This window comes from Metabacillus indicus (assembly GCF_046603695.1).
In the GTDB taxonomy this organism is placed as follows: domain Bacteria; phylum Bacillota; class Bacilli; order Bacillales; family Bacillaceae; genus Bacillus_P; species Bacillus_P indicus.
The window spans coordinates 457,420-515,090 of sequence record NZ_CP176757.1; the positions used below are offsets into that span (position 1 = coordinate 457,420).

At 45.7% G+C, this 57,671-nt stretch carries 52 protein-coding genes (2 of these 52 only partly in view); 34 read left to right on the forward strand and 18 right to left on the reverse strand.

Annotation, left to right across the window (positions count from 1 at the left end; translation table 11 throughout):
* The 6 genes from ACK1LH_RS02490 to ACK1LH_RS02515 form a co-directional block, all read left to right on the forward strand.
* Positions 1–1,945, forward strand: the 3' portion of a protein-coding gene (locus ACK1LH_RS02490; RefSeq protein ID WP_411334388.1) for a helicase C-terminal domain-containing protein. Its footprint begins 335 nt before the window's first position; the window shows 1,945 of its 2,280 coding nt (coding positions 336–2,280); its start codon lies beyond the left edge, outside the window; the stop codon is at positions 1,943–1,945.
* A gap of 218 nt (positions 1,946–2,163) precedes the next feature.
* Entirely contained in the window at positions 2,164–3,321 is a 1,158-nt protein-coding gene (locus ACK1LH_RS02495; protein WP_411335059.1) for an endonuclease, read from the forward strand.
* A 132-nt stretch (positions 3,322–3,453) separates the two neighbouring features.
* Positions 3,454–4,068 (forward strand): flavodoxin family protein, encoded by a 615-nt coding sequence (locus tag ACK1LH_RS02500; RefSeq protein WP_029567151.1) that lies wholly within the window; start codon positions 3,454–3,456, stop codon positions 4,066–4,068.
* Between the two features lie 13 nt (positions 4,069–4,081).
* Positions 4,082–4,480, forward strand: coding sequence for a VOC family protein (locus ACK1LH_RS02505; RefSeq protein ID WP_029285778.1), 399 nt, complete (start codon positions 4,082–4,084; stop codon positions 4,478–4,480).
* Between the two features lie 109 nt (positions 4,481–4,589).
* Positions 4,590–6,014, forward strand: a complete 1,425-nt coding sequence (locus tag ACK1LH_RS02510) for an SLC13 family permease (protein WP_282034352.1) — start codon at positions 4,590–4,592, stop codon at positions 6,012–6,014.
* 117 nt (positions 6,015–6,131) lie between these two features.
* Positions 6,132–8,030 carry an ABC-F family ATP-binding cassette domain-containing protein gene (locus ACK1LH_RS02515; RefSeq protein WP_411334389.1) on the forward strand — a complete coding sequence of 633 codons (1,899 nt, stop codon included), beginning with the start codon at positions 6,132–6,134 and terminating at the stop codon, positions 8,028–8,030.
* Between the two features lie 441 nt (positions 8,031–8,471).
* Here the strand turns inward: ACK1LH_RS02515 and ACK1LH_RS02520 are convergent, their stop codons facing one another.
* From ACK1LH_RS02520 to ACK1LH_RS02535, 4 genes are all read right to left on the reverse strand, one after another.
* Positions 8,472–8,597: a hypothetical protein gene (locus ACK1LH_RS02520; protein WP_267881666.1), complete on the reverse strand. Its 126-nt coding sequence runs from the start codon at positions 8,595–8,597 to the stop codon at positions 8,472–8,474.
* Between the two features lie 63 nt (positions 8,598–8,660).
* Complete coding sequence (locus ACK1LH_RS02525) at positions 8,661–9,440, reverse strand: SDR family oxidoreductase (protein WP_411334390.1); 780 nt, start codon at positions 9,438–9,440, stop codon at positions 8,661–8,663.
* 97 nt (positions 9,441–9,537) lie between these two features.
* Positions 9,538–11,025 (reverse strand): sodium:solute symporter, encoded by a 1,488-nt coding sequence (locus tag ACK1LH_RS02530; RefSeq protein WP_029285786.1) that lies wholly within the window; start codon positions 11,023–11,025, stop codon positions 9,538–9,540.
* Positions 11,025–11,225, reverse strand: coding sequence for a DUF3311 domain-containing protein (locus ACK1LH_RS02535; RefSeq protein ID WP_029285788.1), 201 nt, complete (start codon positions 11,223–11,225; stop codon positions 11,025–11,027). The genes ACK1LH_RS02530 and ACK1LH_RS02535 overlap by 1 nt, the downstream gene beginning before the upstream one ends.
* 554 nt (positions 11,226–11,779) lie before the next feature.
* Here ACK1LH_RS02535 and ACK1LH_RS02540 point away from each other — a divergent pair.
* The 6 genes from ACK1LH_RS02540 (at position 11,780) to ACK1LH_RS02565 (ending at position 17,390) form a co-directional block, all read left to right on the forward strand.
* Positions 11,780–12,130, forward strand: a complete 351-nt coding sequence (locus ACK1LH_RS02540) for a hypothetical protein (RefSeq protein WP_029567146.1) — start codon at positions 11,780–11,782, stop codon at positions 12,128–12,130.
* 21 nt (positions 12,131–12,151) lie between these two features.
* Positions 12,152–12,793 carry a PspA/IM30 family protein gene (locus ACK1LH_RS02545; protein WP_029567145.1) on the forward strand — a complete coding sequence of 214 codons (642 nt, stop codon included), beginning with the start codon at positions 12,152–12,154 and terminating at the stop codon, positions 12,791–12,793.
* A gap of 731 nt (positions 12,794–13,524) precedes the next feature.
* Positions 13,525–14,256 (forward strand): cell wall-active antibiotics response protein LiaF, encoded by a 732-nt coding sequence (gene liaF / locus ACK1LH_RS02550; protein WP_411334391.1) that lies wholly within the window; start codon positions 13,525–13,527, stop codon positions 14,254–14,256.
* Positions 14,253–15,293: a sensor histidine kinase gene (locus ACK1LH_RS02555; RefSeq protein ID WP_029285798.1), complete on the forward strand. Its 1,041-nt coding sequence runs from the start codon at positions 14,253–14,255 to the stop codon at positions 15,291–15,293. Before liaF ends, ACK1LH_RS02555 begins: the two co-directional genes overlap by 4 nt.
* Complete coding sequence (locus ACK1LH_RS02560) at positions 15,286–15,918, forward strand: response regulator transcription factor (protein ID WP_029567144.1); 633 nt, start codon at positions 15,286–15,288, stop codon at positions 15,916–15,918. Before ACK1LH_RS02555 ends, ACK1LH_RS02560 begins: the two co-directional genes overlap by 8 nt.
* A 164-nt stretch (positions 15,919–16,082) precedes the next feature.
* Positions 16,083–17,390, forward strand: a complete 1,308-nt coding sequence (locus ACK1LH_RS02565; protein WP_029285801.1) for a globin-coupled sensor protein — start codon at positions 16,083–16,085, stop codon at positions 17,388–17,390.
* Positions 17,391–17,906: 516 nt separating this feature from the next.
* Here ACK1LH_RS02565 and ACK1LH_RS02570 read toward each other — a convergent pair.
* Complete coding sequence (locus ACK1LH_RS02570) at positions 17,907–18,923, reverse strand: NADP-dependent oxidoreductase (protein WP_411334392.1); 1,017 nt, start codon at positions 18,921–18,923, stop codon at positions 17,907–17,909.
* A 135-nt stretch (positions 18,924–19,058) separates the two neighbouring features.
* On the opposite strand from ACK1LH_RS02570, the gene ACK1LH_RS02575 reads away from it, so the two are divergent.
* From ACK1LH_RS02575 to ACK1LH_RS02585, 3 genes are all read left to right on the forward strand, one after another.
* The gene (locus tag ACK1LH_RS02575; protein ID WP_411334393.1) at positions 19,059–19,523 is read left to right on the forward strand and encodes a GNAT family N-acetyltransferase; all 465 of its coding nucleotides are present in this window, start codon (positions 19,059–19,061) and stop codon (positions 19,521–19,523) included.
* A complete protein-coding gene (locus tag ACK1LH_RS02580; RefSeq protein WP_411334394.1) occupies positions 19,507–20,223 on the forward strand; it encodes a 5-formyltetrahydrofolate cyclo-ligase in 717 nt (238 codons plus the stop codon). Before ACK1LH_RS02575 ends, ACK1LH_RS02580 begins: the two co-directional genes overlap by 17 nt.
* Before the next feature lie 89 nt (positions 20,224–20,312).
* Positions 20,313–21,665 carry an amino acid permease gene (locus tag ACK1LH_RS02585; RefSeq protein ID WP_411334395.1) on the forward strand — a complete coding sequence of 451 codons (1,353 nt, stop codon included), beginning with the start codon at positions 20,313–20,315 and terminating at the stop codon, positions 21,663–21,665.
* Positions 21,666–21,695: 30 nt separating this feature from the next.
* Here ACK1LH_RS02585 and ACK1LH_RS02590 read toward each other — a convergent pair whose 3' ends face one another.
* The 4 genes from ACK1LH_RS02590 to ACK1LH_RS02605 all read right to left on the reverse strand — a co-directional run bounded on the left by ACK1LH_RS02590 (position 21,696) and on the right by ACK1LH_RS02605 (position 25,753).
* Positions 21,696–22,316, reverse strand: a complete 621-nt coding sequence (locus ACK1LH_RS02590; RefSeq protein ID WP_411334396.1) for a DedA family protein — start codon at positions 22,314–22,316, stop codon at positions 21,696–21,698.
* Positions 22,317–22,382: 66 nt separating this feature from the next.
* Positions 22,383–23,195: a YihY/virulence factor BrkB family protein gene (locus ACK1LH_RS02595; protein WP_203289506.1), complete on the reverse strand. Its 813-nt coding sequence runs from the start codon at positions 23,193–23,195 to the stop codon at positions 22,383–22,385.
* A gap of 122 nt (positions 23,196–23,317) precedes the next feature.
* Positions 23,318–24,109, reverse strand: coding sequence for an endonuclease/exonuclease/phosphatase family protein (locus tag ACK1LH_RS02600; protein WP_029567138.1), 792 nt, complete (start codon positions 24,107–24,109; stop codon positions 23,318–23,320).
* 3 nt (positions 24,110–24,112) lie between these two features.
* Positions 24,113–25,753, reverse strand: a complete 1,641-nt coding sequence (locus tag ACK1LH_RS02605; protein WP_029567137.1) for a PTS transporter subunit IIBC — start codon at positions 25,751–25,753, stop codon at positions 24,113–24,115.
* Between the two features lie 412 nt (positions 25,754–26,165).
* On the opposite strand from ACK1LH_RS02605, the gene ACK1LH_RS02610 reads away from it, so the two are divergent.
* The 5 genes from ACK1LH_RS02610 to ACK1LH_RS02630 all read left to right on the forward strand — a co-directional run bounded on the left by ACK1LH_RS02610 (position 26,166) and on the right by ACK1LH_RS02630 (position 30,158).
* The gene (locus tag ACK1LH_RS02610; protein ID WP_029567136.1) at positions 26,166–27,254 is read left to right on the forward strand and encodes a nitric oxide synthase oxygenase; all 1,089 of its coding nucleotides are present in this window, start codon (positions 26,166–26,168) and stop codon (positions 27,252–27,254) included.
* A 603-nt stretch (positions 27,255–27,857) separates the two neighbouring features.
* A complete protein-coding gene (locus ACK1LH_RS02615; protein ID WP_411334397.1) occupies positions 27,858–28,568 on the forward strand; it encodes an alpha/beta fold hydrolase in 711 nt (236 codons plus the stop codon).
* Positions 28,569–28,584: 16 nt separating this feature from the next.
* Positions 28,585–29,040, forward strand: a complete 456-nt coding sequence (locus tag ACK1LH_RS02620) for a hypothetical protein (RefSeq protein ID WP_411334398.1) — start codon at positions 28,585–28,587, stop codon at positions 29,038–29,040.
* A 102-nt stretch (positions 29,041–29,142) separates the two neighbouring features.
* On the forward strand, positions 29,143–30,024 hold the full coding sequence (locus tag ACK1LH_RS02625; RefSeq protein ID WP_411334399.1) for a helix-turn-helix transcriptional regulator: 882 nt from the start codon (positions 29,143–29,145) through the stop codon (positions 30,022–30,024).
* Positions 30,021–30,158, forward strand: coding sequence for a hypothetical protein (locus tag ACK1LH_RS02630; RefSeq protein WP_411334400.1), 138 nt, complete (start codon positions 30,021–30,023; stop codon positions 30,156–30,158). The genes ACK1LH_RS02625 and ACK1LH_RS02630 overlap by 4 nt, the downstream gene beginning before the upstream one ends.
* Here the strand turns inward: ACK1LH_RS02630 and ACK1LH_RS02635 are convergent.
* Positions 30,148–30,420, reverse strand: a complete 273-nt coding sequence (locus ACK1LH_RS02635; RefSeq protein WP_203290237.1) for an acylphosphatase — start codon at positions 30,418–30,420, stop codon at positions 30,148–30,150. The genes ACK1LH_RS02630 and ACK1LH_RS02635 overlap by 11 nt on opposite strands.
* An 86-nt stretch (positions 30,421–30,506) precedes the next feature.
* Here ACK1LH_RS02635 and ACK1LH_RS02640 point away from each other — a divergent pair, with 86 nt between their 5' ends.
* Entirely contained in the window at positions 30,507–30,929 is a 423-nt protein-coding gene (locus ACK1LH_RS02640; protein ID WP_203289512.1) for a GNAT family N-acetyltransferase, read from the forward strand.
* Between the two features lie 62 nt (positions 30,930–30,991).
* Here ACK1LH_RS02640 and ACK1LH_RS02645 read toward each other — a convergent pair whose 3' ends face one another.
* Both ACK1LH_RS02645 and ACK1LH_RS02650 read right to left on the reverse strand, forming a co-directional pair.
* On the reverse strand, positions 30,992–31,279 hold the full coding sequence (locus ACK1LH_RS02645; protein WP_203289513.1) for a 2-acyl-glycerophospho-ethanolamine acyltransferase: 288 nt from the start codon (positions 31,277–31,279) through the stop codon (positions 30,992–30,994).
* 166 nt (positions 31,280–31,445) lie between these two features.
* Positions 31,446–32,117 (reverse strand): response regulator transcription factor, encoded by a 672-nt coding sequence (locus ACK1LH_RS02650; protein WP_203289514.1) that lies wholly within the window; start codon positions 32,115–32,117, stop codon positions 31,446–31,448.
* Positions 32,118–32,240: 123 nt separating this feature from the next.
* Here ACK1LH_RS02650 and ACK1LH_RS02655 point away from each other — a divergent pair, with 123 nt between their 5' ends.
* The 3 genes from ACK1LH_RS02655 to ACK1LH_RS02665 are packed head-to-tail and all read left to right on the forward strand — an operon-like array spanning position 32,241 to position 35,916.
* Positions 32,241–33,131: a R2-like ligand-binding oxidase gene (locus ACK1LH_RS02655; RefSeq protein ID WP_029285830.1), complete on the forward strand. Its 891-nt coding sequence runs from the start codon at positions 32,241–32,243 to the stop codon at positions 33,129–33,131.
* A gap of 20 nt (positions 33,132–33,151) precedes the next feature.
* Complete coding sequence (locus ACK1LH_RS02660; protein ID WP_411334401.1) at positions 33,152–34,696, forward strand: aldehyde dehydrogenase family protein; 1,545 nt, start codon at positions 33,152–33,154, stop codon at positions 34,694–34,696.
* Positions 34,696–35,916, forward strand: a complete 1,221-nt coding sequence (locus tag ACK1LH_RS02665; RefSeq protein ID WP_411334402.1) for an iron-containing alcohol dehydrogenase — start codon at positions 34,696–34,698, stop codon at positions 35,914–35,916. The genes ACK1LH_RS02660 and ACK1LH_RS02665 overlap by 1 nt, the downstream gene beginning before the upstream one ends.
* Positions 35,917–36,457: 541 nt before the next feature.
* Here ACK1LH_RS02665 and ACK1LH_RS02670 read toward each other — a convergent pair.
* Positions 36,458–37,912, reverse strand: a complete 1,455-nt coding sequence (locus tag ACK1LH_RS02670) for an aldehyde dehydrogenase family protein (RefSeq protein ID WP_203289516.1) — start codon at positions 37,910–37,912, stop codon at positions 36,458–36,460.
* Between the two features lie 151 nt (positions 37,913–38,063).
* Between ACK1LH_RS02670 and ACK1LH_RS02675 the strand changes: the two genes are divergently transcribed.
* Positions 38,064–38,666 carry an MOSC domain-containing protein gene (locus tag ACK1LH_RS02675; RefSeq protein WP_035207695.1) on the forward strand — a complete coding sequence of 201 codons (603 nt, stop codon included), beginning with the start codon at positions 38,064–38,066 and terminating at the stop codon, positions 38,664–38,666.
* 15 nt (positions 38,667–38,681) lie between these two features.
* Here ACK1LH_RS02675 and ACK1LH_RS02680 read toward each other — a convergent pair whose 3' ends face one another.
* Positions 38,682–39,947, reverse strand: a complete 1,266-nt coding sequence (locus ACK1LH_RS02680) for an MDR family MFS transporter (RefSeq protein ID WP_203289517.1) — start codon at positions 39,945–39,947, stop codon at positions 38,682–38,684.
* Positions 39,948–40,090: 143 nt separating this feature from the next.
* Between ACK1LH_RS02680 and ACK1LH_RS02685 the strand changes: the two genes are divergently transcribed.
* Positions 40,091–40,885 carry a VOC family protein gene (locus ACK1LH_RS02685; protein WP_029567124.1) on the forward strand — a complete coding sequence of 265 codons (795 nt, stop codon included), beginning with the start codon at positions 40,091–40,093 and terminating at the stop codon, positions 40,883–40,885.
* 34 nt (positions 40,886–40,919) lie between these two features.
* On the opposite strand, the gene ACK1LH_RS02690 is transcribed toward ACK1LH_RS02685, so the two are convergent.
* Both ACK1LH_RS02690 and ACK1LH_RS02695 read right to left on the reverse strand, forming a co-directional pair.
* The gene (locus tag ACK1LH_RS02690) at positions 40,920–42,734 is read right to left on the reverse strand and encodes a solute:sodium symporter family transporter (protein ID WP_035207676.1); all 1,815 of its coding nucleotides are present in this window, start codon (positions 42,732–42,734) and stop codon (positions 40,920–40,922) included.
* Positions 42,735–42,895: 161 nt separating this feature from the next.
* Positions 42,896–43,297, reverse strand: a complete 402-nt coding sequence (locus tag ACK1LH_RS02695) for a hypothetical protein (protein ID WP_029567122.1) — start codon at positions 43,295–43,297, stop codon at positions 42,896–42,898.
* A 167-nt stretch (positions 43,298–43,464) separates the two neighbouring features.
* Between ACK1LH_RS02695 and ACK1LH_RS02700 the strand changes: the two genes are divergently transcribed.
* The 6 genes from ACK1LH_RS02700 to treR all read left to right on the forward strand — a co-directional run bounded on the left by ACK1LH_RS02700 (position 43,465) and on the right by treR (position 50,041).
* Positions 43,465–43,836, forward strand: coding sequence for a DnaJ family domain-containing protein (locus tag ACK1LH_RS02700; RefSeq protein WP_029567121.1), 372 nt, complete (start codon positions 43,465–43,467; stop codon positions 43,834–43,836).
* A 15-nt stretch (positions 43,837–43,851) separates the two neighbouring features.
* On the forward strand, positions 43,852–45,195 hold the full coding sequence (locus ACK1LH_RS02705) for an FAD-binding domain-containing protein (protein ID WP_411334403.1): 1,344 nt from the start codon (positions 43,852–43,854) through the stop codon (positions 45,193–45,195).
* Between the two features lie 13 nt (positions 45,196–45,208).
* Positions 45,209–45,859 (forward strand): DUF429 domain-containing protein, encoded by a 651-nt coding sequence (locus tag ACK1LH_RS02710; protein WP_411334404.1) that lies wholly within the window; start codon positions 45,209–45,211, stop codon positions 45,857–45,859.
* A 267-nt stretch (positions 45,860–46,126) separates the two neighbouring features.
* The gene (gene treP / locus ACK1LH_RS02715; protein ID WP_411334405.1) at positions 46,127–47,542 is read left to right on the forward strand and encodes a PTS system trehalose-specific EIIBC component; all 1,416 of its coding nucleotides are present in this window, start codon (positions 46,127–46,129) and stop codon (positions 47,540–47,542) included.
* Between the two features lie 63 nt (positions 47,543–47,605).
* Positions 47,606–49,288, forward strand: a complete 1,683-nt coding sequence (gene treC / locus ACK1LH_RS02720) for an alpha,alpha-phosphotrehalase (protein ID WP_411334406.1) — start codon at positions 47,606–47,608, stop codon at positions 49,286–49,288.
* Between the two features lie 33 nt (positions 49,289–49,321).
* Positions 49,322–50,041, forward strand: coding sequence for a trehalose operon repressor (treR, locus tag ACK1LH_RS02725; RefSeq protein WP_411334407.1), 720 nt, complete (start codon positions 49,322–49,324; stop codon positions 50,039–50,041).
* Positions 50,042–50,078: 37 nt separating this feature from the next.
* Here the strand turns inward: treR and ACK1LH_RS02730 are convergent, their stop codons facing one another.
* Positions 50,079–51,566, reverse strand: coding sequence for a phytoene desaturase family protein (locus tag ACK1LH_RS02730; protein WP_411334408.1), 1,488 nt, complete (start codon positions 51,564–51,566; stop codon positions 50,079–50,081).
* 167 nt (positions 51,567–51,733) lie between these two features.
* Here ACK1LH_RS02730 and ACK1LH_RS02735 point away from each other — a divergent pair, with 167 nt between their 5' ends.
* Both ACK1LH_RS02735 and ACK1LH_RS02740 read left to right on the forward strand, forming a co-directional pair.
* Entirely contained in the window at positions 51,734–52,669 is a 936-nt protein-coding gene (locus ACK1LH_RS02735) for an alpha/beta hydrolase (RefSeq protein WP_411334409.1), read from the forward strand.
* A 683-nt stretch (positions 52,670–53,352) separates the two neighbouring features.
* Complete coding sequence (locus ACK1LH_RS02740) at positions 53,353–54,627, forward strand: lysine N(6)-hydroxylase/L-ornithine N(5)-oxygenase family protein (protein ID WP_411334410.1); 1,275 nt, start codon at positions 53,353–53,355, stop codon at positions 54,625–54,627.
* 48 nt (positions 54,628–54,675) lie between these two features.
* Here the strand turns inward: ACK1LH_RS02740 and ACK1LH_RS02745 are convergent, their stop codons facing one another.
* A protein-coding gene (locus ACK1LH_RS02745; protein ID WP_411334411.1) for a bifunctional 2',3'-cyclic-nucleotide 2'-phosphodiesterase/3'-nucleotidase crosses the window boundary here: on the reverse strand, positions 54,676–57,671 show its 3' portion. Its footprint extends 1,213 nt past the window's final position; only the last 2,996 of its 4,209 coding nucleotides appear in the window; its start codon lies off the right edge, out of view; it ends in the stop codon at positions 54,676–54,678.

Genomic DNA, 57,671 nt, shown 5'->3' on the forward strand with positions numbered 1-57,671 from the left:
TGCATACATGCTTGCCGAAGACCGCGGACTCCAAGCTGTATGTGTTCAGCTGACATATGTCAGTGTGAAGTCAGGGGAACAGGTCCGCTTCAGAAAAACGTTTTCTGCCGTAGAATTGAGCTCGTTTATTGACGGTTTAATCAGCAGCTATCATCCGTATGCCGAGGCAAGAGCGGAGCATCTGGAAAAAAGGAACGTGTCCATACAGGCATTGAAATTTCCTTTTGAAACATACAGAGAGGGCCAAAGAAAGCTTGCCGGCACGGTGTACAAAGCCATTGATGATAAAACGGATCTGTTTGCACAGGCTTCAACGGGAATCGGAAAAACCATCTCCACTGTCTTTCCTGCTGTAAAAGCAATAGGCGAAGGCAAGCTCAATACGTTTTATTATTTAACAGCCAAAACAATTACCCGAAAGGCAGCAGAGGACACTCTGGCTTTTATGGAGGGGAATATCCTTCACTTGAACAGCGTAACGATTACTGCTAAAGACAAGGTCTGTTTAAAAGAAGAAACCCGGTGCCAAAAAGAGTACTGCGAGTTTGCGAATGGCTATTATGACAGAATTAATAGAGCTGTTCTCGACATTCTTAAAAGTGAAACAAGGATGACTGCCGATGTCATTCAACACTACGCACAAAAGCATACAGTGTGTCCGTTTGAATTTTCTCTGGACCTTTCAAATACGGCAGATGCCATCATCTGTGACTATAATTATGTGTTTGATCCGCGCGTTTCGCTCAAACGGTTTTTTGATGAGCAGAAAAGAGGGACGGCACTCCTGATCGATGAAGCGCACAATCTCGTTGACAGGGGGAGGGCCATGTTCTCGGCTACTCTGAACAAATCCGATTTTCTGCAGCTGAAACGGGAGTTTAAAGCGGGAAATACAGGAATCTTTCAATCTGCCAAAAAAATAAATGATTACTTTATCGCACAAAAGAAGCAGCCAGAGCAGCTGATGAAGGATAGACCGGAAGAACTGCTTGAAATGCTGCAGCCCTTTTCAGAAGAAGCAGAAAGAGAGCTGCTGTCTGGGAATGCCTCAGAACTTCTGCTCGATGTTTATTTTCAGGTACAGGCTTTTCTTAAGATTTCGAATCTGTATGATGAACGCTTTGTAACGACGGCAGAAGCAGATAATAAAGATTTGATCATAAAGCTTGTATGCCTTGATCCGTCTTTTCTGCTGCAGCAGGTGAAAAAACCGTACCGTTCAAGCATCCATTTCTCTGCGACGCTCTCTCCGCTTTCTTTTTATATGGATATGCTGGGGGGCACATCAGAAGATTATCAGGTGAAAATTCCGTCGCCGTTTGCAAAGGAGAATCTTGAAGTCTATATCATGCCGGTCTCCACAAGATATCACGACAGGGGACGAAGCCGTATGCCCATTTCGGTGATGATGAAACAGCTGCTTGAGGAGCGGCACGGGAACTATCTGGTATTTTTCCCTTCCTATGCCTACATGAAAGAAGTTTACGAGACGTTTGAGGAGCTGGATCTTCCTATTAAAACGATGCTGCAGCACGCACACATGACAGAAGCGGAACGTGAAGCATTTTTGCACGCTTTTCAGGAAGACAGCAGCGAAACGCTAATTGGGTTCGCCGTTATGGGAGGCATTTTTTCAGAGGGAGTGGATTTAATCGGCAACCGGCTGAACGGAGTGATTGTGGTCGGTGTCGGCCTGCCGCAGATCGGGTTTGAGCGGAATGTCATGAAGGAGTATTTTCAGCAGTCAGGCAGAAATGGCTTTGATTATGCCTACGCTTATCCGGGGATGAACAAAGTTCTTCAGGCAGGCGGAAGACTGATCAGGTCTGAGGAGGATACCGGCACCATCGTGCTTGTAGATGACCGGTTTTTAACTGAGAAATACCAGGCTCTCTTGCCTGATGAATGGAGCAGCTTTTATCTTTTGGACAAGCCTTTTATATAGGAAAGAAAGATGCACATGCAGACGGGTGCATCTTTTTTCTGTGCTGAAAGGTTCAGTGTCTCCTAGTCTCATTCTCTCATCTTTCCAAAAACGGCAGGAATCTGACGTAAATTTACAAAAACATCATAAATAGTTAATAATTTCATAGTATTCTCTTTTGGTAATCCATTATGAAGGAGGAAAAAACGTTGCTTAAAAATAAGCCTGCCATTTTACTGATGAAGCTTGTCATGCTGCTTGCCCTGTTCATTCCTGTTCTCCAGACGACTCCATCCCAGGTTCATGCTGCAGACGGTTCACTGACAAATCCATACTCGGTAGCAGAAGCAAATGCCAATCAAAACGGTACGGTCAAATCGGTCAAAGGTTATGTTGTTGGACAGCCGACTGGGACAAATACAGTCATCACAAGCAATTATCCGAACGATTATGCACTTGCACTTGCTGATTCCCCAACAGAAACAAGCACGTCCAAAATGATTTACGTGCAGATTCCGTCTTCTTTCCGCTCTCAATTTGGTCTGATGACGAATCCTTATTTAAAAGGAACGCAAATCAAAGTAACAGGAAAACTGGCCGCTTATTTTTCACACAGCGGTGTAATCAGCACAACTGCGATGGAGAAAATTTCAGGAGGCGGCACACAGCCTGATCCAGACCCAGATCCGGGTACGGAGCCATCCCCTTATGATGGTACGTACTATCAAACAGCAATCGGCAAAACGGGCTCTTCTTTAAAATCAGCTCTTCATAATATTATCGATGATCATAGAGAGCTCTCTTATGACAATGTTTGGGATGCCCTGAGAAATACAGATGAAGACCCGAATAACCCGAATAATGTCATTCTTCTGTATACAGGCCGCTCACAGAGTGAATTGACAAACGGCGGAAATGTAAACGACTGGAACAGAGAGCATGTCTGGGCGAAATCCCATGGCGATTTCGGAACGGTTATGGGCCCCGGAACAGATCTTCACCATCTGCGCCCTACTGATGTGAGTGTCAACAGTTCTAGAGGAAACAAAGACTTTGACATGGGCGGCACACAGCATTCGGAAGCACTTGGAAATTACACGGATTCTGATTCATGGGAACCGAGAGATGCTGTAAAAGGCGATGTAGCGAGGATGCTGTTTTACATGGCAGTCCGCTATGAGGGAGACAGCGGGGAATTGGACCTTGAGCTGAACAACAGCGTGAACAATGGAACAGCACCGTACCACGGGAAAATGTCAGTCCTGATTCAATGGCACAAGCAGGACCCGGTTGATGCCCGGGAAATGAGACGAAACGACATCATCTATAAAGACTATCAATATAACCGCAATCCATTTATTGATCATCCTGAATGGGTGGACGCTATTTGGAATTAATGATGAAAGCCTTCCCGGTTTACGGGAAGGTTATTTTCGTTTAAAGGAAACAGGTAGCCTGCTGCATATGTTTGACCTCCTGGTAAAAAAGGAAATAAACACCTATAAACCATGAATAAAGGAGACGGAGATATGCTTAAAGCTCTCTACTTGAATTGTTCCTTAAAGAAAGGAAGCGAGCCTTCAAACACCGAATCCCTCATGAGACAGTCTCAAAAGCATCTTGAAAACGAAGGAGTACAAACCGAAGAAATTAGGATTTCCGACTACAATCTTGCTTTTGGAATGGCGGAGGATCTGGGGCGCGGAGATGAGTGGCCGCTGATCCTGAAGAAAATTGCCGAGGCAGATATTGTGGTCATAGGAACGCCTCTCTGGCTTGGCGAAAAAAGCAGCATTGCAGCACTCGTCATGGAACGACTTTATGCATCGAGCAGTGAAACGAATGAAAAAGGCCAGTCTATTTATTATAATAAAGTAGGCGGTGTGGCTGTAACAGGAAATGAGGACGGCGCAAAAGAAGCGTCGCGCTCCATTCTCTACGGCCTTCAGCACATAGGCTTTTTAATCCCGCCGAATGCAGATGTATACTGGGTCGGCGAGGCAGGACCCGGACCCTCCTATATGGAAGCTGGAAAGGAAAATGCCTTTACAATCAAAAACACGAGAACGATGAGCATGAATCTTGTGCATCTTGCAAGGCTTTTGAATGAGCATCCGATTCCAGCGGCGGGAAATACCCTTTGACGGAGTGTGGGAAATGATTTGGAATGAGGCTATACAGCATGTGAGCCTGTCTGTAACAAATCTGCAGGCTGCAAAGCATTTTTATGAGAATGTCCTTTGTCTGACGGAAATCGACAGGCCTCCGTTTGACTCAGAGGGAGTCTGGTATAAAATCGGAAATCAGCAGCTTCACTTGCTGGTGGATGAAAACTCTCAGACCCTTAGAAAACAGCATAACCTAGTCTCGACAGAAGGTCACATGGCTCTTAGAATAGCAGATTTCCAGGCTGCTGTTGAATGGCTGACGAAGCATCATATCGAGTTCCGTGAAGATGTCAATGGAGTTAGCGGCTTTGACCAGATTTTCCTGAATGACCCGGACGGCAATCTGATTGAACTGAATGTAGAGCAAACAAGACAGGAAGAGGGCTGAATCAGCCTTCTTTTTTTGATGAAAGAACACCGCCATTCGACATTTCCGTGGAAATAATTAAAGGGTTTTGCTGATTTCTGTAGAAATCCTGAAAATGGAGGTGGAGAAGATGAAAGTTTATACAGCGCCCAAACTGACAGGATTATTTCTTGGGCCGGCCAGTTTTTTACTCTTATTTTTCCTAATACCCGACACAGAGCTTTCAGATGCTCCGCGTGCAGTTCTCGCAGTTACTTCATGGATTGCGATCTGGTGGATTACAGAGGCGATTCCGATACCGGCGGCTTCACTCATGCCGCTCATTTTGCTGCCGATTACAGGAGGGCTTGATATTGATTCCGCCGCAAAAGCATATGGGAATCCCACTGTCTTTATGTACATGGGCGGATTTATCATTGCCATAGCCATTGAAAAATGGAATCTTCACAAGAGAATTGCCCTTTATATCCTGAAACTCATTGGCACTCAAAGCCACCGGATTGTCCTTGGGATGATCCTTGCTACAGCATTTTTATCCATGTGGATCTCAAATGCTGCGACTGCCCTGATGATGCTTCCTGTTGCTCTTGCTCTTATTAAAGAAGTAAAGGCGAAGGAGATATTAAAAGGAGAGTCCCTTCACAAATTCAGTAAATCGATCCTCCTTTCAGTAGCGTACGCTGCATCGATTGGAGGTCTTGCGACACTTGTAGGTTCGGTGCCCAACGCAGTATTCGCAGCGATGTCACGGGAAATGCTCGATCGTGAAATTATGTTTTTTGAATGGTTCTTATTCGGGTTTCCGATTACGGTGATCCTGCTGGTCATCCTCTATTTCTATTTGACAAAGCTTCAATTCAAGGTGGATTTTGAAACCGGCAAGGAAACGGATTTTATTAAAAAAGACTTAAAAGCACTGGGCTCAATGAGTACAGAAGAAAGATGGGTCGGGGTCATCTTTTTGGCAACGGCTTTTCTGTGGATGTTTAAATTCATTCTGCCGTTTACTGTATCGGATACCGCTATAGCGATATTCGGCGCGCTTTTGCTTTTCTTGATTCCAAGCAAAAAAGGAGAAAGACTGCTTGAATGGAATGATATGAAGCAGCTGCCGTGGGGACTTCTTCTTCTGTTCGGAGGAGGGCTTTCTCTTGCAGAAGGTTTTTCTGCCTCGAAGCTGACGGAATGGATCGGCAGCAAGCTGAATTTATTGGAAGCGTTTCCGTACTTGCTGATTATTATTATTTTGACAGCCGCCATTTTGTTCATGACGGAAATCATGTCCAATACGGCTGTATCCAATATGATCATTCCGATCACTGTCGGACTTGGACTTGCGATTGGGGTTGAGCCGTACGGTCTGATGGCTGTTGCCGCGCTTGCTTCATCCTGTGCGTTCATGCTTCCGATCTCCACTCCTCCGAATGCCGCCGTGTTCGGTGCTGATGTGCTGAAGATATCGGATATGGTCCGGGCAGGCTTCTGGATGAATATTGTATGTATTGTCATCATCGTTTTAGGCGTCTATTTTTGGCTGCCGGTTGTTATTAAGTGAAGGAAAGGAGGGCGCAGCGGGCGTTCTCCTTTTTGCATGAAGCAAATCTGCTTTTTTTCTCCCTCGGGCTGCTGTACAATGAAAGGAATGAAATCTTGAATAAGGACGGAGTTTGGCATGAGCATTCTTTCTGTAGAGAATTTATATAAAACATACGGCGAAAAAACATTGTTTGATCACATTTCTTTTTCAATTGCTGAAAAACAGCGGATTGGTTTGATTGGAACGAATGGTACGGGAAAATCGACCCTGCTGAAATTCCTTGCGGGCGCTGAAACGGCTGAAGAAGGGAAACTGATTCATTCAAACTCGTTTCATATCGAGTATCTTCCGCAGCAGCCTGAACTTGAAGAAGAACTGTCTGTCCTGGAGCAAATCTATTACGGCGACTCTCAAATCATGAAAGTGATGCGCGAATATGAGCTTGCCCTGTCAGAACTTGAACAAAACCCTGAGGATGAGAAAAAGCAGTCCAGGCTGCTTGCTCTTCAGCAAAAGATGGATGAACATGATGCGTGGGAAGCAAATACGGTTGCCAAAACAGTTCTTACACGGCTTGGCATTTCTGATTTCGCAAAGCCGGTGCATCAGCTGTCCGGCGGCCAGAAGAAACGGGTGGCGATTGCAAAGGCACTCATCCAGCCTGCAGACCTGCTCATTCTTGATGAGCCTACCAACCATCTGGACAACGAAACGATTGAATGGCTGGAAGCTTTTTTGGCCCAGTATAAAGGATCAATTTTGCTTGTTACGCATGACCGCTACTTCTTAAATCGGGTGACAAATCAGATTTTTGAACTGGAATATGGAAAGCTGTACGTATACGAAGGAAATTATGAAGTATTTCTTGAGAAAAAGGCAGAGCGGGAGTTTAACGCAGAACAGTCTGAATCCAAGCGCCAGAACTTGCTTCGCAGGGAGCTCGCCTGGCTGAGAAGGGGAGCCAAAGCAAGAACAACAAAGCAAAAAGCCCGCATCGGACGTGCAGAAGAGCTTCAAAACCAAGAAGGGCCGGCCGCTAAGCAAAGTGTTGACTTTGCCATCGGGTCCACCCGTCTCGGCAAAAAAGTGATTGAGCTTCAGGAAGTGTCAAAATTATTCCAGGACAGAACTCTCATGAAGGATGTCAGCTATCTTGTTGTTCCCGGAGAAAGGCTTGGCATTATCGGGCCAAACGGAAGCGGAAAATCAACACTGCTGAATATCATTGCAGGACGAATTCAGCCTGACAGCGGAACAGTAGAAATTGGCGAGACGGTAAAAATCGGCTACTACACCCAGGATCATGAAGCGATGGATGAGGATCTTCGGGTAGTCGAATATATTAAGGAAGTCGCAGAAGTTGTTCAGACCGTAGACCACCAGACAATAACAGCCGAGCAAATGCTTGAGAGGTTCATGTTCCCGCGCTCTATGCAGTGGACATACATCCGAAAGCTCTCAGGCGGAGAACGCCGCAGACTGTACTTGCTGAAGGTCCTTATGCAGGAGCCGAACGTGCTGTTTCTGGATGAGCCGACAAATGACCTGGATACCCAAACCCTGAGCGTCCTTGAAGACTATCTCGACCAGTTTCCAGGTGTTGTCATAACCGTATCCCATGACCGCTACTTCCTCGACCGCGTGGTAGACCGTCTGCTTGTTTTTGAAGGAAACGGAACGGTCAGCAGATTCCAGGGAAGCTATACAGATTTCATGGATTCCCGTAAACAGGTAAAAGAACCTGAGAAAAAGGAAACTGCCAAATCTCAGGAAACCCTTCAGGCCCCGAAGCAGCGCAAAAAACTCTCCTACAAAGAACAGCAGGAGTGGGATGTCATTGAGGACAAAATTGCAGAGCTTGAGGAGAAAAATGAAGCACTTGAAGCCCAGATTGCCTCAAGCGGCAGCGACTACGGAAAAATCCAGCAGCTGATGGAACAGCAGCAGGCCGTCGAAGCTGAGCTTGAAGCCACAATGGAACGCTGGGAAGAGCTCTCCCTTATGGTAGAAGAAATTGAAAAAGCGAAGCAGTGAATGAAAAATGATGTCCCGGGGTTAAGAGCCGGGGCATTTTTTTATTGATGCGGAGTTGGTGGCACTTATCGGACGGATAAAAACCATCAATTCAAGGAAATCAGAGTTTGGTGGAACTTATCGGGCTTATAAAAACCATCAATTCAAGGAAATCAGAGTTTGGTGGTACTTATCGGGCTTATAAGAACCATCAATTCAAGGAAATCAGAGCTTGGTGGAACTTATCGGGCTTATAAGAACCATCAATTCAAGGGAATCAGAGCTTGGTGGTATCGGGCTTATAAGAACCATCAATTCAAAGGGAGCAGAGTTTGGTGGTACTTATCGGGCTTATAAGAACCATCAACACAAAAAAATCAGGGTTTGGTGTCACTTATCAACCTCAATCAATTTCCCCCAATAAAAAAGGCAGTCAGGACTCAGCCTGACTGCCTTTACGATTTATTTCCCCAAATCCTTTTTCGTTTGTTCACTTCGGATATTAATTTCTTTTGAGAACTCAGTGTCCTGCTTTTTATTATTTGGGTATTTGTTTTTAGATTCGCGGTTATCGTTTTTGTTTGTCATGAAAATTCCTCCTTATGATCAGCTGGTTCTTATTTTGCATCCGGAGGGAGGTTTTCATTCGCCTTAGAGAAGGGATTCCGCGCCGTCTATATACACTTCTGTGCCTGTAATGTGGCTTGAAAGGTCAGATGCCAGGAAGTAAACGAGATCTGCGACCTGCTCAGGCGACCCTGCTTTTTGTTCAAGCGGCTGCTCTCCTTCAGGAAATTCAACCGGAACTTCCACTTTCTCAATGTTTTCTTCTTCGGCAAAGGTGTTGCTGTCGATGTTTGTTTCGATTGCTCCCGGACAGATCATGTTGACTCTGATTTTATAGCCCGCAAGCTCGAGGGCGGCCATCTTCCCAAAACCGACCTGTCCGACTTTTGACGTGCTGTAGGCGGAGCGTCCAAATCCTCTGAACATGCGGGTCCCGTTGATAGAGCTTGTGATAATGATGCTGCCGCCTTTTTTCTTCATATAGGGAATCGCATATTTTATGCTTAAAAAGGTACTTCGCAAATTTGTATTGATCGTCTGGTCCCAGTCTTCCGGAGACAGATCTTCAATGGGAGTCCATCTTCCGTTGATCCCGGCGTTTGCAAAAACAATATCGAGCCTGCCCCATGTATCAATGACTTTTTTATAGCTGGTTTCCATTCTTTCGGCATCAGATACGTCGCATTCTAGAATGATGGCTTCACCGTTTATCTCTTCAATTTTCTTTTTGACGCTTTCCGTATTTTCTTCTTTTATATCAAGCAGCGCAACTTTTGCACCCTGTTCGGCAAGCTTGATCGCTGCCGCTTCTCCGATTCCTGAGCTTGCTCCGGTCACAATGGCAACTTTTCCTGAAAGATTCAATGGTTTAGCCTCCCTTTGTTATATGTAATGGAGATATTATCCCCTTTTTTAAAAAGAAGGAAACCAGAAAAAAACAGGCACATGATGTGCCTGCTGTTTAAGCGCCCTTTTTGAGAGCTGAATCCCCGTCTTTTTTTCGGAAAAGAAAGGCGGAAACGTTTGTTGATTTAGCTTTGAATAAAGGATTTAAGATAAATAACGTCAGGAAGTTGGCAGAAAGTCCCCAGAATCCTTCATAAATTCCAAATGAAAGACCTGTACCGTAGACGGTGAATGTTACGCCAAGTCCGACAAGCAAACCGATGATTGTTGCTTCCCGCGTCTGTTTTTGCCAGAAGAGGCTTAGAACGACTGCAGGGAAGATCTGCACCATTCCGGATACTCCAAGCAGCTGAAGCGAAACGAGTGCTGTCGGGAACAGAAGTCCGAATACAAGGGCAAGTCCAATAACCAAAAAGACCATGCTGCGCGTAATCATTGTCAGCTTCGCAGGCTTTACTCCAGGGTTAATCAAATCTCTGTAGATGTTGTTTGCAAACAGGTTGGATGCACCAATGGCCATAATTGAACATGGGATCAGGGATGCAAGAGCAATTGTTGAATAAGCAAGTCCCTGGGCAATGCCGCCGTATGATGTTTGAATCAGTGTAAGCAATGCAAACCGCGGATCTGTTTCGCCCGGCAGTACCAGATAAGCAATAAAGCCAAGGAAAATCACGAGAATTAAAACTACGTTATACAGGGGCAGGAACATAGAATTTTTCCTGATGGCATCTTCGCTTTTTGCTGTAAAGACGCCTGTTGCTGCGTGAGCCCACATGAAAAGTGCCAGTGACGACACGATGGCTGCTGTAGCAAACCACATCATGCCTTTAGGACCTGATTGCGGTATGGTCAAAAGCTGCGGTGCGTCTGTGATGACCTTATCAATCATCGGCGTCCATCCGCCAAAATGGATAATCGGCAGGGAGGCGACCATAAACAGCATGATGGCCCATACAAGAACATCTTTGATGATCGCGGTATAAGTAGGTCCTTTAATTCCGCTGAAAAACGTGTACAGGGCAACAAGGAAAAAGGATGTAATCACGACAACAGTAACATTGATGTAGCCTGTACCTGCGACACGCAGGGTATCCATGATGCCGCTCAGCTGCAGGTCGATATAAGGAATCAGCATCAATACGCCGACAATCGCAATCAGCGAAGAAAGGAGCTTGCTGTCAAAACGATCACGCGCATAGTCTGCAAGCGTCGTGAACTGGAATTCCTTTGCCGTTCTCCAAAGCTTTGGAAGAAAGAAATAGGCGATAAAATAAGCTAAAACGGAATAAGGAATAGCGAAAAAAGCTACGCTTCCAGCTTGAAACGCTGTACTTGTCAGGCCAAGAAATGTATAGGCCGTATATAGGTCAGCCCCGACGAGGAACCAGACGAGAAGCCCTCCGAATTTTCTGCCTCCGACTGACCATTCTTCCACAGAACTTCTGGAAGACTTGTCACGGCCTGCAAGAAAACCGATCAAGACAACGGTTAAGATGATACAAATCGTGATGCCCAGTGCTGTTGTATTTCCCTGCTGCATTATTCAAGACCTCCCTGTTTTTTCTGGATTCTGAAAATTGCCCACGTGCAAAGCGGCGTAACCGCGATCCACAGGAAGAGCCAAAATTGAAGAAACGGAAGTCCGAGAATTACCGGTTCAATTCTATTGGCAAAAGGAAGCAAAAGAATCTGTAAAAATGGGATGAAAATAAGAATACCTATTAAATATTTCTTTTTCACTAAAATGCCTCCTGTCTCGTCTTCGTTGAATGTTCACTATGATAACAAGGAAAGAAGTATTGGACAAGAGGGAATTTTTAAAATTGTTTAAAAATTTATTATTTTGGATTTTTTATTGAGGGATTTTGGAGGCGGATTGTGCAGGTGTGAGATATGACCTTTCAGCCTGGTCAGAGTTGTGTGAAGGGTCATAAGGAAGTGAAGCACTGCTCTGTTAAGAGGGACTTCACAGGTGCATGATTAGCTGCCTGACAAGGTCCAGTGCAGCAAATCAACTGCCAAATGCCCAAGATCTTGCTAGAAAAAGAGGTAATTGGCTTTCAGATAGGGAGTTGGCTGTAAATCGGGGAAAGTTGGTAGATACGCGAGCAAAGTTGGGTGTAAAATGCCCTTTCAGCGCAGCCGATTCATGTGTTAACAGCCGTTTTTTACACAAAAATCATAAAGGTCTGTATGAAGCTAAGCCTCAGGTCTTAGTTCAAATTAAAGCTCAGGCTCGTTATGGGAAAACCGCATGGAAGGTAGGATAGAACTATAGAAAGGAGGAACAGAACATGAAAAAATTCGGGTTACTGATCATTGGAGGGATTGCAGCGATTGTGCTGCTGGCAAACCTTGCACCGATGCTTGCACTGGCTATCAGCCTGGTCATCCTTTATTACGCATATAAAGGGTTCATGAAAACAGATTCAAAGGGAATGAAAATTTTCTGGGTAATCGCCGGAATCATTGCACTCTGTGCATCAGCTTCGAACCTTCCGGCAGTGATCGGCGCAGCAGCGGCATACATCCTCTATGTAGTATACAAAAAATGGAACAACAAAGAAGTGACGGCAGAAAAAGAATCAGCCGATCCTTTTACGAACTTCGAACGCCAGTGGGCGGAAATGAAAAAAAATAATTAATTATATAAGGAGAGAGAAATGATGAGCAATTTATTGACACGAATCAAAGAAACACTTGCAGCCGACTTCCATGAAATTCTGGACCAAAAAGAAAAGAAAAATCCAATCGCGCTATTGAACCAGTATTTAAGAGAATGCGAACAGGAAACAGATAAAGTCCGCAAGCTTGTGGAGAGACAGTATTTGCTGAAAGAAGAGTTTTCCCGTGAATTAAAACAGGCAGAGGAGCTTGCCGGGAAACGCAAACGCCAGGCCGACATTGCCGCACAGGCAGGTGAAAGCGAGCTGCATGAATTTGCAGTGAGAGAGCATGAACAGTATCAGGAACGGACAGTGAGAATCACTGAATCTCTCAAAGAAGTGTCAGGTCAGCTTGCGGAACTTGAACGCAAGTATGAAGAAATGAAGCATAAACTAAAGGACATGTACATCAAACGCATGGAGCTTATGGGCCGTGAAAATACAGCCCGCGCATCTCACCGCATGAATAAGGTCCTTGACAGCAGCAGCTATACTCAAGGAGCACATACACGCTTTGAAGAATTGGAAAGCTATATTGACCGACTTGAAAATGAGGTAAATACAGGCTACTACCGCAGCACAATTGACGGCAGAATCGCCCAGCTTGAAAAAGAACTGAAAAAAGAGGATTCTGCCGGCTGAAAACATGGTATCCTATAGAAGGCGCGGGTTTCTGCGCCTTTTTTTGGAAGGTGTTTTGTGTATTTTTCAGCTATCAAGCGAAAGAATATAGATTTTTGCACACTGTCTAGCTTCAGCTTTTCAAGTAAAGAGATATACAGAGTTCTGCACACTGTCCAGCTCCAGCGGCCAACTCCTCCGCCAGAACAAAATCCCCCAAAAAGTCAAAATCGGACTTTTCGTGTGATTTCTTATCTGGCTTCCGGAGCTAAACGGCCGCTTCCGCTTTTCAAAGTAAAGAAAAATATAGAATTCTGCACACTGTCCAGCTCCAGCGCTCAGCTCCTCTGTCAGAACAAACTGCCCCAAAAAGTCAAAAGCGGACTTTTCGTGTGATTTCTTATCTGACTTCCGGAGCTAAACTGCCGCTTCCGCTTTTCAAAGTAAAGAAAAATATAGAATTCTGCACACTGTCCAGCTGCAGCGGCCAACTCCTCTGTCAGAACAAACTGCCCCAAAAAGTCAAAAGCGGACTTTTCGGTTCAGTTCTTATCTGACTCCCGGAGCTAAACTGCCGTAATTACTAAGTGAAAGAAAATAGAAATTTGCACACTGTCCAGCTGCAGCGCTCAGCTCCTCCGTCAGAACAAAATCCCCCAAAAAGTCAAAACCGGACTTTTCGGGTGATCTCTTATCTGACTTCCGGAGCTAAACGAGCGCTTCCGCATTTCTAGTTAGGAGGGTAAGCCCACATGCTCAAAAAAGCAAACGCCGATGTGATTACGTATATTCTTTTAATTGGGGTCGTTCTTTTAATGCTTGAAGTCTTTTTTGATCACGGTGGACTTATCTTTTTTCTGCTTTTGTCGTCTGTCTGTGTTTATTTCGGAAAGAAGCGGCTCAGTAAAAAGACGGGGAAGCTATTGTTTTGGTTTGGGTTGATCAGTTTAATCATCACCGTCATGAATTTGTGGGCAGTGAAGTTTCTGATCTGTGCCCTGGCGATTTATCTGCTTGTTCAATACAGGCAGTCGAAAAAAAAACCTGCAGTTGTTGAACCCCAGGTAAAAGAATCTCTTACTTTGAAAAAAGAAGATGTGCTCTATAAACGGCCGATTCTTGGTAATAATGTATTTGGGCAGCAGTCAACGCCTGAAGATATTTATGAGTGGAATGATATTAATATACAGAATGGCATCGGCGATACGATTGTTGATTTAAGCAATACGGTACTGCCGAAAGAGGAAAATATGATTGTCATCCGCAATTTTATAGGGAATGTAAAGATCCTAGTCCCTTATGAAGTGGATGTGTCTGTCCAGCATTCCTCATTTGCCGGAGCTGTCCGCGTTTTCGGCCATCATGAGCCTAAGTTGTTTAATCAGAGCATCTCCTATCAGACAGCAGGGTATGACGCTTCCGTTCAGAAGGTGAAAATTATTACATCTTCTATTGTCGGAGACTTAGAGGTGAAGCGGATATGAGCAGCATTCTAAGACAAATGGCTCTGGGTGCTGCGATTTCGGTTTCTGTCCTTGTTTTTCTTTCGGCAAGTTACTTTTTCATGTTTCCTCTGAACGACTGGAGCATTCTTTGGGAGAAAGAGATGCTTGATCTTCCGTTTATTTATTTTGTGCCGGCCGTCAGTGTGGCTATTGGGCTTGTGCTGGGGCTTTTTTCTGGCATTTTTCTGCGCAGTGATATTGGACAGCTTTCAGAGGAGATTTCCCAGCTTGCCCGGGGAAAGTATGCTGATGGTGATTTTCCGAAAAAATCAGGTGATTTTGAGAAGATGTGGCATTCCTTGCGTCAGCTGCAGAAGCATTTGACGGAGCAGACAAAGCTGTCGCAAAGACTCGCAAATGAAAAAGCAGAAGAACAGGAAAAACGCATTCAGAAAATCGTCTCCGAAGAACGCAACAGGCTTGCACGCGAGCTTCACGATTCTGTCAGCCAGCAGCTGTTCGCAGCATCCATGATGATGTCTGCGATCAACGAATCAAGCGACAGCAGGACGGAGGCGGAAAACAGACAGCTGCAGATGGTTGAGCAGATGATTCATCAATCACAGCTTGAAATGAGAGCGCTCCTGCTGCATTTGCGTCCAGCCGCCCTGAAAGGAAAAACGCTTCAGGAGGGCATGAAAGATCTGCTTCAGGAACTTTCTCAAAAGGTGCCGATGGAAGTCAGCTGGAAAATGGAAGATGTACAGCTTGATAAAGGAATAGAGGATCATTTATTCAGAATCCTGCAGGAATCCGTTTCAAATACGCTCAGGCATTCAAAAGCTGAAACGCTTGAAGTGCTGTTTATTGAACGGGATGACCTGGTGCTCCTCAGAGTGATTGATGACGGGATCGGATTTAAAGTAGATGCAGCCAAAACAGGAAGCTACGGTCTGCAGAACATGCACGAACGGGCCGCGCAGCTTGGCGGAACCCTTAAGATCGTGAGTTTTCCCGGAAAAGGCACAAAGCTTGAAGTCAAAATTCCGCTTGTAAGGGGGGAAAAGGATGATTAAGGTATTATTTGTAGATGATCATGAAATGGTAAGAATCGGAGTATCTTCTTATCTTGCAGCCCAAAGCGACATTGAGGTTGTCGGTGAGGCGGACAATGGGTTTACAGCAATTGAGCTGGCCCTCGAACTGAGGCCTGATATTATTTTGATGGACCTTGTCATGGACGGCATGGACGGGATTGAAGCTACCCGGCAGATTATTGACAAGTGGCCGGAAGCGAAAATCATCATCGTCACAAGCTTCCTTGACGATGAAAAAGTGTACCCAGCGCTTGAAGCTGGTGCGACAAGCTATATGCTGAAAACATCCAAGGCAAGCGAAATTGCAGAGGCTGTAAGAAAGACATTCCATGGACACTCTGTTCTTGAACCTGAAGTGACAGGAAAAATGATGATGAAGATGAGGCAGAAGCCTGTTCATCATCCGCATGATGAACTGACTGCCCGCGAAATGGAGATCCTGCTGCTCGTGGCTGAAGGAAAAACAAATCAGGAAATAGCGGATGAACTGTTCATTGCGCTGAAAACAGTCAAAACACATGTAAGCAATATTCTCAGCAAGCTGGATGTGCAGGACAGAACACAGGCTGTTATCTATGCGTTCAAGCATTCGCTGGTCAACTAAAACACAGACTTAAGGTTTGTGTTTTTTATTTTTCAGGAAACATCGGCACCCGAGCACATTCAGCCCTCAAACCCCTCTAATCATTTACCGTTTCCTGCCGATATAAGGAGAGAACTTTCTTTTCCAAGAAGGGAATCTTAAGGTAGAAGGTAAGGAGAACGAGCATGCTGACACTTTTTTCTAAGAAACAGACAACGGATGCATTTCATCCAGTTATGGAATTTCCTGAAGATGACGCGGTCATTGCCACTTCAGAGCGCGAAATAAATGCAAGACTGATCTATATGGGTTTTACGAAAGAACAGCTGGCTGTTTTAAAAGAGCTAAAGCCTGTCGTACTTCCTCTTCTGGATGAACTTCTTGAAAAGGTCCTCACACAACTCTATAAACAGCCGCTTCTCAGCAGAATTGCTTCCGATCATTCAAGCAGAGAGCGTTTAAAGGCTGTATTTGTCGACTATTTCCAAAGTCTATTAAGCGGAGAAATGGATGCGCGGTTTTTTGAAATGAGAAAACGGATCGGCGGCACACACAGCGAGACGCATTTGCCTGTTACGTGGTTTCTTTCTACGTATTCAGCCATCAGCACACTCCTGCTTCCGAAAGTTGTGGAGCTGCTGCATCAGGAGCCTCAAAAGCTTTCAACGGCGCTGCTTGCGATTACACATGCGATTAATTTAGACTCCCAGCTTGTTGTTGATCAATATATGCAAAAACGAATGAACGAACTGAAAGAATTGAACGAGGAAAATATCAGTCTTCAAAAAGAACTGTCTTCAATCAGCCAGGAAATGGCGGCGTCCGTTCAGCTGACAGATTCCACAATGGATGATACCAGCGCAAAAGCAGAACAAATTCGCGAGGAAATTCAATCTACAAAGAAAACAAGCGAACACCTGCTCAAGCTGACGAATGAAAATGAAAAACAGATGGATGAAATGGTCTCTGTCTTTGGGGAAGTCTTTTCAAAAGTGGAAAACTCTCTTGAAGGAATTGGAGACCTTAAAAAGATCTCCGACCAGATTACGAGAATGACAAAGGAAATTGAAGGCATTGCAGATCAGACAAATCTGCTTGCCTTAAATGCATCCATTGAGGCAGCGAGAGCAGGCGATCACGGCAAAGGCTTTGCGGTTGTAGCAAGCGAGGTCAGAAAGCTTGCAGAAGATTCAAAGCGGACCAGCAATGAAATCAATGCACTTACATCAAACAGCAACAAACACATGGATACAATCGTCACCATTATGAGTTCCATGAACGAGTCCACTCAAACCTCCCAGTCCCAAATCCAGCAAGTGCGCAGCGGACTGGTTACTGTCAAAACCGAAATGGAAAACTACATGGAAATGTTTGAACGAAACAAAACAGATCTTGATGCAATCGTGGATTCCATTCAGGAAATTAATAAAACGACAGAGAGTCTGTCAGATTTGGCGAAAGTCCTTTTGGATAAAGCTGAAAGCAAGATGTGAGTCACTTTAAAGAGAGCTTAGTTGCTCTCTTTTTTTTATATGTGGGAATATAGCGGGTTGTTGGGCAGCGGGAAGCGATAGGTAGTGGTGGGACAACAGCTGGTTGTAAATGAGCAATAGTTGGTAGTAAAAGGGCGATAGTCGGTAGTGAATTTGCGGTAGTTGGCAGTAAAAAGATGATTGTTGGTAGTAAGCCGACAGTCGGTTCTAAAAATGAGTAATAGTTGGATGTAAATCATTCGTAGTTGGTAGTATATCTGCGAAAGTTGGCAGTAAAAAGATGATTGTTGGTAGTAAGCCGACAGTCGGTTGTAAATGAGTAATAGTTGGATGTAAATCATTCGTAGTTGGTAGTATATCTGCGAAATAGTAAAATGATAGCCGGTAGTAAAAGGGCAATAGTTGGTAGTAAATGAGCAATAGCTGGCAGTAAATCGCCAGACTACAAACAGAAAAAAAACCCCCATCAGCCAAAAATCGGCTAACCGGGGGATTTTTTCTATAAAGTAACAGGAATCAAGAGGAAGGATCTGCAACCTTCACAAGCTGCTTGCCTAGGTTTGTGCCTTCGAACAAGCCCAGGAATGCCTGGGGAATGTTTTCAAAGCCTTCAACGATCGTCTCTTCATACTTCAGTCTGCCTTCTTTCAGCCAGCCGCCAAGCTCTCTTGCGCCTTCGCTGAAGCGGGAAGAAAAGTCGCCTACAACAAAGCCCTGCATGAGCACGCTTGATTTGATCAAGGTTGATTCGATTCTCGGGCCGACGTCTTTGCCGTCTGAATTATAAGTGGAGATGGCTCCGCATACAGGGATGCGGGCAAATTTGTTCAGCAGTTTATGAACAGCTTCCGAAATTTCTCCGCCTACATTATCATAGTAGACATCTACTCCATTCGGGCAGGCCTCTTCAAGTGCTTTGCCGACGTTCTGTGTTTTATAGTTGATGGCAGCGTCAAATCCAAGTTCATCAATCAAATAGGAAATCTTTTCATCTGAGCCGGCAATTCCTATAACACGGGCGCCTTTAATTTTTGCGATCTGACCTACAATTGAACCAACCGCTCCTGCAGCACCTGATACGACCACTGTTTCGCCTTCTTTTGGTTTGCCGATTTCAAGCAGTCCAAAATAGGCGGTCAAGCCAGGCATGCCTAGGATGCCAAGGTAAGCCTGAATTGGCGCTAGGGAAGGGTCAATTTGACGCACTTCATTTTCGCCTGCGACAGAGTATTCCTGCCACGGGAGGTTTCCGATGACAAAGTCTCCCTTTTTCAGCTTGCTGCCGTTTGCTTCGACAATTTCGCCGACTACCCCGCCAGAGATTGGCTGGTTAAGCTCAAAAGGAGCAACGTAGGATTTTCCTTCATTCATCCGGCCGCGCATATAAGGATCAACTGACAGATAGAGAGTGCGGATCAGTACTTGTCCTGATTCGGGTGATGGAACAGGAGCTTCCGTATAGCGGAAGGTTTCAGCTGTCGGTTTTCCCGACGGGCGTTCTGCAAGCAGTATCTGTTTTTGGCTCATCTTCAAATTCCTCCTTGGGTTCTGTAAGCTTGCTCCGGTGTCTTTGGGCACTGGAACATTTGTTACTACCGTATCACCTTGTCCGTTACAAGGCAAAGAATAGCCTTCCGTGCGGAAAAAAATAATGCTGGAGGGAACACTATGATTGTCAGACGAATGAATAGACTCCAAAAAGAACAAATAACCCCTCTTTTAGAAGAAAGTAAAAGAGAGGGATTCCGCTTTGTTGAAAGGCTTTTTCATGATTTCCAAACCGGAAAAAACAAGTTCAGTCTGCCGGGAGAAGCGCTGTTTGGCGTGTTTTATAATGATAAATTAATTGCTGTCGGGGGACTGAACCGTGACCCGTACGATCAGGATCAACGAACGTGCAGGATCAGAAGATTTTATGTAGGAAAAGAGTACAGGAGAAAAGGAGCGGGAAGCCTGCTACTAGAAACGCTGTTACGTGAGGCGGTTCCGACCTTTTCAGCGGCTGTACTGCGCACAGACACAAAAGAAGCAGCCAGTTTTTATGAACGTGCAGGATTCAGTAAAATTCAGTCAGACCATGCAACACACCGGCTTACATTAGGAGGAGGAGAACTTCATGATCACAAAAGATGAAATCAGACAAAACAAGTGGCAACGGCTCGAGGATGAAAAGCTGGGAGGCTTTCCGTTTCCGCTGAAGAACCGGATTCCGAATTTCAAAGGGGCCGCCGCGGCAGCTGAACTTGTTTCACAGATGGACATTTACGAAAGGGCTGAGGTTGTGAAAATCAATCCGGACGCCCCGCAGCTTCCTTTAAGAGCCCGTGTGATCAAGGATGGGAAAACCCTTCTCGTTCCGACACCGAGGCTCAAAGCAGGGTTTATCATGCTGAAAGGAGAATGGGTTCCGCCAGGTGAAGAGAGGAAGGCTGTAAGCTTAAAGAATATCAGGCAGTATGGAAAGGAAATCACTCTATCCGAGCTGCCTAAGGTCGACTTGTTTGTCGCAGGATCTGTTGCTGTCCATAAGGACGGGAGAAGGATTGGAAAAGGAGAGGGCTACTCAGACCGCGAGTATGCCATTATGAGAGAGCTTGGCAATCCCGACATGCCTGTTATCTCCACCATTCACAGTATTCAGGTTACAGACGAAGACTTTAAGGTTGATACATATGATTTGCCGGTGGACTATATCGTAACCGAAGAGGGAATCATTGAAACAGATACTCCGTATAAAAAGCCTGACGGCATTCAATGGGACCTTGTAACGGAGGATGAAAAGAAAGAGATGCCGGTTTTAATGGAAGTGTGGAACCTTACGCACAAGGACTGAGACGGACACTGTTTTCATGTATCTGCTTTTTTGTTAAGATAACACGTGCAAGACAAAAGAGCATAGACCATATATGAGGAGAGACGAGCATGAGCAATAAACATAACCATTCGTCTGACCAAAAAGACGAGTTAGCCAGAGGGCTTAAATCAAGGCACGTCACCATGATTGCACTTGGCGGCGCCATTGGAGCAGGCATTTTTCAGGGAAGCAGTTCATCAATTGAGCTTGCAGGCCCCGGTGTTATTATTTCGTATTTGCTGGCAGGCATTATTCTTTATTTTGTGATGCAGGCAATGGCGGAAATGGCTGTGCAGCAGCCGAAAGCTAAAACGCTCAGAGATTTGATCGAAAACATTCTTGGACCATTTGCCGGCTTCTTTGCCGGATGGATTTACTTTATCAGCTGGATGCTTGTTATGGCAGCGGAGATGGCTGCAGCGGCGGGTTTCCTGAAATACTGGTTTCCGGATGTGCCGATGTGGCTTCTGTCACTTGGTGTTTCCATCCTGATTACGGTCATCAATTTGTTTGCAGTGGGTATTTTCGGTGAAACGGAATACTGGCTTGCAGCACTGAAAATTACGGTTCTTACTCTGTTTATCATTCTAGGCGGTGTCCTGATCTTTACGGGGATCAGCGGGGGAAGTGCAGCCGGATTTTCAAATCTGACAGAGCACGGCGGCTTCTTGCCGTATGGCATATCAGGAATTGCAGCCTCCATGCTCGTTGTCATGTTTTCTTTTGGCGGAACAGAGATGATTGGCATGACGCTCGGTGAAACGGAAAATCCTGAAAAAGTGATACCGAGAGCAGCACGAAGTGTCATCGTAAGGATTCTTGTTTTTTATGTTCTTCCGATTCTGATTATTGTGAGCCTCATGCCGTGGAATATGGTGGGAGCGGAAAGCCCGTTTGTCTCCGTTTTTGACCGGATCGGCATTCCGTATGTTGGAGGCTTTATGAATTTTGTCCTCTTAGCAGCCGTAATATCTGCAGCGAATACAGGCATGTATGCAGCATCAAGACTTCTTTACACGCAGGCTCTGAGCGGAAATGCACCGTCCTTCTTCTCAAAGCTGTCTGCTAAAAAGGTCCCTGTCAGAGCGCTGCTTGCGAGCACATCCTTTCTCTACATCGGTGTGATCATTGCCGTTTTTGCAGAGGAAAAGACATTTGGTTACCTGATGGTTGTACCGGGCTATGCGATTCTGTCCATTTGGATTCTGCTGACAGTCGCCCACTTGAAGAGCAGGAAGAAGGGGGAAGAGCTTCGGGGCTTTTACGTGAAAAGCTATCCTTACTCCTCCTGGTTCTCCCTGATTGCCCTGCTCGCAATCCTGGCAGGTATTCTAATTACTTCTCCTCCCGCAGGAACCATCATTGCATTTGGCGTTGCCGTGCTGCTGGTTATCCTGTATGCAGGCGGGGCAAAAAAATAATCCAGGGGATTTCCCCTGGATTTTTTACGTTTAATTTGTTTCCTGCTGCGCAGCTGGAGCGCACTGTTTTTTCTTGCTAACATAACGCCAAACAAAGAACAGTAAGATGGCTGCGCCGGCTGTTATCAGGACATACATCTGCATTTCTGACATAAAGGCAGTGACCGTTTTGAGGCTTCCCAGCTGTCCGAGCCAGAGCATTGCTATGTTTAAAGGCAATACTCCAAGAAATGTGAGAGCGGCAAACGGGACCCATTTCACTTTGGAAAGTCCTGAGACATAGGAAATGTAGTTCCCAATTCCGAAAGGACGGGCGAGAGCGATGCTCCAAAGTCCGCATTTCTTAAACCAGCGCTGCGTTTTTTCAAACGTCTTTTTCTTTTTAGTCAGTTTCTTTTTCATTTTGTGCTCTAATTTATAGCCAATCCAATAAGGGATAAAACTGAAAATCGTATAGACAGCACTTCCTAAAAGGGCTATCAGAATGATTTCAATAAATGAAAGCTTCAGCAGATAACCATAGGCAAGGGTGATAAGAGAGCCTGGAAATGGTAGGGAGGATGCTTCAATCGCAAGTCCTGCCATCAATCCCCATATTCCAAATTCCCTGAGTATATTGATCACAAAATCAAGCATACGGTCTCCTTTCACTTCATGAGTCTTCTCTAAGTGAAATACCCGCTTCCAAATTTATCAAACTGGTGTATTAAGGAAATATCAGTCCGGACAGAACTTATCCCTTCTCCTGCAGACGCGCATCGCATTCACTTCTCCACCAAGCAAAATGGAAAAGGCAGTAAAGTAAATCCAGATAAGCAAAATGATTATGCCCCCTAAACTTCCGTATGCAGCATTGAAAGCTTTAAAGTTCTCAACATAAAAAGAAAATCCGTAAGAGCTTAAACTCCAAAGAGATGTTGCCAAAAGTGATCCGAAGTAAATATCAAAAAACTTCAGCTTTTCATTCGGAGCAAAGTAATACAGCGCAAGCAGGACGAGATTAATCATGAAAAAGGAAATGACCCATCTCGCCTGATTTAAAAGCGGATTAACGGCTTCAAGAAACGGTGCATAGCGCGTTAATGTGCTGATGATCACTTTTCCGAATACAGGCAGGAGCAAAGCAATCGTAATCGTAATGATCAGTCCTGCAGCAAGCAAAAGAGCATCTATGCGCACCTTAATAAAGGGGCGCGTTTCTTTAATTTCAAGAGCCCGGTTGAATGCTCTGATTAGAATGTGTGTGGCATTGCTTGCAGACCATAAGGCAGCCAATAAGCCAAATGCAAGGATGTAACTGTTGGTTTCTCCGAACAGGCTTCGGATCTGCTCCGTTAAAAGCTCAGCTGTCTCTGAAGGCACATAATGATTAATCCATGTCAAAAGCGGCGTGACATCAAGCGAAAAATAAGGAAACAGCGCAATTAAGAAAATAAGCAGCGGAAACAGGGATAAAAGTAAATAGTATGCGATAACTGCAGACAGGTCGTTTAATTCGTGCTGGTGAATTCTTCTGAATAAATCTTTCATACATCTGCCTCCCTATAACCTTTATACTTTCCCGGGGGAACGATAGGATAAACGCAAAGAGAAGAAAAAAAGATCACTGTAACATAAAAAAGCTGCCTCTTTTTAAAGAAGCAGCCTTGGTCTTACATGCTGATTTCAGTTTCAACCCCGTAATGATCAGAAACAACCGGTCTATTGTCATCATTGAAAATAACCTTTGAAGAATGAACTTTGACTTCCTTGTTTACAAGGATCAGGTCAATTCTCAAATCTTTCTTGTTTTCATCCCATCCGGCAATTTTCCCTTTTACCGTGATGCCTGAGTCTTTGTCTTCTGCAAGTTCGTACGTGTCATACAAATCATGTGACAGAAGATAATCATACCCTTCATCTCTAATTTCAGCACTGTTGTTGAAGTCTCCCATTAAGAAGGAAGGCTTATCAAGGTCAACCTTTTGAAGAAGAGAGTCGAGCTGATATTTGCATGGTTCTTCTTCATCGTGCCACCAGCCGAGGTGACAGGAGTAAAAAGAAATTTCCTGTCCGTTATAGTCGATATCCGCACGGACGATGGAACGTGTTTTCCAGTAGTCAGTGTTTTTGCCTTTTGTGACGGAGAACACTTCTGAGTCAACGACCGGATGCTTTGTCAGAATGGCCAAGCCTTCTTCAAAGCCCGGATAGCCGATATGGGCAAATCCCCACACCAGCTCATATCCGGCAACACCAAGTTTTTTCAGTTCATCAAGCAGCACTAACGCATAATTGTTTTTTTTGACTCCGTCATACAGGACGGGCTCTTCCACCCGCTGGCTTACCTCCTGAAGGGCAATCACATCATAAGATTGTTCCTTGATGGCAAGCGCGAGGGTCCTGATTTTTTCCATCTGATTTTCTTCTTGCCAGGAATGACAATTAAGCGTTAATAATTTCATCGTTTAAGCTCCTAACGTATCTTGAATGTCAGATTTTAAAACATCTGCTTTCGGTCCGTAGATGGCTTGAACGCCTTTGTCTTTAATAATTAAACCAAGCGCGCCGTTTTCTTTCCATTGCGCTTCATTAGCAACAACTGCAGGGTCTTTAACTGTTACGCGAAGACGTGTCATACAAGCATCTACATCTTCAATATTACCAGAACCGCCAAGCAAAGTAATAATCGCAGAAGCCTGTGAGTCTTTGTTTACTTCACCTGTTGTTTTTGCAGCAGGCTCTTCAGAATCGATGTAGTTTCCGTTGCGTCCCGGAGTCGGGAAGTTGAAACGTTTGATCAGGAAGTTCGCAATTCCAAAGTTCAGTCCGAAGAACACGGCACATGCAAGGAAGAAGTTGACAAGGTCAAGCCATAATCCTGCTTTAATGATCATCGGTGTACGTGTCAGAAGCTCAATAAATCCAAATGAGTGAACGCGGATGTCGATAATATCGACGATTGCGAATGCAAGACCAGTTGTGATCGCGTATACAACATATAGAAGCGGTGCAGCGAACATGAACATGAATTCGATTGGCTCAGTTACACCTGTTAAGAAAACTGCAAGACCTGCAGAAAGGAACATTGATTTGTATTTTGTACGTTTTTCTTTATCAACATTGCGGTACATCGCAAAAGCGATACCGATAAGAGAAGCAGTTGAAAGGATCATTTGTCCAACTTTGAAACGGGCTGGAGTTACTTCTTCCAAAAGCTTGTTATAGCTTGCAGTATCACCTGCAGCAAGGAAGTTGTTCAAGTCAGCAATCCAGGCAAGCCAAAGCGGATCTTGTCCTGCAACTGTTGAACCGGCGCTTCCGCCAGTAAGGATTTGATAAGTTCCGCCTAGAGACGTATAGTTCATCGGTACAGTCAGCATATGGTGAAGACCGAAAGGAAGAAGCAGACGCTCAAGGGCACCGAAGATAAATGGTGCAACAACTGGAGCCGTGTTGCGTGATGTTGCAATCCATTGTCCAAAGTCGTTAAGCAAACCTTGGATAAACGGCCATACTAGTGAAAGAACGATAGCAGTTACAACTGAACCTCCGATTACTGCGAAAGGAACGAAGCGTTTACCGTTAAAGAATGAAAGTGATTCAGGAAGCTTGCTGTAGTTGTAATATTTATTGAACAGGTTTGCACCAAGGAAACCTGCGATGATTCCGACGAACACGCCCATGTTCAGTGCAGGAGCGCCAAGTACAGAAGTAAAGTAATCTTTAACAATCAGTTCTTGTCCGAAAAGAGAGTTTACTGTTGCTTCAGGATCTGCAAGCATTGCAGCGTTAACTCCGAAGATAGCACCAGTGATGCGGTTAATCAGTACGAATGCGATGAGAGCTGCGAACGCTCCGCCTGCACGTTCTTTAGCCCAGGATCCCCCGATGGCTACGGCGAACAGAATGTGAAGATTCGTGATGATTCCCCACCCGATATCTTCCATAACACGTGCAATCGTTTGCACGAGCGTGATGTCTCCGCCTGTCATTGCAATAAGCTTGCCTAGTGAAATCATGATACCGGCTGCAGGCATTACGGCTACTACGACCATTAAGGCTTTACCGAATTTTTGCCAAAAGTCGAATGATAATAAGTTCTTCATCTTTTTGCCCTTCTTTCTCCTGTAAGTATAATAGGTGTAAACGAATTCATTAAAAGGCAAAATCGCTTACATTATTTTTTAAAGTGTGGTGTGCAATTATGAGTGCAATATGTGCAATCGCTTGCATAAACCTATTTTAATTAAAGGGCTTTCACATTGCAACAAAAAAATATTACTTTTTTCATATTTTTATAGAATACTTTTTCCAGTAGGGCTCAACCCCTTGATGTACATGGTTTTGATGGAAGGCGTCTATAAAATGTTTTTTCTGAATAGAAAAGTTCATGAAAATGTTCGTTGTAGTAAAAGTGTGTGCGGAGTGAGATGCTATACTTTAATAGGAAAAACTGATCTTTTTTCACAAAAATACCGTAAGTCTTTACATAGAAGTCCGGCAATTTAGGAGGCTCTTATGAATACCCAGCTTGATTACATGTCAGAAGCAGAACCATTTATCAGGCAATGCTACCTTGAACTTGAGAAATCAGAAGAAGAAACAACCGCACGCCTGCTGCAAATTAAGTCATTGCATGACCGAAGCAATTTCTATGAACTCACAGCAGAAGAACTTGAGCACGGTGCGAAAATGGCCTGGCGGAACAGCAACAAATGCATCGGCCGCTTGTTTTGGAATACACTCCGCGTTGCAGATGCAAGACATCTTGAAACACCTGAAGAAATAAGGGACGCTCTGTTCTCGCATATAGAATTTGCAACAAACGGCGGCAGAATTCGCCCGCTTATCACCATTTTTAAACCGGAACAAAATGGACAGGCACCGGTTAGAATCTGGAATCATCAGCTGTTGAGATACGCAGGGTATGTGACAGATTCCGGCGTTGTCGGCGATCCCGGCTCAGTCGCGTTCACAAAAGAATGTCTCGCGCTTGGATGGAAAGGAAAGGGGACAGCCTACGATCTTCTTCCGCTTGTTATCCAGGTGGCAGGGGAAATGCCTGTGTGGTACGAAATCCCGGATGAAATCGTCATGCAGATCCCGATTACACATCCTGACTATCCAGAGCTAGAAGAACTCGATGCCAGGTGGTACGCCGTTCCGATCATTTCCGACATGAAGCTTGAAATTGGAGGCATCACATTCCCCGCCGCTCCTTTTAACGGATGGTATATGGGAACGGAAATCGGCGCCAGAAACCTTGCCGATGAAAACCGGTATAACATGCTGCCGAAAGTAGCTGAGCTCCTGGGGCTTGATACGTCTTCACAAGCAACATTGTGGAAGGACCGCGCCCTGGTTGAACTCAACAGAGCCGTGCTGCACTCCTTCAAGGCGGCAGGCGCGAGCATCGTGGACCACCATACCGCAGCCCAGCAATTTAAACGCTTTGAACAGAACGAATCAACAGCAGGAAGAGATGTAACAGGCGACTGGACTTGGCTCATCCCGCCAATGTCTCCTGCCGCAACCCATATCTTCCATAAACAGTACGAGAACAAAATCGTGAAGCCAAATTACTTTTATCAGGAAAAAGCATATTAACCGATCAGCGCATCCGTCATTTTAAAAGACGGGTGTTTTATTGTATTGCGGTGATTTTGATTGTGATAAAATGGAAAATGAAGGTATTTTGGTTAGGGGCACTTAGTGTGAGTCTGAAGTGGGGATAAGTGCTGTAAAGGCAGGATAAGAACATTTTGAGTGACTCTGGAGCGAAGGTAAGTGTTGTAAAAGCGGGATAAGAACACTTAGTGTGTGTCCGGAGCGGTGATAAGTGCTGTAAAAACAGGATAAGTACACTTATGGTGACTTCGGAGCGAATATAAGTGCTGTAAAAGCAGGATAAGGACACTTAGAGTCGGTCCGGTGCGGAGATAAGTGCAGTAAAAAAATCGTGAACTAAGCAATAAGGAAGTGCCAAAGGCTTTCTATTCTTAAAGAGGTGAAACGGATGAGTCTGCTCCTTTTTATCAGCTTTCACATATTGGCCGGGATTGGCTTTATTTTCTTCAAAGGAAAATTGCCGGAAAAGGCAAAAGTATGTACGTTTGTTTTTCTCACAATGAGTTTTTTGTACTGGGGTAATGTGATTTTACATATATAATGTTGGCCGGTTAATACGGTCATGCACAGGGGGAAGCATGGATGATTTTGCATACATATGTATCAGGAGAAGGAGAGCCTCTCGTCCTTATTCATTCTGGGGGAATGACAGGTGATACGGAATACAACGAGCAGAGCGAGTTTTTTTCAGCGGAAAACTTCAAAGTGATCAGACCTGATTTGCGGGGGCATGGTAAGTCGTTTGGAAAGATTGATCACTATTTTGTACAATGCGTGCAGGATTTGAAAGAAACGATTGACCATCTCGGGATTGAGCGGTGTCACATTGCCGGAGTTTCAATCGGAGGGATTGCCGCATTGCTTTTTGCAAAAGAGTACCCCGAAAAAGTAAAATCGCTGAGTTTTTCCGGAGTTCTGCCGAAAGAGCCTGATAACTGGGCTGAATTAATAAAAGAAGAAGAAGAGCATTATGAGCACTTGTTTGCGAATGAAGAAGCCGTTGCGTTCTTGAATGAAATCCACGGGGAGAATGACTGGAAATCCCTGCTGCAATCTTTTAATGAAGCTGACTTTTATCCTTTTCACGCGACAGGTGATGTTTCCGGCCTAGAGATTCCGGTTTTATGTCTCGTCGGTGAAAATCAGGAGCTGGAAGTCGAGGCTGCTGTTGCGTATAAGCAGCTGTACTCAGCAATCAATATCGCTGTCATTCCATTTGCCGGACACCTTGTACACAGGGAGCAGCCTGACCTCTATTCTCAGACGCTGCATACGTTCCTGAAAAATTCTTAAGATGAAGAGGGAGATTATGAAAAAAAGATTGAAAGTCATTACAACTATTTTTCTGGTGGCTTTATCAGCAGGCTGTATTGCCGAAGACTATGATTTCACCCCGCCTTCCGTAACTTTATCCAGTTCGGACAGTTCCCAGTCTGAAAAGCTGACAGAGGCAAACATCAAGTGGACGGGTGAAAACAGCAAGCTTGAGGAAAAACGAATTGACGACGTTCTGTCGTATGCAAATGAGCAAGAGCAGCTTACATTTCAATCGGGACAGAAAATAGATCTGCTGTTTGACAGTGAGGATTTCATGGTGGAGGATCTTGAAGCTGCACTCTGGAAAGATGGCACCGAACAGGAATTACCCTTAGATAAACAGCGTTCCTTTACTTTTCCGGAAGAAAAAGGGGAGTACATCCTTGTAGTGGAGCTTGATGCTGACAGCGGTTTGGCGCAGTATGTTGGAAATATTGAAATCGAATGATGCATGACAGAGCTCCTGTTATCAAAAGGGGGCTCTTTTTTAGCAAGAAAAATCAAAAAAAGGAGAAGTTTTCCTGGTAAACTCTCAGTAAGAGGTGAGGAAATGGATACAGCCCTTCAAAAGACAATTGCCTATATCGAACATCATCTTCAGGAAGAGCTGCCGCTTGAGACGATTGCCCGTGAAGCCGGGTACTCAAAATTCCACTTTCACAGGCTGTTCCAAAGGGAGTTTGGAATGACAGCCTCTGAATACGTAAGAACGAGGCGGATAGCGGATGCAGCAAAAATGCTGCTTTATACAGATGAAAAAATACTTGATATTGCCCTTTCCTATCAATTTGAAAGCCAGGAATCATTCACGAGGGCATTCAAAAAGATATACAGGCTGCCGCCGGGTACCTACCGGAAGATCATGGTCAGCCTGACGAAGCAGAAGGAGGAAATTTCAATGGAAAATCAAAGTGTAAAAGGGTGGGTCCTTAGCGGCAGTCATCCCTTTAATTACGAAATGGGACTGGATCGTAAAGTCTATCACTCAGGGAAAAGCTCAGGGTATTTAGCTGCCAAAAGTGTGCAGCATCCAGGTGAATTTGCAACAATGATGCAGGAAATAAAAGCGGATAAGTATAAGGGCAAACGCTATAAGTTCTCTGGGTTTATTCGTGCTGAAAATCTGGACGGCTTTTGCGGACTGTGGATGAGAGTGGACAATGCCCTTCAGGATGTTCTGCGCTTTGACAATATGGGAGACAGACCGATTACGAAGGATACAGCATGGCACTATTGCTCCATCGTCCTTGATATACCGGAAGAAGGTGCGGTCATTTCTATTGGAGTGCTGCTATCAGGAGCGGGAAGAATGTGGGTGGACGAGCTGAAATTTGAAGAAGTCGACGAAACGGTTCCTACTACAAACATCGAATTTACCTCTCACCTTCATGATGAGCCGGCAAATCTTTCTTTTGAGGAGGAATTGGAATGAGCGGATTAGCAGCACTGGGTAAAAGCCTTCTGCACCTTGGGAGCATCTGGATCGGAGGCGGGCTCCTGCTGACAGCGGTTGTCATAGGAGCCGTCTTAAAGAAAGCGAAGCTGAAAAAAACATCTAGCGGATGATTTTGAAATCAGCGTATGCCTGGTTTTGATCTGCTTCGCGTACTTTTATTTCCTCCACCCGTGCATAGCGGTTTCCCGAACGCAGGGTATGGACGAAGGACTCCAGCTGGTTCTCTGTCCCCTGTGCTACAGCTTCGACTGTACCGTCTTCTTTATTTTTCACCCAGCCGGTTACTTTCTCTGATAGGGCTGAGGTCTGAGCGAAATAACGGAATCCGACACCCTGGACATGGCCGTAAACAATTAGATGAATGGTTTTCATATCAAAAATCGCCTCCATTACAATCACAATACCCATGAGACATCCGTTATAATCTAGTCAGATAATCGTTTAAGGAGATGGTAAAAGTGAATTGGGAAAAAGATGGATTTTTCGTATCAGACGAACAGAATCTGCTGCAAATAGACAAGATTGCCGGATGGATCGGCAGCCAGTACTGGGCAAAAGGCAGGCCCGTGCACGTGATTGAAGAAAGCGTGCGGAATTCACTAAGTTTCGGACTCTATGACAGCAGCGGAACTCAGCTTGGGTTTGCAAGAGTCATAACAGACCGCGCCGTCTTCTCCTGGCTGATGGATGTAGTCATTGACGACAACGCCAGAGGAGAAGGGCTCGGAAAATGGCTCGTACAATGCGTCCTTGATCATCCGGATTTGATCAACACAAAGTTCGGGCTTGCCACAAAGGATGCGCACGGGCTTTACAGACAGTTCGGGTTTGAGACCGATGAGTGCATGAGGCGTCCGGTGATGGGGAGCCCGCTTGGGTAGAGTTTTGGAGAAGAATTCATATGCATCTTTTTCGATTAAAGCTTTTAGAATTTTGCCCGTATTTAAGGAGCACTTCGAAGAAATTCATCTGTAAACTCTGCTATTAGAGCAAATACCATAATACTTAGAGGCAGTAAATTTACAAGCAATGCAAAAATTCTCTTAATTGCGCTCTCTTTGCTGAACATTGAAAGAATACTTAATGGAATTCCAATAAAGGTAGCAAAAAATGCAAGAAGTCCAAATACACTCAGTCCAGAGATAAAAACAGAACACGGAATAAAGATTAATGCGAAAAGAGCAATATAGAACGATATGTCAGTGAATATTTTTAGTTTTTCTCTTTCCATCTGTATATCGCTTCTTTCACTTTAAGGTTAAAGCAAACCCTGCACAAAGTCAGATTCAGACTCTTGTGCAGGGTTTTTATTTTTCTGCCTGTTCAGGCCAAGCCGCATAGGCATTTCTGCAGTGCTCAGTTCGAGTTTCCAGTACTTTCGACAGAAGCCTCTGTCTTCATACTATGATCCCCCTTCTCAACCCCTCCGCCACAGCTTCTGCTCTGTGCCTGACGCCGAGTTTCCGGATGACGGCGCCCAGGTAGTCTCGGACGGTGTATTCGCTTATGTTCATGGAGTGCGCCATTTCTTTCATGCAAAGGCCGTTTGCGAGGTGCTGCAGGACTTCGGTTTCCCGCCTGCTGAGCCTGTGCGCAGGGCGGTGTGTGAAAAATTCCTGAAAGTAGCTGGAAAGCTGCTCGAGCTGGGTGTGAATGGACTGGCTGCAGCCCGTGTACTGATCGGCCAGAACACAGCCGATGACATGGTTGGACTGGCTGATCGGGATGACGGCGATGGTTGAGAGGTCAAATTGCTGAATATATTTTTCGGGAAAAGGGACGTTGCTTTGTGTGAGGTCAAGGAGCCGGAGCTTGTTGTTTTTGAGAGCGTGATAGACTGGCGGGATGGTTCGGACATCTTCTTTGATCCATTTGACGGAGGTGATTTTTCCTTCTTCTGCCTGGATCAGGCCTTCACCGATATTACTGAAGGCGGAGTATGTAAAGAGAGTTGCCCGCTTGAATGGGAAGAAGCGGATGCACCCGAGGACCATCCGTTCGCATTTTTTGGAAAAGTCATGGATCTTGTGCGTTTCACGTACATAATCTCTCACTTTGGAATCTATCATTCGACAATTTCCTCCCCTACTTTTTCAGGAATATGAGGGTTCCACTTCCCATTGTAAAATAGTTATGTAAGCACTTACAAACGTGAAGCCGTGTTTTTGAAAAAAAGTTTTCAGGAGGTAGCGATGAATAAGCGTGAAATCATTACCACGAGTGCGCGGGGCATTCAGGAGGACTCTCTCCCGTTCAGACTTTATCAAAAAGCGAAGCGTTTTGGGATTTGGAACCCGTCTGACATTGATTTTTCACAGGATCAGCGAGACTGGCAGGGCATGAATCAGGATCAAAGGACAGAAGTCTTGAGGCTGATTTCGCAGTTTCAGGCGGGAGAAGAGGCGGTCACACTTGATTTGCTGCCGCTGATGATGGCGATTGCCAAGGAAGGCCGTCTGGAAGAGGAGATGTATTTAACAACGTTTTTATTTGAGGAAGCAAAGCATACCGAATTTTTCAGGCTTGCTTTAAATGCTCTCGGAGAAACGGGAGATCTGTCCGTCTATCATACAGAGACATATAAAGAGATTTTTTACGAGCTTCTGCCCCGGACAATGGACAGGCTGCTCCATGATCAGTCGCAGGAAGCCATTGCTGAAGCGTCGACTGTCTACAACATGTTCGTTGAGGGAGTACTTGCTGAAACGGGCTATTTTTCATTCTACCGGTCGCTTGAGGAAGCGAATATCATGCCTGGACTATTAAAAGGTGTTGGTCTGCTGAAAAAGGATGAATCACGGCACATAGGCTACGGGACGTTTCTGCTTCAGAGGCTTATATGCGAGAATGATTCTATTTTTGATTTGGTAGCTCAAAAAATGGACGAGCTGACTCCGTATGCGATTAAGCTGAACCAGGAAGGCATAGCCGGTGAGCAGACGGCGTTCGGTCACACGATTGAAGATACCATGCACTTTACGATGAAGCAGCTGTCTGTCCGCATGGATATTTTGGCAAGGGCGCGCGGAAAAAGAATCGAAGAGATTTACAGAATGACAGAAAAAGAGGTTGGCGTACTTTAAAAAAGAGGAGGCTGAAACGAATGAGTGTGAAAGTCGATGTACTGACAATGCCGCTTTTCATTAATGGAAAGTGGGAGAGTGCTGCTTCAGGGGAGTGGTTTGATGTAAACAATCCTGCAACAGGCGAGGTAATAGCAAAAGCTGCAAAAGGAACGGCGGAGGATGTTGACCGTGCTGTGATGGCGGCAAGAGCTGCCTTTGATCAAGCGGAGTGGAGAGAGATGAATCCAAAGGACCGCTCCAAGGTAATGTATGCGATAGCCCATCAGATTATAGAGCATGCAGAAGAACTTGCTTATCTCGAATGCGTCAGCTCAGGCGGAACAATCAGGCGCATCAGCTCCAATGACATTCTGCAGATGGCCGACTTGTTCCAGACGTTTGGCAAATTCGTGCTCGAGTATCCATTCTCTGAAACACTGCCGGTCCCGCCGTTTCCGGGTCCTGCCCATAATTTCATCTGGAGAGAGCCGGTTGGAGTATGTGCAGCCATCACTCCATGGAATATGCCGATGCTGATTGCCTCGTGGAAAATAGCGCCTGCTCTTGCGATGGGAAATACGATTGTCATTAAGCCGGCGAGCTATACGCCGCTGTCGACTTTAAAATTGGCTGAAATCATCTCGAAGGTTGTCCCGCCTGGTGTCATCAATGTTGTCACAGGTCCCGGTGCTGAAACAGGTGAAGCGCTGGTGCGCCACCCCATCGTGGATAAAGTGGCTTTTACAGGATCGACAGAAGTAGGCAGAAACATCATGAAGCTTGCAGCTGATACGGTGAAAAATACGACTCTTGAGCTTGGAGGAAAGTCTCCGAACATTCTTCTTGAAGATGCGGATCTATCCCTTGCATTGCCTGGAAGTCTATTCGGCGTATTTCTCCATTCAGGACAGCTTTGTGAATCAGGAACACGTTTGTTCGTCCATGAAAGCATGCATGATGAAGTAGTGGAAGGGCTTGTGCAGCTGGCGAAAAACATAAAGCCCGGAAATCCGCTCGATCCCGCATCTGATATGGGGCCGCTTATTTCTAAACAGCAGAAAGATACCGTTCTGTCCTATATCCGGTCGGGGCTTGAAGAAGGAGCGGAGCTTGTATGCGGCGGCAAAGAAATGTCGGTGCCCGGCTGTGAAGGAGGATCCTTTATTGAACCGACGATTTTCACAAACGTGACAAACGACATGAAAATTGCCAGAGAAGAGATATTCGGTCCTGTCCTTTGCGTCATCAAATACACCAGTATGGATGAAGTCATTGCAATGGCGAACGATACCATTTACGGTCTTGCTGCAGGTGTATGGACAAGAGATGTGAATAAAGCCTATGAAGCTGCCAGAAAGCTGCAGGCAGGAGTTGTCTGGATCAACGACTGGCACATGCTGCGGAATGATGCACCGTTCGGCGGGTACAAGCAGAGCGGCATTGGCAGGGAGATGGGGAAGCATTCTCTTGATGCCTACACACAAGTAAAACATGTGCATACGTCAATGTTGACAGATCTTCATAAACGCAATTGGTACGGCATTTTGTTTTCTGAAAAAGCTGAAACGAGAGGTGAGAAGTGATGCTGACGACAACTTTTTCACAATTTATGCTGCGTTCGGGTATCTACAGCGGATCGAATACACGGGCGATGGTCCCGGATCTATTCAGGGGACTTGGCGCAAAGCGGGTCGTGCTGTTCAGTGATAAAGGCCTTGAAAAAGCGGGGGTAGTGGATAAAGTGGCGTCCATTTTCACGTTGGCAGGTCACGGAAACGGCCCTGTTCTTGCAGGTGTGTACACGGATATCAGGCAGGATGCAGAGAGCAGCTGTGTGGACCAGGCCCTGCGCTTCGCAAGGGAAACTGGTGCAGACGCATTCCTCGCGGTTGGAGGAGGCAGTGTGCTTGATACGGTTAAAGGGGTGAAATACTGTCTGCACAAAGGGTTAGCAACCATTAAGGACGCCATTCCCGGAGGATTTGTCATGGAGTCGTTTCCGGAAGCTACGCACATGCCAATCCCGCATATTGCCATTCCGACAACAGCTGGAACCGGATCGGAAGTTTCGCCGATTGCCGTTATCTACAACGAAGATCTGAAGCTGAAAACAAATATGATTAATCCGTTTATTAGTGCCGATATTGCGGTCCTGGATCCGGATCTGACGACGGGGCTGCCGCCGTTCATTACAGCATTCACAGGCTTTGATGCTCTGACCCATGCGATTGAAGCCTATGCCTCGCCTAATGCAACTGCGCTTACGGATGCATACGCCCTGCACGCCGTCCGCCTGATCGAGCAGAATCTCGTGAAAGCCGTGGAGGACGGGGAGAACCTGAAAGCAAGAATGGACATGCTCCATGCAAGCCTTATGGGAATCACAGCCTTCAGCTTTGCACTGAATGCCATTCCGGTGCACAATTTTGCCCATGCATACGGCGCCATGTACCGGATTCCGCACGGTCTTGCAAATGCTGTCTTCCTGCCTGCCGTTATGGAGACTATACCTGCTCTCTACCTGCCGAAAATCCATCAGCTTGCAGAGGCACTGAATGTGGAGAGCCGGGACAAGGACCCGGAGGCGGTGTTAGAGCGAGTTGTTGAAAAAATCAGGCTGATGCAGAAGAAAACAGGATTGCCGTCTGATTTTGGAGACTACAGTGTTTCGCCTCAAGATACAGAGAATATCGTGAAGGCTGTTGCGATGGACCCTGCTGCCGTCTCTTTCCCAATGCCGCCGGAGCTGATACAGGCGATCAGCCAGAAAGTGCTTCCTACAGGTGCGGGGGTTACGGGTTGAGGGAATGAGCAGAGAGCGCGATAAAGTTTGAGACCATCAAGCGTGTGAGAAAGAAGTTTGGTGGCACTAGAAACAGTTATAAGGGCCATCAAGCGCGTGAAAAAGAAGTTTGGTGGCACTGAATACGGTTATAAGAACCATCAAGCGCGTGAGGAAGAAGTTTGGTGGTACTAAAAACGGTTATAAGAACCATCAAGCGCGTGAGGAAGAAGTTTGGTGGTACTGGGAACGGTTATAAGAACCATCAAGCGCGTGAGGAAGAAGTTTGGTGGTACTAAAAACGGTTATAAGAACCATCAAGCGCGTGAGAAAGAAGTTTGGTGGCACTGAAAATGGTTATAGGGACCATCAAGCGTGTGAGAAAGAAGTTTGGTGGCACTGAAAATGGTTATAGGGACCATCAAGCGTGTAAGAAAGAAGTTTGGTGGCACAAAAAACGGTTATAAGGACCATCAACTGCGAAAAAGGCAAGCTTGATGGCACCCAAAAAAAACGAGGCGCAAAACTCCTGCGCCTCGTTTTTTCTATCATCTATTCGCAATCAGCTGAAAAACGGATAGCTACGATCTTTTTCCTGAACACCGATCCATTTGACGGTTGTGAATTTATCAAGCGCCCACTCGCCGCCGAAGCGGCCAAGGCCTGAATCTTTTTCCCCTCCGAAGGCTACATGTGCTTCATCGTTTACGGACTGGTCGTTTACGTGAATCATGCCGGTTTCGATTTGTTTGGCAACGGTGACGCCTCTGTGAAGGTCCTTTGTAAAGACGGATCCGCTCAAGCCGTACGGGGAACCGTTGGCAAGTTCAATGGCGTGTGCCTCGTCTTTTGCTTTTAGGATTGGGGCAACAGGTCCAAAGATTTCATTTTTGGCAATCGGCATGTCATTTGTTACGTGCGTGAGAACGACCGGCTCCATGACGTTTCCGTTCACAGCTCCGCCGGCAATCTTTTCAGCTCCTGCTTTCAGACTGTCTTCCAGGTCTGACTGAATCCGTTCAATCTGATCGCTGTTGATCAGCGGGCCGACAGCTGTTTTAGGGTCAGATGGATCACCAGCTTGAAGCTGACCGACTTTTTGTTTGAAAAGTTCAACGAAGTCATCGTGAATACTTTCTTCTACAATGATGCGGTTCAGCGCCATGCAAATCTGGCCCTGGTGAAGGAATTTCCCGAAGGCGGCGGATTCAGCAGCTTTTTCAAGATCTGCGTCTGCCAGCACGAGCATGACATTGTTGCCGCCAAGTTCAAGCGCTGTATCCTTAAGGTGCTTGCCTGCAAGCTCTCCGATGTGACGGCCGACCTCCGTTGAACCTGTAAAGGAAATCAGCTTTGGAACGCGGTGTTCAATAAAAGCATCACCAATCTCTGAGCCCCGTCCTGCGACTACGTTTACTGTGCCCTTGGGAGCTCCTGCGTTTTCAAAAAGCTCTCCAATTAAAAAACCGGACGTAATCGGCGCTTCTGATGCTGGCTTAATGACAACTGTATTGCCTGTGGCAAGTGCCGGTGCGACGGAACGCATGGCAAGATGCAGCGGGAAATTCCACGGGCCGATGACGCCGATTACCCCTTTTGCCGTCCGGTACACCCTGTTTTCTTTTCCGGGAATGTTGGAAGGGAGAATTTTGCCTTCCATCCGGTACGGGAATGTACTTGCTTCTTTGACAATCCGGAGTGTTGCCGCCCATTCCACTTCTGCTTTTACTTTTGTGCTTCCTGATTCATTTACGAGAAGATCTATGATTTCGTCTTTTCGCTCAAGAAGCGCCTTTGCCACATTGTCCATGACTTCCTGTTTCTTTTGAGGAAGAGTTTCTGCCCATTCTTTCTGTGCTTTTTCGGCAGCCAGATAGGCTCTGTCCAAATCACCTTCATCTGCAGAGCGGAATTCGTTTATCGTTTCACCGCTGAACGGATTGATGTTCTTAATTGTCTTTTCGCTCGATCCTTCAGTCCATTCACCATTGATAAATTGTTTTGTATAGTTGTTCATTTTGCATTCCTCCTGTCATCCCGTACTATTCCCGTTAAGTTATTTCTTTAAAACGTTTGGATGTGCAGAACCCGATTTTATGGCAAAATAGGGATATATAAACAGGTAAGGGAGCGGAGGCAAGGTGAAGATAGTTTCCATCAATGTCGGAATGCCGAAAAAAGTCCTGTACAATGGCCGTGAAATTGAAACCGGCATTTATAAAGAACCGGCAGAGATGCCGATCATACTGAAAAAAACAAATTTTGAAGGGGACGGCCAGGCGGATCTGAAAAATCACGGCGGTGAAGACAAGGCGGTCTGCGCCTACTTTTACGATCACTACCCATATTGGGAAAAAACACTGGGTTTTAAGCTCCTGCCGGGTGCTTTCGGAGAAAACCTGACATTAAGCGGCATGACTGAAAAAGAAGTCTGTATAGGAGACATCTTCCGCCTCGGAGAAGCCGAGCTTGAAGTGAGCCAGCCGCGCCAGCCATGCTTCAAGCTTGCATTGAAACATGAAGTCAAGGATCTTCCTGTGCAGGTGCAAAACACCCGATATACCGGGTTTTACTTTCGGGTGAAAAAAGAGGGCCTGATCAAAAAAGGGGATGCACTTGAACGGATTTCGTCCCATCCGAAGAAGGTGACCATAGAGTTTGTCAATAAGATCAAATACGAGGATAAGTTCAACGCTGAAGCGATCAAAGAGATTTTGGAAGTGAAGGAACTGGCGGGGAGCTTTAGGAGTTCGTTTGAAAAACGGCTGTAAAAAAAAGCGCATCGATCATGCGCTTTTTTCACTCCTCTTTTCATAAACCGCAAACGTCACCCAATAAAGGGCTGCACTTGCCAAAGCAAGAATCCCAAGGATGGCGAATGTCCACTGAAAGCCAAACCAGACCGTCATCGGAATGGAGAGCGGGGCAATGGTCCGTCCGACTGTATAGCGGAGACTTGCTGCCGCAAAGTACTGCCCGCGCATATGCTCTGGTGCAAGCTTTGAAACAAAGCTCTGTTGCAGGCCGGCAGTCATCAATTCGGCGAGTGTAAACAAAGCCATGGCGAAGATCAGTCCCCACAAGAAGCTGAACTGTCCGAAAAGGAAGATCGAGACTGCGTATAAGACGGAAGAAAGAATGAAGACATTCCTTTCTTTATACAGAGTCATCCATTTCGTAACAGAAATAGTCAACAGGGCGACCAGCAGTCCGTTTTCCGAAAGAAGAAAACCGAAGGCCTGCTCGCCGCCGAGTGTGAACGACCAGCTGCCGAATGAGAAAAGCTCTTCATTTTGAACGGTTTCCTTCGTATAGACGGGCATCAGCATGTCAAGCTGCATAAAGGTCTGTGCCGCAAGAACACCGGCACCAATGTACAGGAGGAAGGCCCGGTCTTTGAAGATGATTTTGTATTCTCCCAGCTGTTGAAGGAGAAAGTGATGCCACTTTGTGCTTCCCTTCCTGTTCAGCACGGATTCGGGTGCTGTTTCTCTTGTCCAGAGAAAGAGCATGCCTGAAAGCAGAAAACAGATGAACCCTGCAAAGACGAGGAGTTCAAAGAAATATTTCACATAGAAGATGGCTCCTAAGATAGGGCCAATGACGACAGCCAGATTGATTGATGTATAAAATACCGCGAACACATTGCTCCGGTCTTTTTCCTTTACCACATCCGCAATCATAGCCTGGCTTGCAGGCCAGTAAAACGAACCGAAAACCCCCGCTAAAGCGAAGCATGCAAATCCGATCAGAGGGGCGTCAAGCCATGGTGATACAGACAGAGCAAATATGAGAAATGAAACTCCCTGTCCCGCTGAAGAGAGGACGAGCATCTTTTTTCTCCCGAACCGGTCAGCGCAGTAGCCTCCCATTAAATTGGCAAGCACGGAGAAAACCTGTGAAAATACTAATAGGAATCCGGCCTGTTCCTTGCCGAACTCATCTGCAAAATAAATCGTCAAAAACGGGAAAAACATCCAGTATGTAATATTCATCAATGCTTCCCCGAACAAGCGTATCTTTAAATTCCGGTCCCAATCTCTAAGTCTCATGCTGCTGACCTCACTTTTTATGATTAAACCTCTATCATCATACCCTGCTGCACAAAAAGGGGCAAACACATTCAAGCTTGTGAACTGCAGCATGAGGGTATAGGTTTTAAACAGGCCGAAAATAAAGCCAAAGGAGCTGTCCAATGGAAATTATTTTAGATCATCTCGTACATTTTACAGACCGCCATCCGCTCCAAGCAGCAGAGTTTTTTAAAAAACAGGGACTGACTGCTGTAATGGGAGGCCGGCATGAGAAATGGGGCTCGTATAACAGCCTTTGCTATTTCAGCGATCTCGCCTATTTGGAGTTCCTCTCGATTGAAGACAGGAAAAAAGCAAATGGATCGGACAATCCGCTCATTCACCGCCTTCTGAAGCAGCGCGCAGAGGGTCTTGGCCAGATTGCCCTGAGATCAGATAACCTCGAACATGTGAAAGCAGAGCTTGAAGAGAATGGGCTTGAAACAGGAGAAATCATTGAAGCGAGCAGAAAACGCGAGGACGGATCACTGCTTGAGTGGAAAATGCTATTCATCGAGCAAAGCGACGACGAAGCTCCTCTGCCTTTCTTTATTGAATGGAAGCAGTCAGAGGATGAACGAAAACACGACCTGCACAGCTCAGGCGCCCTTTCTGCCAAAAACACCGAAGTTGCGGTTGCGAAAGTTCACTATATCGTAAGGGATTTAAATGCAGCGGTGCTGAAGTGGAGAAAGTATTTTGACCTTCCAAGAGGCGAAGAGGCAGTATATGATGAGTGGCGGGCAAGAATCTATACAATCTCACTCCCGTCTTTTCAGCTGGTTTTTGCCGAGCCTTCAGGGGATGGCCTTGTTCAGCAGATGCTTGAACGAAAAGGGGAAGGCCCTTATCTCGCAGAGTTTGACCCGCCTGTTTTTGGCTCTTATTACCAGGTGCACGGCAGCATGTATAAATAAAAAATCAGCCTCCCGGATGTGGAGGCTGATTTTTTTAGTTCGTCATATATCTTATATAGACCGGATTCAATTTTCCGGAAGGGCGGCGAAGTCTGTAATTCTTTTTCGTATGCTGCTTCAGCAGGTATTCTTCATATTTTCGGTTCCAGTGTTTAATAGAGGCAAATACGAGAATGCCAGTCAGTAAAAACAGGCCGGCCACTGCAGGCCAGAAGGCAGGAGATACATAGCCGTCTGCATACGCAAGTCCAATTGGCGAAAAGACGATATAGGTTGCGCAAACCAGTGAAAGAAGAATCACAGATGTGGCGATTGTATATTTCCACGGCATCATGTCCACAGATGCTTCTGTCTTGTAAATATAGGCTTCTTCCCGCGGGCTGACCATTCCGATCGCAAGCATCATGAACACTTCGATGAAGAAGAGAATCGCATAGATGTGTATGAAATGAATGTCAACGGTGAAGCCGAAGAGATGGTTTGTCCCCCATACGAGCATATAGTAGGTAATGACGTGAAAAATAATGACAGTTTTTGCAGCTGCTGCCGGAACAAATTTAGACAGCAGGCCGACAAGGACGATGGCGATAATCGGGATGTTGAAAAAGCCTGTAAATTTCCGGATCAAATCCCATAAGCCGTCCGGCGCATACATCAGCAGCGGAGAAACAAACAAGGCGACAATGGCCAGAAATGTTCCAAACAGTTTGCTGACGCTGATCAGCTTTTTATCATCAGCCTTAGGATTGACCTGCACTTTGTAGATATCAAGCGCAAACATCGTGGCAGCACTGTTCAGCAAAGAGTTAAACGAGCTGAAAACGGCACCAAGCAGCACGGCAAGGAAAAATCCTGACAGATACGTCGGCAGCACGTCTGCAATCAGGGTTGGATAAGCAAGGTCAACTGATTTCAGGCCATCTCCATATTGATGGAACACAATGATGCCGGGAATCATCATGAATAGAGGAATAAGCAGCTTATAAAAACCTGAAAGAATGACCCCTTTTTGACCCTCGGCAAGGTTTTTGGCGCCAAGCGTTCTTTGAATAACATACTGATTGGATGCCCAGTAGAACAGATTGGCGAAAATCATACCTGTGAAAATGGTGCCGAAGGGAACAGAGTCTTCACTGGATCCGATCGCATTCAGCTTTTCGGGGTGAGTAGTTGTAATCTCTTTCATGCCATCAAGCATGTTTCCGTTGCCAAGGGCGATAAAACCTAAAACAGGAACGAGAATTCCGATGATTAAAAGTCCGATTCCGTTCAGTGTATCTGATACAGCCACTGCTTTCAGACCGCCGAAGATGGCGTAAACAGCACCGATAATGCCAATCACCCAAATGACAAGCCAGATTGATTGCATATAAGAGATTCCGAACAGCTCCGGAACGTCAAACATCTGCAGGACAGCAAGAGCTCCGGAATAGAGCATGGAAGGAATCGTTACCAGAATATACCCGAGCATAAAAAGGATAACGGTATAACGTCTCACCCCTTCGTCAAACCGCTTGCTCAAAAATTCCGGTAAAGTTGTAAAGCTTCCTCCGAGATATTTAGGAAGCAAGTATAGAGCCATAACGACAATCGCAAAGGCGGAAGTAACCTCCCAGGCCATATTTGACAGGTTTGTGCGGTAAGCCTGTCCATTAAGTCCAACAAGCTGCTCAGCCGATAAATTTGTAAGAAGCAGTGAACCTGCTATAAAACCCCCGGTAAGTCCCCTTCCCGCAAGGAAATAACCGTTAGAATCCTCATTGCCGCCTTTTGTTTTCAGATAGGAAATCCAAGCTACAAGACCCATAAAAAAGGCGCATGATAAAAGCGTGAACCAGATTCCTCCCATATGTATGCCTCCTTCAAGATGCTAAAAATGTTTTTCAGAATAATTTCTACCCATTAAATAACCTCCTTTCTCAAAAGATAAACCTTGTTAGATCAAAAACAGGAAATATGAACGAAATAAAAGTCTGATTTAAGAGAAAAATCAGACTTTTAGAGTGTTACTTATTTATTTAAAGGTTTTACCACAATCGCCTGTGAGCATTTCCGGATCACGCAGTCCTTCATTTCTTCAGCTGACAGCATGCCCAGTGTGAGCGCGGCTTGAATCTTTTCTTTATCAGGCTGTTTTACGAGAATAATACAATCTGAGAGATTTAATTCTTCAAGTATTTTAACCGTTTTATCAGGATGATAGGATTCGGACTGCCTGATTTGCCGCTGGATCTTGTAGGCTCCGATTCTTTCTTCCCCTTTGCTGTTTTTGCCGTATTCATGATCAAAATAGGCGTTGAAAATCTTTTTGATTTCCGCCATTTCTTCTTCAATTTTCTTTGCCTTTTCATTCAGTGCAGCATACCGGGAGACCATTTCCTCAGGAATCTGAAAGGTGTTTGAATTGTTCATTCTGATGCCTCCAATTTATGATGTTGTTAAAGGATATGCAAAAGGGCCTGTTTGCAGAACGTCTGTTTGATTGTTTGTCACGAATCATCTATATTTTTAAGAAGGAATCATGCTGCACGATGTATAAGGTAGTAAAGAGAAGTGATTACAGGACAGGAGGCTGTAAAATGGATCTGTTCACCATTCTGTCAGAGGATAAAATAAAGCAGTCTATAAAAGACGGGGAATTTAACCGGCTGCCCGGCATGGGAAAACCGCTTCAGCTTGAGGATCTGTCACATATTTCACCCGAGCTGAGAGTGTCCTACAAGATGATGAAGAATGCAGGCATGCTTGATGAAGAAGGAGAGCTTAAAAAATCCATTTTTAAGCTTGAGGACCTGGCTTCAGCCTGTCAGGATGCCCTTGAAAAAGAAAAGCTTGAGATGCAGCTGAGCGAAAAACGGGTAAAGCTTGAACAAATACTGAAAAAGCGCGGCACATTTTCTTCAAAGGCTTCCGCTTTTTACAAAAATAAAATCAATTCGAAATGGTCATAACATGGAGTGAGAGACATGAACGTTGTCTGGTTTAAACGGGATCTGAGGACCGAAGACCACATCCCGCTTGCCGAAGCAGCACGCTATGGGGAAGTGCTGCCGCTGTATGCTGCGGAGCCATCTGTATGGGGGGCAGGCTGCCTTTCAGCACGGCATTTTCAATTCGTTCGGGAAAGTCTTGAAGACATGCAGCACTCCTTTGAAAAAATGGGAGGCAGTCTTTATACATTCACCGGAGAAATAGAGGATGCGCTGGAAGCGATCTATGAAACGTGCGGCGGTTTTTCACTGCATGCCTACAGAGAATCACGGTCAGAAGCAGAGGTTCAAAAGCATACAAGAGTGAGAGAATGGATGACTGATAGAGGGCTTGCTTTTCATGAGTATGAAGAGTACGGTGCAGCCGGAAAGAATGCAAAACAGAGGTGGGAAGCTTTTGTGAGAAGCGAAGCAGCCCGTATGCCCAGCCGTTTATTCATGCCGGAAAAGATTCCGGACCGTTTCTATTCCGGCTCAGAAAAGCTCAAATCGCTAGCTGCTTTAGGCAGCCCCATAAAATTTGGCCAGCAGGGCGGAGAAGCACAGGCGCTGGAAACGATTGAAACGTTTTTAAATGAGCGTGCCGCTTCTTATTTAGAGAATCGGTCAAACCCTCTTCAGTCCACCATTTCTTCAAGCAGGCTGTCTCCATATCTCGCTTGGGGAAACATCTCGCTGCGCACCGTTTTACAAAAAACGTCGATAAAGATAGAAAATTGTGATAATTTGTTTCCCGTGGAACAATTGACCGCTTTCATGGATCAGCTGAAGGTGAGATGGAAGCTGATGGAAGGTGAAGTTGAAGCGATTTCAGAGCTGTGTCTTCATGATGAAACGCCACCATTATTCGACAAATGGCACGAGGGAGAAACAGGCATACCCTTTGCTGACGCATGCATGAAATGTCTGCACAAAACAGGATGGCTGCCTGCCAAGTACCGTGGCATGCTTGCTTCTTTTGGAATTGCGGTTCTCAAACTGGATCCCGCAGCATGTTCGGAAGCACTTGCGTCCCTTTTTCTTGACTATGAGCCTTCGATTCATACCGAACAGATGAAAAAGGTCTCTTTGAAAGTGGTGAATCCGGTCAAAATAGGAAAGACGGAAGATCCGGACGGAGTTTTTATCAAGAGGTATCTGCCCGTTCTGGAACGTGTACCTGTAAAATACATTCATGAACCTTGGAACTATCCCGGATTTTTTCAGCTGGACTACCAAGCTCCGGTGATTGATCTGAAAAAAGCGATTAAAAGGGTAAAAAAAGGAACGGAAGGCAAAAACAAGCCTTCTGACAGTGAACAGCTGTCATTTGATTTATAAAGGAGGGAGAAGAGTGCATGTAGTCGGAATTGATCTTGCGGGTCCTGCCAATCACAAAGAGACGGCAGTTGCTGTTTTTAAAAAAGATGCGGAAAGCCTGGTACTGAAGAGTCTTTCTTTTCATAACAGCGACCGGCTTATTCTGGATACAGTAAGCCGTTTAGCCTCAGAAGAAGGACAGGTCACCGTCGGCATTGATGCGCCGCTCTCCTATCAGGACGGCGGCGGGGACAGGCCTTCAGACAAAGCTGTCAGATCCAAGCTTCGGGAGGCGGGCCTCTACCACGGCTCGATCATGCCGCCGACCATGAACCGTATGGTTTATCTCACTTTAAGGGGCATTCATCTGAGCAGGGCGCTTGAGAACTATACTGGTTCTATCGTTGAAGTGCACCCCGGCGGAGCAATCGGACTAAGGCTGAAACCTGAGGACCGGCATCTCGCTCTGTCCTATAAAAAATCAGAAGAAGACAGGAGAAGCCTTCTGCCGTTCTTTGAACAGTGGAGGATGAAAAATATTTCGCCGGACGCTGCAGAAACAAGCCACGGACTTGATGCATGCGCTGCGGCCCTGGCTGCCTGGCACTGGGCAGACGCGGAGCATGAACCCGAAATATGCATAGGGGCCGATAAGCCGTTTCATCCTTTTGATTTTTGCTGCTGAAGATCACGTTTATGCGTGGTCTTTTTTTATTTGTTTTTTTCTGCTTGTTTACCGGCAAAAAGGGTAACAACCAAGTAAAGGCCTGCTGAAGGGAATGATTTTTATGCATAAAAAAGCATGTTGCTGAAAACGATTACGCTTTTCGGTTGACAACTTGTATATACAGGAATACAATGTGAATGTAACTTGTATATACAGGATAATTTTCTACGAACATAGCGAGAATAATAGCAGGGAAATGAAAACGATTTCGGGAGGTTGAAATAGATGAGCGTGAACAAGCAGGAAGTCCGCGACATTGTGGATGCGGTCGGCGGGAAAGAGAATATTGCCGCTGCAACGCACTGTGTTACTCGTTTGCGGTTTGCATTGAAAGATGAAAGCAGAGTGGATAAAGCGAAGCTTGATGGGATTGATATGGTCAAAGGTTCTTTTTCAACGAACGGCCAGTTTCAGGTTGTCATTGGACAGGGACTTGTTGACAAGGTTTATAAAGAAATGGCTGAACAGACAGGCATGGGCGAGTCGTCCAAAGAGGATGTTAAGGAGGCCGCATCAGGCAAATTGAATCCGCTTCAGCGTGCCGTGAAGATGCTTGCGGATATTTTCATTCCGATTCTTCCGGCGATTGTTACGGCCGGTCTTCTTATGGGGATCAACAACATTCTTAGCGGAAAAGATATTTTCTTTGACGGGCAGTCTCTGATCCAGGTGTACCCGCAATGGGCGGATTTATCTTCCATTATTAACTTGATTGCCAACACCGCCTTTACCTTCCTGCCTGCTCTGATCGGGTGGTCGGCAGTAAAGCGGTTCGGCGGAAGCCCGTTGCTTGGTATTGTCCTTGGTTTGATTCTTGTGCATCCGGATCTTCTGAATGCATGGTCTTACGGTGAAGCTCAGGCCAAAGGAGAGGTGCCGGTCTGGAACCTGTTCGGTCTTGAGGTTGAAAAAATCGGCTATCAGGGACAGGTGCTTCCGGTTCTGTTTGCATCGTACCTGCTTGCCAAAGTTGAACTTTTCTTAAACAAGCGGATACCGGATTCCATCAAACTGCTTGTTGTTGCTCCAATCACTCTTTTAGTAACAGGCTTTGCAGCATTTATCCTGATCGGACCTGTAACGTTTGCAGCAGGAAATGCGATCACTGACGGAGTCATTGCTATTTTCGACAACTTTGCAGCTCTTGGCGGTCTTCTGTACGGCGGATTCTATTCGCTGCTTGTTGTAACAGGCATGCATCATACCTTCCTTGCCGTTGACCTTCAGCTTGTGGCGAGCGCAGGAGGAACGTTCCTGTGGCCGATGCTTGCTCTGTCAAACATTGCTCAAGGCTCTGCTGCATTTGCGATGATGCGCATTGTGAAGGATGAAAAGCAAAAAGGTCTTGCCCTGACATCCGGTATTTCCGCTTATCTCGGAATTACAGAGCCGGCCATGTTCGGTGTGAACCTCAGATACCGCTATCCATTTATCGCAGCCATGATTGGTTCTGCAATTGCCGGTATCTTTATTACAATCAACCATGTCAAAGCATTCTCAATCGGCGTCGGCGGAATTCCCGGATTCCTTTCCATACAGTCCGAATACTGGACATCGTTCTTTATCGGAATGGCGATATCAATTGTCGTGCCGTTTGTTCTGACATACGTGTTTGCGAAATTTAACTGGAAGAAAAAATAAAAGCAGAAGGGGACAAGCCATTGTCCTTTTTTGCGTAAATTCTAAAATGGTGGTGCATGTACAATGAAACAGCCCTGGTGGAAAAAATCAGCGGTCTATCAGATTTATCCGAAAAGCTTTAACGATACAACGGGAAATGGAGTCGGCGATATTCAGGGAATCATCGATAAACTTGATTACTTGAAAAAACTTGGCATTGATGTCGTGTGGCTGACGCCGATTTATGAATCCCCTCAAAAAGACAATGGCTACGACATCAGCGATTATTTTTCCATTCATGAAGAATACGGAACAATGGAAGACTTTGAACGCTTGTTAAAAGAGGCTCATGACCGCGGAATAAAAGTCATCATGGATATCGTCGTGAATCACACGTCAACAGAGCATGCCTGGTTTAAAGAAGCACAGTCTTCAAAAGAGAATCCTTACCGTGATTTTTACATTTGGAAAGAAGGAAAAGAGGACGGTTCTGAGCCGACAAACTGGATTTCAAAGTTCGGAGGCTCTGCATGGAAGCTGGATGAAAAAACAGGCGAATACTACCTTCACCTTTTTGACGTCACACAGGCAGATTTGAACTGGGAAAACGAAGAAGTCCGCCGGAAAGTGTACGACATGATGACGTTCTGGTTTGAAAAAGGTGTCGACGGTTTCAGGCTTGACGTCATTAACCTGATTTCAAAGGATCAGAATTTTCCTGATGATGACGGCAGCACAGCACCCGGAGACGGCCGCAAGTTTTACACAGACGGTCCGCGAGTTCATGAGTATATGAAAGAAATGAACAGAGAAGTGTTCTCTAAATATGACAGCATGACAGTCGGTGAAATGTCATCAACCACAATCGACAACTGCATCCAATATTCGAATCCGGATTCCAATGAGCTCAGCATGACGTTCAACTTCCACCATCTGAAAGTGGATTACCCGAACGGAGAAAAGTGGGCGCTGGCTGACTTTGATTTTCAGGCACTGAAGCAAATCCTTTCAAAATGGCAGGTGGAGATGCATAAGGGCGGCGGCTGGAATGCCCTGTTCTGGTGCAACCATGATCAGCCAAGGGTCGTTTCAAGATACGGAAACGACGGCAAGTACCGCGTGGAATCGGCAAAAATGCTGGCCACAACCGTCCACATGATGCAGGGCACTCCCTATATTTATCAGGGCGAGGAATTCGGCATGACAAACCCTAAATTTGAATCAATCAATGACTACCGCGATGTGGAATCTCTGAATATGTTCAATATTTTAAAAGAAGCCGGCAAGTCAGAAGAAGAAATCCTTGAGATCTTAAAGAGCAAATCAAGAGACAATTCCCGCACCCCGGTTCAGTGGAATGACTCGAAGCATGCAGGATTTACAACAGGCACCCCATGGATCCTGCCTGCGAAAAATTACCCTGAGATCAACGCCGAGAAAGCTGTCCAGGATGAAAACTCAGTTTTCTACCACTATCAGAAACTGATTCAACTAAGAAAAGACGTTGATCTCATAACATACGGAGATTACGAACTAATCCATGACGACCATGAGCAGCTGTTTGCCTACGTCCGTAATGGAGACGGCGAAAAACTGCTCGTCATCAACAATTTCTATGAAAAAGAAACCGTCTTTACTCTGCCGGAGCATATCGGTGATGAGTTTAAAGCAGATATCCTGATCAGCAACTACCCGGACTCGAGTGAATCGGTAAAAGAAATCACTCTGCGTCCATTTGAATCCGTCGTTTATCATCTTAAAAAGTAAGATTTCATGGTAAACTGATGATGGTGGTTAAAGATGAAAACAAACAATAAATACCTGGCTATTTACCAGGAGCTTGCTGATTTAATCAAACAGGGCATTCTTGCGCCCGATGAAACCATTCCATCTGAAAACGAGCTCGCTGCAAAATACGAGACGTCAAGGGAGACAATCCGCAAGGCGCTCAATCTATTGGCGCAGAACGGGTTCATTCAGAAGGTAAAAGGAAAAGGGTCCATTGTGCTCGATGTGACGAAAATGAGCTTTCCCGTTTCCGGTCTTGTCAGTTTTAAAGAACTGTCCCAGAACCTTGGACGCACGTCCCGGACAAAAGTAGAAAAATTAGCTCTGATCAAACCGGATCCGTTTATTACCCAGCAGCTGAACCTGAGCGGCGGGGATGAGGTATGGGAGGTTGTCAGGTCAAGGAACATCGACGGGGAATCCATTATTCTCGATAAGGATTACCTTAACAGCCGCTTCATTCCTTCTTTGACAAAGGAAATCTGCGAGGATTCCATTTACAGGTACATTGAAGAAGAGCTTGGTCTCAAAATCAGCTTTGCCAAGAAAGAAATCGTTGTGGAAGAGTGCACGGAAGAAGACTATGCTTATCTTGATCTGCACAGCTTTACCCACATCGTTGTCGTGAAAAACCATGTTTACCTGGATGATACAAGTCTGTTTCAGTACACAGAATCAAGACACAGGCTCGATAAGTTCAGGTTTGTGGATTTCGCCCGAAGAGGGCATTGAAAAAGTCAGGCGGCTGCCTGACTTTTTTTGTATGCTTTCAGCTGCGCAAATCCCTTAGAACAGACTGGGAAGCATGATACCCGCTGACAGACACACCAATTGTTCCGGCTCCGGGAAATACACTGTCGCCGCACAAATACATTCCCGGTATGCCTGTGCGGTGCGACAGACTGTTGAACAGCGAATGCTGCAGAGTTTGCGGATATCCGCCCACCATTCCTCCCGGCCTCTTAGTGAACGTTTCCCACGCTCCCGGAGCACCTGGCATCACATCCGTCAAACCGTCCTGCAGGCGCGGAATCGCCGTTTCTATAGAGCGCAGCATCCGGTTTGTCAGCTCTTCTTTGTACCGGTCATATTTCTCCTTCGTATCCCACAGCTTTAAGTCCGTATGGGTGCTTGCTGTCATGGTTCTGTATCCGGCTGGTGCCCTACGCGCGTCCTCTTTTTTTGAAACAGAGAGAAACAGGTGATGACCTTCCGTCATATCGCCTGAGTCATTGTCCATCACTTGATGAAAAAGCGGGAAGTTCTCTGGGATGACATCCTCTTTTACAGTCAGATAAAGCGTCATCGTGCCCCATTGCTGCAGGCTCTGCTTTTTCGTATATGCTTTGCTCAGCTGATTTTTTAATTCCTGGGACAGGAGGCTGATAAACGCAGGCAGGGGAAGATTGCAGATGATAGAGTCCGCGTCATAGGTTTTGTTTTTCTGGTCGGTCACTCTGTACCGACCGTTTTCTTTTTGAATGGATTTTACCCAGGATTGTTTTTTCAGAACGGCTCCGCGTTCTTTTGCGAATGCAGCAAGTTGCTCGGCGATCTGATACAGGCCGCCGTTTACATAAAACGCGCCGTCATGGTACACAGTCAGGGCGTATGCGCCAAGGATGGCAGAGCATTCCGCGCTCGTTGTCTGCATCGAATCAATCAGCTGGGCATCAATCAAGTGAACAAAGTCCCGCTCATTCTGCAGTCTGTGCTTTTTGAGCAGCGCCGCCATCGTGCTCTGAAAATAAGGGAGAAGGCTAAGTGTGGATGGTTTTAGTGATGATAATAGCTTCCCCCACTCAAAAGCTGTCTTCGGAGGAAGGATTGGCAGGGGATCAATCAGCTTTTTAACTTCAGCGCCAATTTTCCATATATCTGCGTAAAATGCGCGGATTTTCGCTGTGAGATGCGGAAAGTGCTTCTCCGTTTCTTTTAAATAAAGGGCCCGGTCGCGGTAATAGGAAATGGTTTTTCCCGGCAGGTGAATGTCCATGATGACATCAAGCAGGCTGTGCTCGTGAAAAGAAAGGCCGAGTTCGCTGAATAGCTTATCGTGCACGCCGCCTTGTTCAAAGCCCATGCCGAGGGTTGCACCTGCAGGATATAAAAACTTCCCGCGCTGAAACTTCCCCGCACAGCCGCCCCACTCGTTTGATGCTTCAAGAACTGTGACGTCCGTTCCTTCTTTTGAAAGAAAAGCAGCTGCCGTCAGTCCGCCGATGCCGCCGCCGATTACAATCGTCTGTTTTGCCATCGTTTTCACCTCGCAGTCATTGTACGTTTTTTCCGCTCAGTCCCCAACTTTTAATCGGCTGCCGGTATTCTTACAAAACTTTTACAGAGAATAAACGGTACCCTCACACTTATCACCTATTATGAAAACGGTAATATGATGTGGAAAAGGGAAGTGAAGGTGATACCATGTGGATTTTGCTTTGCTCCATACTTGCCGCTTTGATAGCAATACTCGCTGTATCCTTCTTTTTCAGCACCCTTATTACGGTACCAAGAAAAGTGGAATATGAAAAAACGTACAGGCTCGGAGTGGAAAGCGGGGAAATCAATACAGAGCATTTTGAACAAACGCCTAAAGAAGAATGGTTTATTGATTCCTACCACGGCTACAAAATTCACGGCATGTGGTTTCCTGTTGAATCCGGTAAAAAAGCGATTATTATTGCACATGGGATCACGTGGTCACTGTTCGGAAGCTTCAAGTACGTCGAAATGTTTCATAAAAGGGGCTATCACGTTCTTTTGTGTGACCACAGATTCCACGGCCTGAGCGGCGGCACGCATACCTCATTCGGCTACTATGAAAGCGACGACCTGCACGCCTGGGTAGACCACATTTATGAAGAACTTGGATCATCCGCATTTGTGGGTATACTCGGCGAGTCCCTTGGAGCGGCATCGGCCCTGCAGTATGTGAAAAAAGATCCCCGGGTTTCCTTCTGCATCGCAGACTGCGCCTTCAGCGACCTGACAGAGCTTTTGAAAACGCGGCTCAGGCTGGATTTCAAAGTGAGATTTTATCCGCTCATCTACCTGACCAGCATGGTCACAAAGCTCAGATACGGGTGGGGATTTGAAGAAATAAAGCCTGCGCGCGACCTCGAGAACACGAAAACGCCGATCCTCTTCATTCATGGCAAAGAAGACCCCTTTATCCCGGTCAACATGACGCTTGATATGTACAAAATCAAAAAAGGCCTCAAGCAGCTGTACCTGGTGCCGAAAGCAGGCCACGCCCAGGCGTTTTTAACAGACCCTGAAGGCTATGAAACTAAGGTTTTGGAGTTTTTAAAAAAGATCGAGCATGACAGAGACGGAATAGCAGAAATGGGGGGACGCTGAGGCGTCTTTTTTTGTTTAGGGGGGTGGTTGATGGTACATATCCGGAGAATAGAACCACCATAAGATAGAATCCTCAGATTGATGGCACTTATCAGGAAGAATAGAACCATCAAAAGACAGAATCCTCAGATTGATGGCACTTATCAGGAAGAATAGAACCATCAAAAAGAAGAATTTACAGGTTGATTGCACTTATCCAGAAGAATAGAACCATCAAAAGGTAGAATCCACAGGTTGATGGCACTTATCCGGAAGAATAGAACCATCAAAAAGAAGAATCCACAGGTTGGTGGCACTTATCCGGAAGAATAGAACCATCAAAAGATAGAATCCTCAGATTGATGGCACTTATCAGGAAGAATAGAACCATCAAAAAGAAGAATTTACAGGTTGATGGCACTTATCCAGAAGAATAGAACCATCAAAAGGTAGAATCCTCAGGTTGATGGCACTTATCCGGAAGAACAGAACCATCAAAAGGTAGAATCCTCAGGTTGATGGCACTTATCCGGAAGAATAGAACCATCAAAAGGTAGAATCTTCAGGTTGATGGCACTTATTCGGAAACATAGGACCAATAAAAGAAGAATCCTCTGGTTCACCACAGTCTGCTTAAAACCGATTATTCTGGGGAAAGTAGGGGTATAGATTCAGAAGCGATTATGAGAAAAGCAGGTGAGACAGTGTACGATGTGATCGGGATTGGGATTGGTCCATATAACCTTGGGATGGCGGCCATTTTGGAGGACCTGCCTGAGATTGAAGCGATCTTTTTTGATAAAACGGATGAGTTTGTCTGGCATCCCGGCATGCTGATTGAGGGGACGGATCTGCAGGTGCCGTTTCTAGCAGATCTTGTGACGTTCTGCAATCCTAGGAGCAAATATACCTTTATAAACTATCTTCATGTACATAACAGGCTTTATCCTTTTTACTTTTTTAACCGGTTTGATATTCCTAGGAGAGAATACAGTGAATATGCGGCTTGGGCGGCAAAGGAAATCCAGTGCTGCCGGTTCGGTTCATGCGTGACACATGTTGAATACAAAAAAGGGGAAACCCCGCATTACGAAGTGCATGTGGAAAACAAAGAAGGCACTCAGGTTTATCAAACGAGGCACGTGGTCATGGGCACCGGAAGCATCCCGCTGCTGCCGTTTGAGACAGAGCCCGCGGAAGATGTGTTTCATTCATCCGACTATATGTTCAGGCAGGAGTCTTTAAAGAAGAAAAAATCCATCACAGTCATCGGTTCCGGGCAAAGCGCCGCAGAGATTTTTCTGGATCTTCTCCAATCTCAGGATCTGTTTGATTATGAGCTCAGCTGGTTTACGAGATCGGCAGGCTTCACCCAGCTGGAATCGGCCAAGCTCGGGCAGGAGGTATTTTCTCCGGATTTTGTCAGCTATTTTCATGACCTGACGTTTGAGCAAAGAAAAAAAGCGTTGCCTGAGCTTGAACAGCTGCGTAACGGCGTGGACAAAACGACGCTCGTTTCTATCTATGACCTGCTGTATCACCGTTCCATTCATGGAAAAGATGCGCGCGTGAAGATTATGCCGCTGACAGATGTGAAAGATTTAATGGCGGATGGTGAAAAATATGTGCTCAAATGCCATCAGTGGCAAAGCGATACAAGCTTTGATCACACGACAGAAGGAGTCGTATTTGCAACAGGCTTTAAGCCGAATATTCCTGAATGGATAGAGGGAATGAAGGATGAGATCATCTGGGAGGATGAAAAGCTGTTCAAAGTTGAAAAGGATTTCCGGCTTGCCTTTAAGGACGGCAGGAAAGAAGGGATCTACACTCTTACAAACCTTGAACACTCTCACGGGACTGGGGCAACAAACCTTGCGCTTTCGGTTGACCGGAACATGAAAATCATCAATTCAATCCTTGGAAAAGAGCATTTTAAAGATCAGGGCAAAAACGTCTTTCAGCAGTTTATGCCGTAAAAAGAAAGTCCCTCCCCGGACCCGGGAAGGGACTTTTTGCATCTGTGGTTACTTGCTGTTCAGCCTTCTGCGCTGAATGATGTAAAATACGCTTCCTGCAATCAAGATCGCGACACCCGTAAGAAGGATGTTGAATGAACTTGTTGCTGTATGAGGAAGGCCTTTTCCGTTGTTGTTTCCTTTATCAGCGCCTTTTCCAGGGTTTTCTCCGCTGCCCGGATTCTTTCCATTGCCCGGTTTTTCCCCTGGATTTTCGCCGGAGTCAGCTGATTCAAGAACCGTAAATTCGCTGAAGTGGTCTGTATAGCCATATACTGCACCGTCTTCGTAAGATCCTTCAAGCTCAGTCACTTTTTCTTTTTTGCGGTCTACATAATAGACTCTTGGATTTTCGGCATTTTCAATAAAGAAAGCAAGACCGATTTCGTCTTTGAATTTCTTTACGTTTTTCCCGTCCTGAGTAATCCCGAAATCATAAGTGTCAGTCAGGGCGTCTTCCACTTTTTCTGTTTTTGCAAAAGAAATGATGGTTTCTTTCTCATCCAGATTTGAAAGCGGGATGTCGAGACCGATTGCCTCATTGTTAAAGGACAGGCTTTCTTCTTTTGCTTTTAGAGCGGTGATTTGATCTGCCGTAAATGTCATTTCGACTGCATCAAACTCAGATGTGCCGAAAAGATCGATCAGCACGTCATTTGTGTGCTCGATGTATGGAATAAACGTGTCATCAAACGTAACAAACGCTTTATTATCTTTTACTTCAACTGTCGGCGTGAAGTATTCCATAATGCGGCCTTCAATTTCAGGGTTGACTGAATCTTTTGCTTCAAGCTGCTCAAGGAAAACCTCGTAGTCTACGAAGAATAGATCTTCAGCATAAGTTGCTTTTTTAAAGACGTCATATCCGTCTCCGCCTGCTCCCATAAAGCCGTTTGTCGCCACTCTGTAAGTCTTGTCAAGCTCAATAGGAGAGTAAGAGCCGTCTTCGTTTTGAACTTCAACGTTCATAATGCGCTCGCCTGCAGGAAGTCCCTTAGAAAAAGCGAACGTGACGCCGGCAACTTGCGGGAACTGTCCTTTGCCTTCTTCAACGGCGCTCACGCCGTGTTCGAGTGCAGCGACAATCTGTTCACCTGTTACATCAAGGACAAACAGCGTATTTCCAAAAGGCATCACGGTCAAAACTTCGCCGAGAGTGATGTCGCCTTCGTTAATGGACTCACGGATTCCTCCGCCGTTTGTGATGGCAAGCTGCGCGCCTTTTGCTTCTTTCGCTTTAGCAAGCATGCCGTCTGCAATCAGGTTTCCGAGGTTAGTCTCTTTTGAACGGACATGTTCGCGTTTACCGTCCAGTACCGTTTTTGTATGTCCGACCACTTTATCTTTAAAGCTGTTGATCTCTTCTTTGTATCCGTCAAGCAGGGCTTTAGCTTCCGGATCTTCTTCGACTGTTTCATCAATCGCAATCAGCTCGACCGCTGATTCTTCAGGGAGTACGACTCCCTCGCCATTAAATGCAACATCAAGCTTACCTAAGAATTTTCCATAATCCTGAACTTGTGCAACGATGGTTGGCGTTTGGTCTTCATCAACTACTTTTAACGTATCCACAAGGGTATGCGTGTGTCCGCCGATGATGACGTCAATGCCTTCCACTTTTTCGGCAAGCTCAAGGTCTTTCTGGTAGCCGAGGTGGGTCAGGGCAATAATCTTGTCAACCTTTTCGTTTTCTTCAATGGTTTTGATAGTCTCTTCAGATGTTTTCACTGCGTCTTTAAAAACGATATTCTCGCCCGGGCTTGAAGCTTCAGGAGTATCTTCTGTCGTCAGTCCGTATACAGCCACTTTTTCGCCGTTTACATCAAGAACGATGTAAGGATAAATCGCGCTTTCTTTTACTGAAGGATAGTCGCTTGGTGATTTAACGAGATCGCTTAATTTCGGTTCCTTGCTTACATCCACGTTCGAGCTGACAATCGGGAATTTGGCTTTTTCAATAAATGCTCTTAAAGTGTCCGGTCCTTTGTCAAACTCATGGTTTCCAAACGTCATGGCATCGTATTGCATCATGTTCATAAACTCAACGTCTGCAAGGCCGTTCCATCTTGTGAAATAGAGATCTCCAGAGAAGACATCGCCTGCATCAAGAAGAATGCTGTTTTCTTCTGCAGCGCGGACTTCTTTTACCTTTGTCACGCGGCGGGCCGCATCGTCAAGGTGAGCATGCGTGTCATTCGTATGCATGACCGTCAGTTTCCAGCTGTCTGACGGAGGAGGCGTGGTGCCGACTTTTAAATCGATTGTATATTTGGCAAACCCGTCGGCTGCTTCACCCGCATAACGGATATTCGGAGTTTCTTCAGCAAGGTCTTTTGCAGCAGGCGTTGAAGTAAATACAGCCTGTGCATTGCCTTCTACAGGCGCAATCGACCAGTTGCCGTCGGCAGAAGGGTTGATTGTTTTTTCTTCTGAAATGTAATTCATCAGAGCCTGGCGGTTTTCGTCTGCAGAAACGTAGGCAATGTTTTCAGCCTTCATGTTCGGGAAGCCGCCTCCGCCTGAAGCGCGGTAGTTATTTGTGACAATTAAAAATTCCTGCTCCGGATTTACATCTTTGCCATCATATTTGAAGTTGATGATTCTTCCTGAATCCGGATTGACAATTTTTCCATCCGCATTGTATTTAGCAGGTTTTGTCACATCAATCTGATACGTGACACCATCGATCACGTCAAAATTGTACGATCTGAAGTTCGTGTCTAAAAGAGGCTGTTCGCCTTCTTTTGCAGGATCAATCTGGTTGAACTGTCCGGCTGACATTTCAAGCCATTCCTTTACTTGTGATCCTTTAAGCTTAACAATCTGTACCGTATTGTCGTAGAGATAGAGGTCGCCGATGTTCTTAATGGCGAGACTTCCTTTTGCAATATTCGTGTAGTAGTCAACGCCGTTTCGGCCGCCTGATTTAAAAGGTGCAGCTGCTGAGAGAATCGGCAGGTTCTGAAGGGCCGGATTCTGCTCGGCAACCTTTTTGGCATACCACA

What these genes read in the sequence shown, in the direction of transcription:
- ACK1LH_RS02495 (WP_411335059.1), top strand. Translation starts at nt 2,164, where the DNA reads ATGAAGCTTGTCATGCTGCTTGCCCTGTTCATTCCTGTTCTCCAGACG.
- ACK1LH_RS02500 (WP_029567151.1), top strand. Translation starts at nt 3,454, where the DNA reads ATGCTTAAAGCTCTCTACTTGAATTGTTCCTTAAAGAAAGGAAGCGAG.
- ACK1LH_RS02505 (WP_029285778.1), top strand. Translation starts at nt 4,082, where the DNA reads ATGATTTGGAATGAGGCTATACAGCATGTGAGCCTGTCTGTAACAAAT.
- ACK1LH_RS02510 (WP_282034352.1), top strand. Translation starts at nt 4,590, where the DNA reads ATGAAAGTTTATACAGCGCCCAAACTGACAGGATTATTTCTTGGGCCG.
- ACK1LH_RS02515 (WP_411334389.1), top strand. Translation starts at nt 6,132, where the DNA reads ATGAGCATTCTTTCTGTAGAGAATTTATATAAAACATACGGCGAAAAA.
- ACK1LH_RS02520 (WP_267881666.1), bottom strand. Translation starts at nt 8,597, where the DNA reads ATGACAAACAAAAACGATAACCGCGAATCTAAAAACAAATACCCAAAT.
- ACK1LH_RS02530 (WP_029285786.1), bottom strand. Translation starts at nt 11,025, where the DNA reads ATGCAGCAGGGAAATACAACAGCACTGGGCATCACGATTTGTATCATC.
- ACK1LH_RS02540 (WP_029567146.1), top strand. Translation starts at nt 11,780, where the DNA reads ATGAAAAAATTCGGGTTACTGATCATTGGAGGGATTGCAGCGATTGTG.
- ACK1LH_RS02545 (WP_029567145.1), top strand. Translation starts at nt 12,152, where the DNA reads ATGAGCAATTTATTGACACGAATCAAAGAAACACTTGCAGCCGACTTC.
- liaF (WP_411334391.1), top strand. Translation starts at nt 13,525, where the DNA reads ATGCTCAAAAAAGCAAACGCCGATGTGATTACGTATATTCTTTTAATT.
- ACK1LH_RS02555 (WP_029285798.1), top strand. Translation starts at nt 14,253, where the DNA reads ATGAGCAGCATTCTAAGACAAATGGCTCTGGGTGCTGCGATTTCGGTT.
- ACK1LH_RS02560 (WP_029567144.1), top strand. Translation starts at nt 15,286, where the DNA reads ATGATTAAGGTATTATTTGTAGATGATCATGAAATGGTAAGAATCGGA.
- ACK1LH_RS02565 (WP_029285801.1), top strand. Translation starts at nt 16,083, where the DNA reads ATGCTGACACTTTTTTCTAAGAAACAGACAACGGATGCATTTCATCCA.
- ACK1LH_RS02575 (WP_411334393.1), top strand. Translation starts at nt 19,059, where the DNA reads ATGATTGTCAGACGAATGAATAGACTCCAAAAAGAACAAATAACCCCT.
- ACK1LH_RS02580 (WP_411334394.1), top strand. Translation starts at nt 19,507, where the DNA reads ATGATCACAAAAGATGAAATCAGACAAAACAAGTGGCAACGGCTCGAG.
- ACK1LH_RS02585 (WP_411334395.1), top strand. Translation starts at nt 20,313, where the DNA reads ATGAGCAATAAACATAACCATTCGTCTGACCAAAAAGACGAGTTAGCC.
- ACK1LH_RS02595 (WP_203289506.1), bottom strand. Translation starts at nt 23,195, where the DNA reads ATGAAAGATTTATTCAGAAGAATTCACCAGCACGAATTAAACGACCTG.
- ACK1LH_RS02600 (WP_029567138.1), bottom strand. Translation starts at nt 24,109, where the DNA reads ATGAAATTATTAACGCTTAATTGTCATTCCTGGCAAGAAGAAAATCAG.
- ACK1LH_RS02605 (WP_029567137.1), bottom strand. Translation starts at nt 25,753, where the DNA reads ATGAAGAACTTATTATCATTCGACTTTTGGCAAAAATTCGGTAAAGCC.
- ACK1LH_RS02610 (WP_029567136.1), top strand. Translation starts at nt 26,166, where the DNA reads ATGAATACCCAGCTTGATTACATGTCAGAAGCAGAACCATTTATCAGG.
- ACK1LH_RS02615 (WP_411334397.1), top strand. Translation starts at nt 27,858, where the DNA reads ATGATTTTGCATACATATGTATCAGGAGAAGGAGAGCCTCTCGTCCTT.
- ACK1LH_RS02620 (WP_411334398.1), top strand. Translation starts at nt 28,585, where the DNA reads ATGAAAAAAAGATTGAAAGTCATTACAACTATTTTTCTGGTGGCTTTA.
- ACK1LH_RS02625 (WP_411334399.1), top strand. Translation starts at nt 29,143, where the DNA reads ATGGATACAGCCCTTCAAAAGACAATTGCCTATATCGAACATCATCTT.
- ACK1LH_RS02630 (WP_411334400.1), top strand. Translation starts at nt 30,021, where the DNA reads ATGAGCGGATTAGCAGCACTGGGTAAAAGCCTTCTGCACCTTGGGAGC.
- ACK1LH_RS02635 (WP_203290237.1), bottom strand. Translation starts at nt 30,420, where the DNA reads ATGAAAACCATTCATCTAATTGTTTACGGCCATGTCCAGGGTGTCGGA.
- ACK1LH_RS02645 (WP_203289513.1), bottom strand. Translation starts at nt 31,279, where the DNA reads ATGGAAAGAGAAAAACTAAAAATATTCACTGACATATCGTTCTATATT.
- ACK1LH_RS02650 (WP_203289514.1), bottom strand. Translation starts at nt 32,117, where the DNA reads ATGATAGATTCCAAAGTGAGAGATTATGTACGTGAAACGCACAAGATC.
- ACK1LH_RS02655 (WP_029285830.1), top strand. Translation starts at nt 32,241, where the DNA reads ATGAATAAGCGTGAAATCATTACCACGAGTGCGCGGGGCATTCAGGAG.
- ACK1LH_RS02660 (WP_411334401.1), top strand. Translation starts at nt 33,152, where the DNA reads ATGAGTGTGAAAGTCGATGTACTGACAATGCCGCTTTTCATTAATGGA.
- ACK1LH_RS02665 (WP_411334402.1), top strand. Translation starts at nt 34,696, where the DNA reads ATGCTGACGACAACTTTTTCACAATTTATGCTGCGTTCGGGTATCTAC.
- ACK1LH_RS02670 (WP_203289516.1), bottom strand. Translation starts at nt 37,912, where the DNA reads ATGAACAACTATACAAAACAATTTATCAATGGTGAATGGACTGAAGGA.
- ACK1LH_RS02675 (WP_035207695.1), top strand. Translation starts at nt 38,064, where the DNA reads ATGCCGAAAAAAGTCCTGTACAATGGCCGTGAAATTGAAACCGGCATT.
- ACK1LH_RS02680 (WP_203289517.1), bottom strand. Translation starts at nt 39,947, where the DNA reads ATGAGACTTAGAGATTGGGACCGGAATTTAAAGATACGCTTGTTCGGG.
- ACK1LH_RS02685 (WP_029567124.1), top strand. Translation starts at nt 40,091, where the DNA reads ATGGAAATTATTTTAGATCATCTCGTACATTTTACAGACCGCCATCCG.
- ACK1LH_RS02690 (WP_035207676.1), bottom strand. Translation starts at nt 42,734, where the DNA reads ATGGGAGGAATCTGGTTCACGCTTTTATCATGCGCCTTTTTTATGGGT.
- ACK1LH_RS02695 (WP_029567122.1), bottom strand. Translation starts at nt 43,297, where the DNA reads ATGAACAATTCAAACACCTTTCAGATTCCTGAGGAAATGGTCTCCCGG.
- ACK1LH_RS02700 (WP_029567121.1), top strand. Translation starts at nt 43,465, where the DNA reads ATGGATCTGTTCACCATTCTGTCAGAGGATAAAATAAAGCAGTCTATA.
- ACK1LH_RS02705 (WP_411334403.1), top strand. Translation starts at nt 43,852, where the DNA reads ATGAACGTTGTCTGGTTTAAACGGGATCTGAGGACCGAAGACCACATC.
- treP (WP_411334405.1), top strand. Translation starts at nt 46,127, where the DNA reads ATGAGCGTGAACAAGCAGGAAGTCCGCGACATTGTGGATGCGGTCGGC.
- treC (WP_411334406.1), top strand. Translation starts at nt 47,606, where the DNA reads ATGAAACAGCCCTGGTGGAAAAAATCAGCGGTCTATCAGATTTATCCG.
- treR (WP_411334407.1), top strand. Translation starts at nt 49,322, where the DNA reads ATGAAAACAAACAATAAATACCTGGCTATTTACCAGGAGCTTGCTGAT.
- ACK1LH_RS02730 (WP_411334408.1), bottom strand. Translation starts at nt 51,566, where the DNA reads ATGGCAAAACAGACGATTGTAATCGGCGGCGGCATCGGCGGACTGACG.
- ACK1LH_RS02735 (WP_411334409.1), top strand. Translation starts at nt 51,734, where the DNA reads ATGTGGATTTTGCTTTGCTCCATACTTGCCGCTTTGATAGCAATACTC.